Genomic DNA, 57671 nt, shown 5'->3' with positions numbered 1-57671 from the left:
AATTGCGGCACGCCCGGCGCGCGTTGCCGCTGCGCCGTGCCGAGCGCGTCGACGGTCGGCAGCAGCGAACCGCCGATCTGGCCGCGCAACTGCTCGCGCGCGCCTTGCAGCGTGTGATCGGCGGCCGCGAGATTGGGACTGTTCGCGAGGCCCTCGCTCACGAGCGCATCGAGCGCGTCGGAGCCGTACAGCGTCCACCATTGCGGCACCGGATGCGCGCCCGTTACGAACTGCTGCGCAACGCCGTCGGCGGCGACGCTCTGCGCGGGCTGTTCCCGCGCCCCGTAATGGTCGGGTTTCGGCATGGCGGGCGGCTCGCCCGTCGGGCCCATCGCGCAACCCGCGAGCGCGAGCGTCGCAAGGCACGTGAGCGTCGGCGTGAGCATTTTCATGATGCGTGTCCTCGCGTCTCGTCGCGATTCGCGCCGGTCTCGCTGCTGCGCACGCGGAACGCGGCCGCATACAGCGGGGGCAGGAAGAACAGCGTGAGCACGGTTGCGATGGTGATGCCGCCCATGAGCGCCGTCGCCATCGGCCCGAAGAAGTTCGAGCGCAACAACGGAATGAGCGCGAGCACGGCGGCCGCGGCCGTCAGCATGATCGGGCGGAAACGCCGCACCGTCGCGCCCACAATGGCGTCGAAGCGCTGATGTCCCGCGCGAATATCCGTTTCGATCTGGTCCACGAGAATCACCGAATTGCGCATGATGATGCCGAACATCGCGATCACGCCGAGCATCGCCACGAAGCCGAACGGCTGCCGGAACACGAGCAGCGCGATCACCACGCCGATCAGCCCGAGCGGCGCGGTCATGACCACCATCAGCACGCGCGCGAGGCTTTGCAACTGGATCATCAGCAGCGTGAGCACGGCGATGGCGAGAACCGGCAACTGCGCGTAGATCGACGCCTGGCCCTTGGCGCTTTCCTCGACGGAGCCGCCCACCTCGATGCGATAACCGCCCGGCAGCGCGCGGCGAATCGCCTCGAGCTTTTTCTCCAGCGCCTGCGTGACGTCGATGCCTTGCGCGCCCCCGCGCACGTCCGATTGCACGGTGATGGTGGGCTGCCGGTCGCGCGACCAGATCACGCCGTACTCGAGATCGTCGGCGAGATGGCCGAGCGCGCCGAGCGGCACGGGACCGTTGGGCGTGGGCATCGCAAGCGTGACGAGGCGCGCGGGATCGACGCGTTCGGCGGCCGGCGCGCGCAAATCGACGCTGATCAATTTGTCGCGCTCGCGGAACTGCGTGACCGTGTAGCCCGAATACTGCATTTGCAGGAAATTGGCGATGTCCTGCGTGGAGACGTTGAGCGCGCGCGCCTTCTGCTGGTCGATCTGGAAATGCAGCGAGCGCTCGGCGGGCTCGTCCCAGTCGAAGCTCACGTTTTCGGTGCGCGGGTCGGCGCGCAGCGTGGCGGCCACACGGTCGGCGATGCCGCGCACGGTCGCGATGTCGTCGCCGCTCACGCGAAACTGCACGGGATACCCGACGGGCGGCCCGTTTTCCAGCCGCGAAATGCGCGTGCGCACGGCGGGGAAGTCGTCGCGCAAACGCGGTTCGAGCCAGTGCGCGAGTTTCTCGCGATCGTCGATCGACTTCGTCGTGATGACGAATTGCGCGAAATTGGGCTGCTGCAATTGCTGATCGAGCGGCAGATAAAAGCGCGGCGCGCCGGTGCCGACAAAATCAATGGCGTGATCGATCTCCGGGCGGCCCTTGAGCAGCGCTTCGAGCCGCTTCGTTTCGCGCAGCGTGGCATCGAACGCCGCGCCTTCGGGCAGCCGCACGTCCACGAGCAATTCGGGCCGATCCGAACTCGGGAAGAACTGCTGCGGCACGAGCGCGAAGCCCGCGAGCGCCACCACGAACAGCGCGACGGTGAGCGCGAGCACGATCCAATGCCGCTCGATGCACCAGCCGATCCAGCCGCGCAAACGCCCATAGAAGCGCGTGTCGTAAATCTCGTGCTCATGGCGGGCGTCATGCTCCGCGTCGGGGTCGCGCTTGCGCTCGGGCAGCAGGCGATAGCCAAGCAGCGGAATCAGCACCACGGCCGCGAACCACGACGCGATCAGCGCGATCGCCGAAACCTGGAAGATCGAGCGCGTGTATTCGCCGGTGCTCGATTTCGCGAGCACGATGGGCAGAAAACCCGAAACGGTCACGAGCGTGCCGGTGAGCATCGGGAACGCCGTGCTGGTGTAGGCGAACGCGGCGGCGCTCGCGCGGCTCCAGCCCTGCGCCAGCTTCACGGCCATCATTTCCACGGAGATGATGGCGTCGTCCACGAGCAGGCCGAGCGCGAGCACGAGCGTGCCGAGCGAGACCTTGTGCAAGCCGATGTCGAACAGATACATGGCGAGCGAAGTGACGGCGAGCACGATGGGAATGGTGATGACGACCACCATGCCCGTGCGCACGCCCAGCGAGACGAGGCTCACGAGCAGCACGATGCCCACGGCTTCGGCCACCGCTTCCACGAAGTCGTCGACGGAATGGGACACCGCCTGCGGCATGCTCGATACCTCGACGAGCTTGAGGCCCACAGGAAGTTGCGCGCGCAACGTGTCGATGCGTGCATCGACCGCCTTGCCGAGCCGGATTACGTCGCCGCCGGGTTGCATCGTCAGGCCGATGCCGAGCACGGCCTGATTCTGGAAGCGCATTTGCGTGGCGGGCGGATCGTCGTAGCCGCGCCGGATCGTGGCGATGTCGCCAAGACGGAACGTGCGGTCGTTCACGCGAATCAGCGTATCGGCGATCGACTTGATGTCGTCGAACTGGCCGCTCGGGCGCACGAACACGCGGTCGTCGGCCGTGGTGAGCGTGCCTGCGGGCGAGACGCTGTTTTGCGCGCCGATCACCTGGCCGAGCTGCGTGGGCGAGATGCCGAGACGCGTGAGCTGGGTGTTCGGAATCTCGATGAAGATGCGTTCCTTTTGGTCTCCGAAATAATCGACCTTGCCGACGTCGGGCACGCGCAGCAGTTGCTCGCGCAGTTTGTCGGCGTAATCGTGCAATTGCGCGGGCGAAAAACCGTCGCCCTCGAGCGCGTAGACGTTGGTGTAGACGTCGCCGAATTCGTCGTTGAAGAACGGGCCTTGCACGCCTTGCGGCAGGTTCGGCGCGATATCGCCCACTTTCTTGCGCACCTGATACCACGTTTCGCGCACTTCGCTCACCGGCGCGGAGTCCTTCATCGTGAAGAACACGAGCGACTCGCCGGGCCGCGAATAGCTGCGCAAAAAGTCGATGTACGGCGTTTCCTGGAGCTTGCGCCCGATGCGGCTCGTCACTTCGTCCTCGACCTGGCGCGCGGTCGCGCCGGGCCAGAAGGTCTGGATCACCATCACGCGGAACGTGAACGGCGGATCTTCGGATTGAGCAAGACGCGTGTAGGCGAGGGCGCCGAAGATCGTTGCGAGGGCAACGACAAAGGTGACGAGCGCGCGATGCCGGAGCGCCCAGGCGGAAAGGTTGAAGCGGCCTTCCTCGTGATCGGAACCCGGTGCCGCGCTCATGAGGCGAAGTCCTCGGGATGCAGCGGCGCGACGGGCCGCACCTGCTGGCCCGCGTGAACCGTGTGTACGCCTTGCACGACAATGCGCTCGCCGTCCCGCAAGCCCGCCGCCACGGTAACGGTGCGTGCGCCGTAGCTCGCGACGGTCACGCGCCGCAGTTGCAGCACGTTGTCCGGCGCATGCACGATCCAGATGGCCGGCGCGGTGCCGTCGTGAAAGAGGGCGGTGGCGGGCACGGTGAACGTGGCGGCGGCGTTATTCGCGCTCGCGGCGGCGAAGGCGATGTCGGCGGTCATGCCGAGGCGCACGTCGGCGTCGGGATGTTCGAGCGTGAGTTTCGCGCGCCACGTGCGGCTTTGCGGATCGGCGGCGGCGGCAAGTTCGCGCAGGCGCGCCGTGTAGCTGCGGCCGGGCAGCGCGGCGAGCGTGACCTGCGCGGTGTCGCCGGTATGCAGGCCCGCGATGGCGGCTTCGGGCAAGTCGCTCACCACGTCGACGTCGCCGCTCCATGCGAGCTGATAGACGGCCTGTCCCGCCTGCACGTTCTGGCCGGTGTCGGCGTTTTCGGCGGTGATGACGCCCGCGTGGTCGGCCGCGAGCTGCGTATAGCGGCGTTGATCCCTCGCGAGCGCGAGCTGTTGCTGCGCCTGATCGCGCTGCGCCGCCGCCGAGGCATAAGCGTCCTGGGTCTGTTCGAGCTGCGCGCGAGCGATGAGATTGGCCTGGGCCTGCGCGGTGTCGCGCTCGAGTTGTTGTCTCGCGAACTGCAAGCGATGCTGCGCGGCGTCGAATTGCGCCTGCGCGCTCGCGGCGTTCCGGTCGAAATCGCTGGGGTCCAGCCGCGCGAGCGTTTGACCAGCCTTGACGTTGTCGCCGAGGCGCACGTTGCGCTCGACGATCTTGCCGTTCACGCGAAACGAGAGCGGCGTGACGTTGCGCGCCTCGATTTCGCCCGGATAACTCGCGCGTGCGCGGCCGCTGCTGTCCGCATGCACCGCCATGGAGACGACCGGGCGCGGCGGCGGCGGCGCCTCGTTCTGCTTGCCGCATGCCGCGAGCAGCGTGGCGCCGAGCGCGGTTGTCAGCGCGACCCTCAGCGCGATTGCCCGCGCGGCCGCGCCGCGCTTGCGGCGCGATGGCGCGAACTTGCCGGACTCGACGGAACCACCGCGCATCCTGCCTGATGCGCCACGACCGCAACGATTCACATGGACCTCGTACGCCTTGCGCGCAGCAGGCCGCGAGCCGGCCTCGCTTGCCGCGGGCCGTTTGCGTCTCCGTTTGCGCTGCCGTTGAGCGAGGGTCGCGCGCGATGTTCGCGTTCGCCCCGGCTGGGATAATGTGTCGAATTCTAATACACAGTTGTATCTGAGTGCGGATTTGAATCCGAGGAATGTTTCAGTGCTAGACTCGCGCCAATGCCAATCGGATCAAATGCCCCCACGCCATGAAGCGCACCCGACTCACCCGCGAGCAGAGCCGCGACCAGACGCGCGCGCGCGTGCTCGACGCCGCGCAGGCGATGTTCATGAAGAAAGGCTTCGTGGGCGCGAGCGTGGAGGACATCGCGCTTGCCGCGGGTTACACGCGCGGCGCGTTTTATTCGAACTTTTCCAGCAAATCGGAACTGCTGGTCGAACTGCTGCGGCGCGATCACGACGCCATGCAGGTCGAACTGCGCGCGATCTTCGCGGGCGGCGCGTCGCGCGAGGAAATGGAAGCGCGGGTGCTCACGTATTACAGCCGCATGCCGCAGGACAACAAGCTGTTCCTGCTGTGGGTGGAAGCGAAATTGCTGGCCGCGCGCGACGCGCGCTTTCGCGTTCGATTCAATGCATTCATGAAGGAAAAACGCGACCGGCTCATGGCGTACATCGACGAATTCGCGGCGCGCGCGGGCACGCCCGTGACAATCGACCCGGAATTGCTCGTGCTGGGTTTGATGGGCTTATGCGACGGCGTGCAATTTCTGGCAACGGCCGACCCGCAGCACGTCACGCCGCCGCTCGTCGAAGCGGTGCTGGGGCAATTTTTCGCGCGCGTGGTATTCGGCCGCGCGCCTTGATGGTGCCTGCCTTGATGATGTCGACAGGAACGGCGACAGTGCGGCCGTTCAGCCGCTCACGCCCGGACCAAAGTTACCGCCGATCAAACGCGTCACCGACGCCACGTCGCGATAGTCCTGCTCGGGCATGCCGTCGAGGATCGCGAGGACTTCATTGCTCGCGCCGGCCGAACGCGCGGCTTCCACGAGATCGTCTTTGTTCGCGGGCCAATGCACTTCGCGCAGCACGTCGGTGAATTGAAGGTCGATGGGTTCGTCGGGAATGCGGGAAGCGGGCATCGAGTGGTGTCCTTGGCGGTTACGTTTCGGGTTACATCCTCGGTACATCCTTGCTACATCGGGATTACATCTCTTCGTTGCGCGTGGCGCGGCTTCTGTCGCCACGAAAGCCACGAAAGCGGCGCGCACACGCAGCCGCGAATCGACAGAAGCGCGAATCAAGCCTGCACGACCGAATCAAGCCTGCACAACCCCTACGCATCGTCATGCACAACGCAGCCACCCGAACCCGCGCGCCGCGCCGTCCGCGACATCGCCGGCAGATTTTCGCCTCGCGGCCGCGCGGCTTAGGTCTGCTGATGGATGTCGGGGCTGAGCGTTTTGTCCAGCCTGCGCGACTTGGGCAGCGCGAGGTATTCCCAGCGCTGCGGCCCGCTCGTGGCGGATACGGGCACGTCGGGCGCGGCCGGTGCGACCGGAACGTCCGCGGCGCTCGAACGCGCGGCCTGGAACGGCGAATCGGATGCGCGGACGCTGACAGGCGTGGCCGGCCCGTCCTGCGCGGTGCGTACCGGAGCGGCAAAACACGATGCCGACAACAGCACGGTGGTCAACACTGTCGAGGTTTTCATCGCTCGACCTCCTTTCTCATGCGGCCCGAAGGACACAGCAAGGCCCGTACCGCGCCCGCCGGACACGCTGCCGGCGCGGCGCGAAACGCCCGCGCCACGGGCCATCCGGCGGCCCCGGGCGCGAAAGCGCGTACGGTACTTGCCATGATGGCAGCATTTGCGATTGCGCGCATGAAGCTTTCGCGCGCGCGGCTTCGAGAAAGGGTCGCGCCCCTTATGGATCGCGAGGCGCATCGCTCGCGCAGGCGCTTATCGCGCGGGATTCATGCGCTGATACGCATCGAGCAGCGACGTCTTGTAGACGACGCCCGCGAGCTTCGGCTCGCGCGTGCTCTCGATCACGGGCAGCCGCTCGCCCTGGAACGACATGAAGTGCTGCAAGCCCACGGCGAGCGGCATGTCGGGCGTGAGCACGTCGAAGGTCGGCTTTAGATAGTCGCGGGCCTGTTTTGTCGACGTATCGCGTTTTTGCAGCAGATCCGAAGTGATGTCGGCGAGCGCGACGGCGCCAAGAAAGCGGCCGGTCGCATCGGTGACGTAGAGATACTTCACCGGGTATTCGAGGAACACGCGCGTCATGTCCTGCACGGTGGCGTCCTCGTGAACGACCGTGTCGGCGGGACGGATCAGCTCGCGCATCTGCGTCATGCGCAGGCGCAGGCGTTCGGCTTCCTCGCGATTGCGATGCAGCGTGATTTCGTACATCGATGCCTTGCCGGTCGCGCGCGCCACGAAATACGCCACCACGCACGAGAGCATGAGCGGCAGCACGACCTGATAACTCAGCGTCATCTCGAAGATCATCAGAATGGCCATGAGCGGCGCTTGCGTCGCGCCCGCGAGAAACGCGCCCATGCCGACCATCGCATAGGCGAACGGCGCCGAGGTGCCATGCGGCCACAGCGCGTGCATGCCCTGGCCGAACAGGCAGCCGAGCACCGCACCCATGAATAGCGTGGGCGTGAATACGCCGCCCACGGCGCCCGAGCCGACCGTCGCGGCCGTGGCCACGAGCTTGAACACGAGCACGGTGGCGAGCGCCGTCCACGTCCAGGGCGAATGGAGGATGGAGTTCACCACGCTGTAGCCGTTGCCCCACACCTCGGGCGTCCATACCGAAAGCACGCCGCACACGAGGCCGCCCGCCGCGAGCTTCACCGGCAACGGCGCTTTGGTGCGCGAGAAGCCGGCTTTCGCGCTATCCATCATCGAAAGGAATTGCGGCGCCAGCACGCCGCAGAGCAGGCCGAGCGCGACGAACAGCAGCACTTCCACGCCCGTCACCGCCGGAAACACCGGCATTTCGTACGGCGGCTTGTAGCCCGCGAATTCGCGCATGGTGATGTTGGCGACCACGGAAGCCACCACGATCGGCCCGAAGCTTTCCATCACGATCGAGCCCAGCACGATTTCGGTGACGAAGAACGCGCCCGCGATCGGTGCGTTATAGGCGGAAGTGATACCGGCCGCCGCGCCGCAGGCGACCAGCAGACGCAGGCGCGCGGGATCGAAGTGAACCCAGCGGCCGATCAGCGAGGCCGCGAGCGCCGCCAGTTGCACCATCGGGCCTTCGCGGCCGATGGAGCCGCCGCTCGCGATCGTGAAAAGTGACGAAATGCTACGCCACAAACTCTTGCCGACCGGCATCACGCCGTCGCCGATCGCCACGGCTTCCACGTAGTCGGTGTGGATCGGCTTGGCGCCGGCGCTGCCCGGCGACTTGCGCCGCGCCATCAGCAGGATGCAACCGGCGACGAAGCCGCCCGCCGTCGGCAGCGCGATGCGCATGGGCCACGGCAAGCGCCGCGCCATTTCGACGAAACTGCCTTCGCTGCCCGTGAAGAGAATCTGCAAATGGGCGATGCCTTCGCGAAACAGCACGGTCGCGAAAGCGCCCGCCACGCCTACGATGACCGACCAGACCAGCATCGTGTGGGCGTCGGAGAGGCGAAAGAGTTCGCGGGCGCGGGTGCGCAGTTTCAGCAGGAATGACAGCACGGCGGGCAGGTCGAATGAAGGGTGAAAGGAAGCCGCGCGTGCAGGGTACGCGAGGCGGGGCGGGAACGCAAAAAAACGCGCCGCGCGTTGAGCGTACGCGCGGCGCGAGCGAAATCACCCGGAGCGGGCCGGGCGCGCGCGTTCAGCGCTTCGCTTTGTCGAGTTCGGGATAGTGCCGGAAGATGCCGGTTTCGTTGAACGGAATGCGCCGTTCCGACTTCAGATACGCCGCGATGTTCGGACGTTTCGCCACGGCATCGCGCACCGCGATGCAATGCGGGTAGTGATCCTCGAAATGCTTCGTCGCTTTGGGAAACGCGTAGCGCAAGCCCTCGACGATCTGGAACAGCGAGAGGTCGACATAGCCGAGGGCGTCGCCGACCAGGTGCTTCGGGCCGTGCGGATTCTGCGCGAGCACGCGCTCGAAATAGCCCATGAACTTGGGGATGCGGTTGTCGATGAAGTCGCTCGCGCGCGCCTTTGCCTCGGCCTTCTGATCTTCGTAATAGAGGCCGCTTGCGATCGGATGATGCGTGTCGTGCGCCTCGGTCACGAGATCGGCGATCGTCAGTTGCAGGCCGTTCGCCACGTAGCGCAAGCCCTCGTCGCGCGGTGCGAGCTTCAGCTTGGGGCCGAGATAGAACAGGATGTTGGCGGTTTGCGGCACGATCAGCTCGCCGTCTTTCAGGAACGGCGGCGCGTAGGGCGGATAGGGCGCCCCGGTGTCGAGCGCGGCCATCAGTGCGTCGGTGCCGAGGCCGTCCCGCTTCGCTCCGCGCGCGACGTCCACATACGGCGCCTGCGCCTCCTCGAGCGCCAGCCGCACGAATTCGCCCCGGCCTTGCAGGCCGTCCCAGTAGTAAAGCTCGTATGCCATCGGTCGTTTCCTTGCGTCGGTTGCCGTGCGCGCCACGGCTTGCGCGGCCGCTGTCCACGCGGCGGTCAGCAGCGTCGAGTATCGCGCGCAACGAGCGGACCTGCGCGGCGCGTGCGCGCCGCCGCGGCATGCAAGGACGCGGGCGCGGCGGCGCGGAATCGACGGAAACCTTCCCGAAAGCCCAGGCGCCGCCCCCCGAGGCAATCCGCGCGGAAACGAACGCCGAAGCGCCGATGCAGCCGCGCACGAAGCCACGCGCCAAGCCACGCACTGAGCCGCACGCGAAGCCGCAGGCAAAACCCGGCGCAAAAGCGCAAAAAGCCCCGCGTCGTGCGGGGCAGGCAAGCGGGGCGGGGCGGCGCGGACGCGCGCTGACTTCGATCATGCGCCGATCACGCGAAGAGACGTTCCACGCCCCAGGTGATCGCCAGGCCGCCGAGCGTGAGCCACAGATAAACGATCAGACCGGCGGAGAGCGCGCGGGGACCGGCCTGGCGAATCTGCGAAACGCGCGTTTCGATGCCGAGCGCCGTCATGGCCATCGTCAGCGCGAAGGTGTCGAGCGTGTTGATCGCATGCGTGGCCGCCGCGGGCAGCACATGCAGCGAGTTGACCACCACGAGCGCGAGAAAACCGAGCGCGAACCAGGGCACCGCAACCTTGCGCACGCCGTGCGCGCCGCCCTTGCCGGCCGCCGCGCCGCGCGCCGTGCGGTTCAGCCAGGTGCCGAGCACGAGCAGCACGGGCACGAGCAGCATCACGCGCGTCATCTTGACGATGGTGGCGATGTGCGTTGCCTCCGGGCTCACGTTGCTCGCCGCGCCCACGACCTGCGCGACTTCGTGAATCGTGCCGCCGAAGAACAGTCCGGCGCCGAGCGTATCCAGGTGGAGCCAGCCCGCGCGATACAGCACCGGGTAGAGGAACATCGAGAGCGTCCCGAACAGCACGACGCTGCCCACCGCCATCGCGCTCTTGTGCGGCCTGGATTGCAGCGTGGATTCGAACGCGAGCACCGCCGCCGCGCCGCAGATCGCGCTGCCGGCCGCCGTGAGCAGCGCCGTGTCGCGATCGAGCTTCATGAGCTTCATGCCGACCCACGTGCCGATCACGAGCGTGCTCACCACGATCACCGCCGATTCCACGAGGCCGGGCACGCCCACCTGCGCGATTTCCTGAAGGCTCACGCGCAGTCCGAAAAAGCCGACGGCGATGCGCAGCAGCTTGCGCGCGGAGAAGTTGACGCCCGCCGCCCAGCTTTCGGGCATGCCGTCGCGCAGCGCGTTGCCGTAAATGGCGCCCGCCACGATGCCGACGATCAGCGGACTCATGCCGAGTTTGGCGATGGCGGGCAGCGCGGCAAGGCTCGTGACCGCCGCCGCGAACAGGGCAACGAACAAGATACCGTTGAGCTGGCCGCGCGTGGACGGCAGCGGATGCGGCGTGGTGTGGGATGGCGATGTGGCGGACATGGCGGCCTCATTGGGCGCCGGCATTCGTGCCGGCGGGAGTTCGGGGTGCGATCGACGTATCGAACGAATGGGCTAATCCTAAATTGAATATATGGATATGAAAAATCGTCATTTACGAAGTAAAATATAACCTCTGCCTATAATTCGCGACGATGACCCCGGAACAACTGATAACCTTCGCTGCCGTCGCCGAACACCGCAACATCAGCCGCGCGGCGCTGGCGCTGCATTTGTCGCAGCCCGCCGTGTCCGGGCAGCTCAAGCTGTTGCAGGAGGAATTCGGCGAGCCGCTGTATTTGCGCGACGGGCGCGGCGTGCGCCTGACGCCCACCGGCGAACAGCTCGCGGGCTATGCGGCGCGGCTGCGCGACACCTGGCGCGACGCGCTCGCGTACCGCGACGCATTGCGCGGGCTCGAGCGCGGCACGCTGCGCATCGGCGCGACCACCACGCCCGCGAGCTACCGGCTGCCGTATCTGGTGGCGCAGTTCCATGGGCGCTATCCCGAGGTCAAGCTGGAAACGTCGAGCGGCAATACGTCGGACGTCGTAGGCATGCTCGGCGCCGTCGACATCGCGCTGATCGAAGGGCCGGTCGGCGAGCGGTTGCCGCCGGATACGGCCGTGCATCCATGGCACGAGGACGAAATCGTCGCCATCGTGCCGCGCGAGCACGCCTTGGCGGCGGGGCTGGAGGAACGGGCGAGCGTGGCGGTCGAAACGCTCGCGCAATGGCCGCTCGTGCTGCGCGAGGACGGCTCGGGCGTGCGCCAGGTCGTGGAACGGGCGTTCGCGCGCGCGGGCGTGCCCATGCGCGTCGCGCTGGAAATCGCGGGCGTGGAGGGCGTGAAGGAAGCGGTGCGCGCGGGCATGGGCATCGGCTTTGTCTCGGCGATGTCGATGCAGCACGAAAACGGCGCGTTGCGGCAGATCCGGCTCGGGCCGCAGACGCTGGCGCGGCGGTTTTCGATTCTCGTGCCGCACGCGGGCGCCGCTTCGCGCGTGGCGCAGCGCTTTCTCGAACTGTGTCTGGCCGAAGTACACGGCAAGTAAGCGGTTCGACCCAGGGCATTCCACAATGGCACGCCTGGGCGGGATCGCGCAGTATCGGTGCTCATGAACGGCGCGCGGGCGCTTTTTTTCGAGCGCGTTTTGGAACCGGTTCCAAAACGAACGGTGCGAAGCGCGGCAACTGGAAGATGGCAATGGCGGAAGTGGCAATCGTGGCGAGCGCGTTCGGCGCGCAGTCGATCCGGCGGGACGGTCACGCGGCGTGGAGCGGGCCGGCGCGGCGCGCGGGCGCGCAGGCGTTCGAGGTGCGGCGCGAACTGATGGACGATGCCGCAGCCGCGCCCGAAGCGCTGTGCGCGCTCGGAACGGCGCTGGCGCGCGAAGGACTGTGGCGCGTCTGGTCCACGCCCGACGCGCTTTACGCCAGCGACGGCGCGCTAAACGAAGCCGCGCTGCGAGCCGCCGTCGCGGCGGGCATCGCGCTTGGCGCGCGCTTCGTCAAGTTGCAGCTAGGCGGTTTTTCGGGCGACGCGCAGGCGGCGCGACTGGTCGAGACACTAGCGTCCAGCGGCGCGCGCACCGGCGACGCGGGCGAAGGCCCGCGCGTCGTCGTCGAAAACAGCCAGCTCGAACAGGGCGGCCGGCTCGCGCAATTCACCGGGCTTTTCAACGCGCTACGCAACGGCGGCGCGGCGGGCGCGATCGGCATGACGTTCGACATCGGCAACTGGCAATGGCCGGGCGAACCGCCGCTGCTCGCGGCCGCCGCGCTCGCGCCGCACGTCGAATACATCCACTGCAAGGCCGTGGCGGGCGAGGGCGCGCGCCGCTTCGCCGCCGCGCCCCGCGACGACGACCGCCTGTGCCGCGCCGCGCTCGCCTTGCTGCCCACGCACGTGCCGCGCGGCATCGAATTCCCGTTCGATCCCGCGCGCCTCGCCGGCGACGCCGCGCACTACGTTCAATGGCTCGGCGCGGCGTGAACTCAACCAGGTTTTTGATGCGGAAGAACGGGAAATTCATGAACGACACCCTCGATGTCATCACCTACGGCGAAGCGATGGCGATGTTCGTCGCCACCGAGCCGGGCGCGCTCGCGAAGGTCGGGCACTTCGCCAAACGCGCGGCGGGCGCCGAGCTGAACGTGGCGACCGGGCTCGCGCGCCTTGGCTTCAAGGTCGGCTGGATGAGCCGCGTGGGCGCGGATTCGTTCGGCCAGTTCGTGCGCGACGTGCTCGCGCAGGAAGGCGTGGACGCGCGCTGCGTGAGCACCGACGCGCGCTACCCGACCGGCTTCCAGCTCAAGTCGAAATGCGACGACGGCAGCGATCCCGCCGTCGAATATTTCCGCGCCGGTTCGGCGGCGAGCAAACTTTCGCTCCACGACTATCGCGCCGACTACGTGCTCGGCGCGCGGCATCTGCATTTGAGCGGCGTGGCGCCGGCCATTTCGGCGTCGTCGCGCGAACTCGCGTTCAAACTCGCGCGCGAGATGCGCGCGGCGGGCCGCACGATCAGCTTCGATCCGAACCTGCGCCCGACGCTTTGGGAAAGCCAGGCCGACATGGTCGCGACGCTCAACGAACTCGCGGCGTTCGCCGACTGGGTGCTGCCCGGCGTGGGCGAAGGGCGCGTGCTCACGGGCAGCGACGACCCCGCCGCCATCGCGCGCTTCTATCTGGCACGCGGCGCGCGCGGCGTGATCGTCAAGCTTGGCGCGCAGGGCGCGTACTACGCCACCGCCGACGGCGAGCAAGGTCACGTGGATGCCGAGCGCGTGGTGCGCGTGGTGGATACGGTGGGCGCCGGCGACGGGTTCGCCGTGGGCGTGGTGAGCGCGCTGCTCGAAGGGCGCCCGCTGACGCAGGCCGTGGCGCGCGGCAACCGCATCGGCGCGCTGGCCGTGCAGGTGATCGGCGATTCCGAAGGCCTGCCGACCCGCGCACAGCTCGACGCAATGGAAGCCGACGCCGCGCTCGCTTCGGCCTGAGCGCGCCCGCGCGGGGCGCCTTCGGCGGCGGCCTCGCCGGCTGCGCCGTCCGGGCAGGCGCCGCCGCAAAGCGCCGCCGGAAAATGCCGACGGAAAATGCCGACGGAAAATGTCGACGGAAATGCCGACGGAAATGCCGACGGAAATGCCGACAAACAGGAGACATCGATGACTTCAACCTCGCTTGCGCCGCGCCGCTGGTGGGCGATCATGCCCATCGTGTTCATCACGTACAGCCTCGCGTATCTCGATCGCGCGAACTACGGTTTCGCATCGGCCGCGGGCATCAATCGCGATCTGGGCATCAGCCCCGGCTTGTCCTCGCTGATCGGCGCGCTGTTCTTCCTCGGCTACTTTTTCTTCCAGTTGCCCGGCGCCGTGTACGCCGAGCGCCGCAGCGTGCGCAAGCTCGTGTTCGTGAGCCTCGTGCTGTGGGGCGGCTGCGCGTCGCTGACGGGCATCGTCACGAACATTCCCTCGCTGATGGCGATCCGCTTCGTGCTGGGCGTGGTCGAGGCGGCCGTGATGCCCGCCATGCTCATCTACATCAGCAACTGGTTCACGAAAACCGAGCGCTCGCGCGCCAACACGTTCCTGATTCTCGGCAATCCGGTCACGGTGCTGTGGATGTCGGTCGTTTCCGGCTATCTCGTGCATGCGTTCGGCTGGCGTCACATGTTCATTGCCGAAGGTGCGCCGGCCATCGTCTGGGCTGTGTGCTGGTGGTTCCTCGTGCGCGACAAGCCGGCCCAGGTGCAATGGCTCGCCGAGGACGAAAAGCGCGCCATCGAATCGGCCATGCGTGCCGAGCAGGCCGCCATCAAGCCAGTGCGCAACTACGCCGAAGCGTTCCGCACGCCGGCCGTGATGCTGCTTTCGGCGCAATATTTTTGCTGGAGCATCGGCGTGTACGGCTTCGTGCTGTGGCTGCCGTCGATCGTGAAGAACGGCTCGGCGCTCGGCATGGTCGAAACCGGCTGGCTGACCGCGCTGCCGTATCTCGCGGCCACGATCGCCATGCTCGCGGCCTCGTGGGCTTCGGACAAGCTCGACAATCGGCGCGCCTTCGTCTGGCCGTTCCTGCTGCTCGGCGCGATCGCGTTCGCGCTCTCGTATGCGCTCGGCGCGACGCACTTCTGGATCTCCTATGCGCTGCTGGTGGTCGCGGGCGCGGCCATGTACGCGCCGTACGGGCCGTTTTTCGCGATCGTGCCGGAACTGCTGCCGAAGAACGTTGCGGGCGGCGCGATGGCGCTCATCAACAGCATGGGGGCGCTCGGCTCGTTCGTCGGCTCGTACGTGGTCGGCTATCTGAACGGCGCGACCGGCTCGCCCGCGGCATCCTATGCGTTTATGAGCGCGGCGCTCGTCGTTTCGGTGGGGCTCACGCTCGCGGTCAAGCCGGCGCGCGAGGCGCGCCGCGGCTATGTCACGCCGGTTCACGGAAAATAGCCGGAAAATAGCCGGAAAATAGCGGGAAACAAGCGGAAAATAACGTCCTCGAACCTACCCAGGCACGCCGATCCATGAAGCAGAAAATCGTTATCTACAAGTCCGTTCCCGACGATGTCGCCGCGTACCTGCGCGAACACGCCGAAGTCGTCGAAGTCGACGGCGCGAACACCGAAGCATTCGCCGCCGCGCTCAAGGACGCCGACGGCGCCATCGGCGCGAGTGTGAAAATCGCGCCCGCCATGCTCGACGGCACGCGCGTGAAGGCGCTTTCGACGATCTCGGTCGGCTTCGACCAGTTCGACGTGCCCGATCTCACGAAGCGCGGCATCGTGCTCGCGCACACGCCCGACGTGCTCACGGAATCGACGGCCGACACCGTGTTCGCGCTGATTCTCGCGAGCGCGCGCCGCGTGGTCGAACTGGCCGACTGGGTGAAGGCCGGGCAGTGGAAGGGCAGCGTGGGGGAGGCGCAATACGGCGTGGACGTGCAGGGCAAGACGCTCGGCATCGTCGGGCTCGGGCGCATCGGCGGCGCGGTCGCGAGGCGCGCCGCGCTCGGCTTCAACATGAAGGTGCTGTACACGAACCGCAGCCCGAACGCCGCCGCCGAACGCGATTACGGCGCGCGCCGCGTCGAGCTCGACGACCTGCTCGCGGCCTCCGATTTCGTGTGCCTGCAAGTGCCGCTCACGGACGCGACGCGCCACATGATCGGCGCGGCGCAGTTCGCGAAGATGAAAAAGAGCGCGATCCTCATCAACGCCTCGCGCGGCGCGACCGTCGACGAGGCGGCGCTGATCGCCGCGCTCGAAGCGAGCACGATACGGGGCGCGGGCCTCGACGTGTTCGCGCACGAACCGCTCGATCCCGCCTCGCCGCTGCTGCGCATGCCGAACGTGGTGGCGCTGCCGCACATCGGCTCGGCCACGCACGAGACGCGTCACGCGATGGCGCGCTGCGCCGCCGAGAATCTCGTCGCGGCGCTCGCGGGCACGCTTGCGCACAACGTCGTCAATCGCGAGGTACTCGCGCAATGAGCGACGCGCGGACTCCGGGCAAGGACGATGCTTCAAACGCCGATGCGTCGGGCGCCGATGCGTCGAACGCTGATACGCCAAGCGCCGATACGTCGAACGCCGATACGTCGAACGCCGATACGTCAAACGCCGATACGTCAAACGCCGATACGTCAAACGCCGAAGCCTCAAACGCCGAAGCCTCAAACGCCGAAGCCTCAAACGCCGAAGCCTCAAACAGCGGCCCGCCGCGCCGCGCGACGATCAGCGACGTCGCGCGCGAGGCGGGCACGGGCAAGACCAGCATTTCGCGCTACCTGAACGGCGAATTCGGCGTGCTGTCGCCCGATCTGCGCGCGCGCATCGAGACGGCCATCGAGCGCCTCGACTATCGGCCCAACCAGATGGCGCGCGGCCTCAAGCGCGGCCGCAACCGGCTGCTCGGGCTGCTGCTCGCCGATCTCGCGAATCCGTATTCGGTGGAAGTGCTGCAAGGCGTGGAAGCCGCGTGTCACGCGCTCGGCTACATGCCGCTCATCTGCCACGCGGCCAACGAGATCGAGATGGAGCGCCGCTATCTGCAACTGCTCACGACTTATCGCGTGGAAGGCGTGATCGTCAACGCGCTGGGCGTGCGCGAGTCGATGCTCAAGCCGGTGGGCAGCGGCGGCATTCCGGCCGTGCTGATCGACCGCACCGTGGACGGCCTCGACGCCGACGTGGTGGGTCTCGACAACGCGGGAGCCGTGCGCATCGGCGCGCAACATCTGCTCACGCGGGGCTACGACGATCTCGTGTTCGTCGTGCAGCCATTCGAGCAGGTCAGTTCGCGGCGCGAGCGCGAGGCCGCGTTTCGCGAGGCGATGCAGGGCACGAAGGGCGCCGCGCGCGGCGCGACCCACGTGCTCGATCTACAGGACGAAGCCGCCGCGCAGGCCGCGCTCGCGGCGCTGGACGACCATATCGCGCGGGCCGCCGAACGCGGCGCGCGCTGCGCGCTCTTTGCCGCGAATGCGCCAGTGGCGCTGCGGCTGGCGCTGCATCTGAAGACGGCGCTGGGCGAGCCGTGGCGGCAACGCGTCGCGCTGATCGCCATCGACGATCCCGACTGGGCGGAGCTGGCCGGCATCACGACGATCCGCCAGCCGACGCGCGAGATCGGTTATCGCGCCGTGGAGTTCCTGCACGAGCGCATCGAAGGCGCGGCGCCGGCGGCGCGCGCGGCGGCGTTCGGCGGCGAACTGGTGGTACGGGCCTCGACGTCGGGGTGAAGGCGCGCGGCGTTGCGCGACCGTCCGGCGTCGACATGGCCGAATGCAAAGGCGGCGAGCGAGGCGACGGCCTGTGTCCTGTGTGCGGCGCGTGTCGTGTAGCGCTTGTCGTGTAGCGCGATCCGGACCGCGCGCCGCGCCCCGCAAGATCGCGGCGCGATTCGGGCTGCGCGCCGCCCCCGATATCTGAGATGATTCGGGCTGCGGCGCGCGCCCACGCGTGCCGATCGTCACAAGGAAGCCCATGTCCGTCGCCCCGATCACGCTCGTCTGCCTCTCGCTCGCGACGCTGTTCGTCGCCCTGTTGCCCGTTTCGCTCTATCGCCGCTTGCGCAAACCGTTCGCGTTCGACTGGCGCGACACGGTTGCGGGCATCGCCGTGTTCGCGCTGTTCGCCACGGTGATCGAGCGCGCGCTCAACGACTACGTGCTGCACGAAAACGCGGCGCTCGCGCAGGCGCTCTCGAATCCGCTGGCGTTCGTGGCTTACGGCGCGCTCGCGGCGGGCATCTGCGAGGAAGTCGGGCGCTACGTCGCGATGCGCATCATCGCAAAGCGCGGCTCGCGCACGCCGAACGCGCCCGCCGACAGCAGCGGTCTCGCCTACGGCATCGGCCACGGCGGCGCGGAAGCGTGGTTCGTCGGCGTGCTCGTGCAGTTGCAGTGGATCGTGTTCGCGGTGCTCGCCAATCGCGGCCAGCTCGACGAACATCTCTCGAATCTCACGATGGATTCCGTGCTGCGCGTGCATTTGGTTCTCGCGAGCCTTTCGCCGCTGTTCGCGGGCGTGTTCGCGCTCGAGCGCATTGCGGCGTTCGTATTCCAGATCGGCTTGTCGGTGCTGATGTGGCGCGGGCTGCGCGCGGGCGTCAAAAGCATTCTGCCGATTGCGATCGCGGCGCACGCGGTCGTCGACCTGCCCGCGGCGATGTATCAGGCGCGCCTCGCGCCGCTCGCCGCCGTGGACGCCGTGTATGCGGTGGCGGCCGTGGCGGTTGCCGTCGCGCTGTACAGAACGTGCCGCGAGCGGCGCGCCGCGCGCGCGGCATGAGCCGCGACGTGCGCGTTTTCCCGTGTTTCAAGCCTCGTTTCGAGCGATATTCGAGCGATATTAAAACGACGTTCGAGCGACATCCGAGCGACGTTCAAGCGACATCCGAGCGATATTCAAGCGACGTTCAAACGACGTTCAAGTGACGTTCAAGTGACGTTCAAGTGACGTTCAAGTGACGTTCAAGTGACGTTCGGGCGCTCATCACTCTTTTTACTGGCGGCCATGGAAGCCTATCTGTTTGAATGCGCGAGCCCGGAATTCACCGAGCTTGCCCGCGTGATCGCCGACGTTTTTCCCGAGCAGACGCGTTTTGCCGAAGAACCGGACGAAGCCGGCGTGCCGCAACTCGTCGTGCATTGGGTGGCGATGCGCTTTGGCGCGAAAGCGCGCCGCATGGTGCTGACGGTGGCGATCGCGCCCGCCGCGCTCGCACGCTATCGCGCGTTGCCGGCGCGCTTGCGCGGCCGCAGTTTCGCGGTGCTGCGCGCCTACGTGGAAGCGACGATCGAATCGCTCGAGGAGCGTTATGCGAAGGACGAAGAGGTCGAGCGCGAAGTGACGATCTCGCTCGACGAAGAGTTCGCGTAAGTGGCTTTGCGGCTTATCGACGCAGCGTGCCGATTTGGTGCGATTCAGTCCGCGCGCCGGTACACCTTCGCGAAGCGCTCGGCCTTGACGACGCCGTAATCGCCGGGCGCGTACTGCATCACCCAGTCGCCGGCGGCGCCCGTCAGACGGTCGCCGCCCGCCGAACGCAAGAGCGTGAACGGCTCGTCCATGCGTTTCGCGAGCACGACGACGGGCAGGTTCCGATATGCACCGGATTCGCCGTGCGCCAGTGCGGCCTGCGCGGGCCGGTACTTCGCGTCGAAGCGTTCGCGCGACACGACCCAGCGCTCGCCCGTCGCGCCGGTCACGACGGCGTCGCCGCTCGCGTAGCGGTTCGGGCCTTCGAGGCTCATCAATTCGCCCGCTTGCGCCGCGAACTCGACGCTCACGGTTTCGTCCTTGACGACGCGTTGCGCGGCGGCGTCGTGGCGCAAGTCGAGTTGGGTCAGTTCAATCATGGCGGTGGCGGTATGAAAAGTCGTTGCGAAAAATCGCGCTGCAAATGAAACGACGGCCGGGCAAATCGTGCCCGGCCGTCGCGCGGTCCGCAAGCGTACCGTGAATCCCGCCGCTTCGCCACTTGCCCCGCTTGCCCCACTTGCCGCGCTCGCACCGTACCTGGTCGGCGCCAGCGAGCGGGGAAGGGCCGCGGCCTCAGCCGCGCATTACTGCGCAGCGGGCGTGCTGGCCGGCGCGGCCTCGCTCGCCGCGGCGCCCGCCGACGGCTTGCCGTGGCCCTTGTGCTTCGGATGCGCCGGCTTCTTGCCGTTCGGGCCGTGACCGCGGCCGTCATGGCGGAAGGTTTGATCGGCCAGCTTCTTTTGCTCGGGCGAGAGGCTCGTGTAGAGCGGCTCGAATGCGGTAACGAGCTTCTGCATGTCCTCGGCGTGGGTTTGCGAGATTTGCGCGTACTGCTTCATGTCGTCGAGCGCGTTGCGGGTGCTTTCGCCTTCCGCGCGCTGACGATAGAGGTCGCCCATCGTCTGGCCGTTGCTGCGCATGACGTCGGCGAACGCCTTCCATTGCGGTTCCTGCTCCGGCGTGATCTTGAGCTGCGTATGCAGCCAGGTGATGCGCTCCTCGACGCGCTGCTGATGCTGGGCGACGCGCGCGTCCGCGCTCGAAGCCGCGGCGGCCGGAGCCGCCGACGAAGCCGCGGCCGGCGTGCCGGACTGCGCGAACGCACCGCTCATCGACAAGGCGGCGGCAAGGACGACGAAAGCTTTCTTCATTGTGACTCCTGGATTCATTTCGTAGCGAGGCGGTATTAGTACCACGTTATCGCGTCGGCGCGTCCTGGCTGCGACACTTGCTTACAAACGAAACGCGTGGAAACGCCTCGCGCATAAGCGCGGCATGGCCTCGCCCGAAGCGGTGTGCCGATACCCCCCGATGACCGCGCGGGCGCGCGATAATGACGCAACCGCCTGACGCAACCGCCATCCCTGCCAACCGATACAAGACGCCGCCGATGAGACCACCGCGCCTCGATCAACTCGACGATCTCGACCGCAGCCTGGTCGCGCTGTTGCAGGAAAACGCGCGCGAAAGCGTGGCGAATCTCGCGCGCGTGCTGGGCGTGGCGCGCACCACGGTGCTCGCGCGCATCGCGCGGCTCGAACGCACGCAGGTGATCGCCGGGTACGGCGTGCGGCTCGGCCAGGACGTGCTGGATGCGAGCCTGCAAGCGTGGGTCGGCCTCATCATCGCGCCGCGCCACGGCCCCGACGTGCAGAAGCGCCTGGGCAAGATGCCCGAGGTGCAGCTTCTCTGCGCGGTGAGCGGCGAATACGATTACGTCGCGTGGCTGCGCGCCGATTCCCCCGACCGGCTCAACGATCTGCTCGACATCATCGGCGGCATGCCCGGCGTGGAGCGCACGACCACGTCGATCGTGCTGGCGCGCAAGGTCGATCGCGGCTCGGTGACGGGTTGAAGGACTGGGTTGAACGGGGTTGACTGGCGTTGGGCACGGCCGGCTGGACGCCCGGTTGGACGGCCATCGCCTTGCCGCGCTGCTTCCGCTGCTTCCGGTGTTTCCATGGCAGGTTTCGTCGTTTCGTCGAAAAGTCTCGTCGAAATGACGAAAACCGGCGTCGAAGCGCATCGTTTTGTGCCTATGATCTGTTTTTGCCTCTCCCTAGACTGTATTCGTGCGGGCCGCACCCGTTCCGAACCACAGAAAAATCAACAGGAGAGATGCCCATGAAAGTCGCGATCGCTGGCGCCGGTCTTATCGGCCACACCATTGCTCACATGCTGCGCGAAACCGGCGACTACGACGTGGCCGCGTTCGACCGCGACGCGAAAGCGCTCGAACCGCTCGCGGCGCAAGGCATTCCCACCGCGCGCGTGGATTCGGGCGACGCCGCCGCATTGCGCGGCGCGCTCGACGGTTATGACGTGCTCGTCAACGCGCTGCCGTATTACCTTGCCGTGAACGTGGCCGCGGCGGCGAAAGGCGCGGGCGTCCATTACTTCGATCTCACCGAGGACGTGCGCGCGACCCACGCGATTCGCGCGCTCGCCGACGGCGCCGCGCACGCGTTCATGCCGCAATGCGGTCTCGCGCCGGGCTTCATCGGCATTGCGGCGCATGCGCTCGCCAGCCGCTTCAGCGAAATCCGCGATGTGAAGATGCGCGTGGGTGCGCTGCCGCAGTTTCCGACCAATGCGCTCAAATACAACCTCACCTGGAGCGTGGACGGTCTCATCAACGAATATTGCCAGCCGTGCGAAGCGATCCGCGACGGCCGTACGCAATGGGTGCTGCCGCTCGAAGGCCTGGAGCATTTTTCGCTCGACGGCGTGGAGTACGAGGCGTTCAACACGTCGGGCGGCCTGGGCACGCTGTGCGAAACGCTTGGCGGGCGCGTGGAATTGCTCGATTACAAGTCGGTGCGTTATCCGGGCCATCGCGCGCTGATGCAGTTCCTGCTCGAAGATTTACGCCTTGCCGGCGACCGCGACACGCTCAAGTCGATCCTGCGCCGCTCCGTGCCCGCGACCGAACAGGACGTCGTGCTCATCTTCATGACCGTCACCGGCATGCGCGCGGGCGAACTCGTGCAGGAAGTGTTCACGCGCAAGATTTTCGCGAAAACGGTGTGCGGCGTGCCGATGAGCGCGATTCAGATCACCACGGCCGGTTCGATGTGCGCCGTGCTCGACCTGTTCCGCGAAAAGCAGTTGCCGCAAGCGGGTTTCGTGCGGCAGGAGCAGGTGCCGCTGAAGCGGTTTCTCGCGAACCGCTTCGGGCAGGTCTACGAGGGCGCCACGCTCGACCATCTGGCGAACGAACTGGCCTAACCTTCGACACGCTAGCCGGGCGCCGTGGCCGCCACGATGCGACGCAGCAATGCGTCGTAATCGGCGGGGCCGGGCGCGGTGTTGTCGAACAGCAGCAGGCCGTCGAGCGCATCGCCGGACGGCATGAAGCGCCGCGGCCGGTAGTCGTCCCAATGCGCGAGCTTCCAGGCGTCGGCGGGGTGGCCGCGCGCGACGATGCGCGCGCGCGCCGTTTCCTCCGCCGTATGCACCCACACCACGGCAAGCCCGACTGCCACATCCACGCCCAGCCACGCCCGATCGAACAAACGCCGCTCGCGCACCTCGCGCGACAGCGGCCCGACCGCCAGCACGCTCGCGCCGAGTTGCAGATTTTCGCGCGCGGTATCCACGAGGCCGAGATATTCGGGATCGCGCAGATGTTCGAGAAAGAGCGGGCTGTCGCGGTCGTTCGGGTCGAGGCCGAGCGCGCGCAACGCCGCCGGGCTCGTGCGGCCGTAGAGCGTGTCCTTGTCGAGCAGGCAGAACGGTTCGCCCGTGGCGCGCGCGAGCGGCGCGTAGAGGCGTTTGGCGAGCGAGGTCTTGCCGCTGCCCGCGTGGCCGCAAAAAAAGACGAGTCGTGTCATGGAATCCGCTGGATCGGGCGTACCGCGCCCGCGTCGCAGTGTGGGTCGAAAGCGCGCTGGCGCGCATTCCTTGCAGCATATAACACCGATGATGAGCGCTGCGCCCGCGCGGTTATCATGAGCGCAAAACAGCAAAAAACGAGGGGACTGCGCCTATGCCACCGCGCGTGTTGATCGTATGCCTCGCCACAGCGGTTGCGCTGCTGGCCGGCGGCTGCGCCGAGGAAGCGGCGCGGCCCGCGCCGTTCAAGCCCGTGCCCGCCGCGCGCCTGCTCGAGCCCGAACTCACGCGGCCCGGCGAAGGGCGCGTCGCCGTGGACGTGCGCCGCGAGCGCACCCGCAACGTCATCGTCAAGTTTCGCGACGCGCCCTTGTATCTCGACGGCGAGCGCGTGACCGACCTCATGGACGGCGAGCACGTCACGTTCTACCTGACGCCGGGCGTGCATCGCATCGGCGTTTCCACGCAATTCGACCCGGTCGTGGAGTTGCGCTTCGCCGTCGATCCGCGCTACACCAATCGCGCGAGCGTCACATTCGACAAGGATCATCGCATCGGCATCCGGCGCGTCGCGCAATAAGCATTGTCTTGCCCCGAACGCGCATCCTGCGTACGCAGGCAGGCATGCGCGGTGCTTGGGCGCGTGCAGCGGGTGCGTCCTAGCGGCGCTTGCTATCGGCGCGTACAGCGGGCGCGTACAGCGGGCGCGTACAGCGGGCGCGTACAGCGGGCGCGTGCCGGTCGACGAACGGCCGAACCGCGCCTGGCCGGCGCCTTCCGAGGCTCGCGGACGCTTGCGGGCGCGTGTGAACGCCGATGGCCATTTCCCGGCGTGCAAGGGTCTTGCAAGCCGCCGGCTGGCCGGACGCCTTACACTTGCCAACCGGTTCAACACGAAGCGGGGCGGGCGCGGCCCGCCGCCGCGAGACAACGACATGCTCATCAACTGCGTCGCGTACCAGGGCGGCACCAAGCTCGCCGATATTTCGATCGAGGCCATCAGCGACTATCTGGCGAAGCCGGAATGCTTCGTCTGGGTTGCGCTCAAGGACCCGGACGCCGGCGAAATGGCCGCGATGAAGGAAGAGTTCGACCTGCACGCGCTCGCCATCGAAGACGTGATGAACGGCAACCAACGGCCGAAAATCGAGGAATACGGCAGCACGCTCTTTTGCGTGATCCACACGATCGAGCTGGACGACGACGGCGAAGTCATCACCGGCCAGGTCAACATCTTTGCCGGCCCCAATTTCGTGCTATCGGTGCGGCATCGCGCGCAGCAAGGCTTGAAAGACGTGCGCGCGCGCTGCGAGCGCGAACCGGAACTCCTGCGCGAAGGCTCGGGTTTCGTGCTCTATGCGCTCATGGACAGCATCGTCGACCGCTATGCGCCCGTGCTCGAAAAGCTCTCGACCGAGATCGAGGAACTCGAGGACCGCATCTTCGAAAAGCACGATCTCGCGGGTTCGCGCGCGATCATCCAGGACCTGTACTCGCTCAAGCGCCGCCTCGTGATCGTCGCGCATCACGTCACGCCGCTCGTGGACGCCGTGGGCAAGCTCGTGGGCGGCCGCATTCCGCAGATCTGCGTCGGCATGCAGGCGTATTACCGCGACGTCTACGACCATCTCACGCGCGTCTCGAACATGGTCGACGCGCGCCGCGAAATGATCGTCACGGCCATTTCGGTCAACCTCGGCATGATCTCGCTCGCCGAGAACGAGGTGACCAAGCGGCTCGGCTCGTTCGCCGCGCTGTTCGCCGTGCCGACGATGATTGCGGGTATCTACGGGATGAACTTCGAGCACATTCCCGAGCTACATTACAAATACGGCTATGAGACCTGTCTCGGCGCGATGGCCGTGATCGACGTGTTCCTGTATTTCCTGTTTCGACGTATCGGCTGGCTCTGACGCTTCGCCGGCACGTTCGCGTTGGGCCGGGTGCGCCGCGTGGCAAGGCGCTCCGGCCGCCGCGCGCTGCTGCATCGCCGCATGGGCGGGCGCGGCGCCGGCATTGACATCGCGAAGCGCCAGCGCCGAGAATGGGCCCGCAGCAAACGTTTGCGCATAACCACAAGAACCGGCCCAGCGTCCGGTTGGGCCTGGCCATTCGGACCGTTCGGAGACAACACCGATGAACTCCCGCATTCGCCGCCGCATTCTCCTCGCCGCCTGCGCGCTCGCCGCCACGGCCGTGACCGGCACCTTGCCGCTCGCCGCCCACGCGCAGGCCGCCAGGAAACCGAAGGTCGCGCTCGTCATGAAGTCGCTTGCCAACGAGTTCTTCCTCACCATGGAGAACGGCGCAAAGGACTATCAGAAGCACAACGCCGCGCAGTTCGACCTCATTACCAACGGCATCAAGAACGAAACCGACACGGCCGCGCAAATCCAGATCGTCGAGCAGATGATCGTTTCGAAGGTCGACGCCATCGTGCTCGCGCCCGCCGATTCGAAAGCGCTCGTGCCCGTGGTCAAGAAAGCGGTGGACGCGGGCATCATCGTCGTCAACATCGACAACCGGCTCGACCCCGACGTGCTCAAGTCGAAAGACCTGAATGTGCCGTTCGTCGGGCCGGACAACAAGAAGGGCGCGCGGCTCGTCGGCGACTACCTCGCGAAGAAGCTGAAGGCGGGCGATCAGGTCGGCATCGTCGAAGGCGTCTCGACGACCACCAACGCGCAGCAGCGCACCGCGGGCTTCAAGGACGCCATGCAGGCGATCAACGCGAAGATCGTCTCGACGCAATCGGGCGAGTGGGAAATCGACAAGGGCAACGCCGTCGCCGCGGCCATGCTCAACGAGTACCCGGACCTCAAGGCGCTCCTGTGCGGCAACGACAACATGGCGATCGGCGCGGTTTCGGCTGTGCGCGCGGCCGGCAAGCAGGGCAAGGTGTACGTGGTCGGCTACGACAACATCGACGCGATCAAGCCGATGCTCAAGGACGGCCGCGTGCTCGCCACCGCCGACCAGTACGCGGCCAGGCAGGCCGTATTCGGCATCGACACGGCGCTCAAGGCGATCAAGGAGCACAAGAAGCAGTCGGAGCTTTCCGGCATCGTCGAAACTCCCGTGGTGCTGGTCACGAAGTAACCCGGCCCGGCGCGCGGCGATATTTGGGCGTGCAACTAAACAAACGCTCAAGAATTGCGCCGCGCGGCCGTTATGAGTAGCGGGAAGGCCGTATGGGCGCCCGCCAGCACCGCAACAAGCGCTTTCCGGCATACCGCGCCGGAAAGCGCAGCGGCCTCTCGTGCGCAACCGGCGCCGCCGGCCGGAAGCGGTCTGAAAACGCGGCCTGAGAACGCGGCAAGCGGACGATGCCCGCAAACGATGCCAGCGGAAAGGCAAGCGAACGAGGCCAGCGCGGCGCGGACCGGCGGTAAGCGCGCGACGGCTCGCGCCCGCTTTGCGACGATTTGCGCCGAAGCGCACGGATCGGGCGCGGACGGCGCGGCTCGCGACTACAGGATCGTGATGGATGCAATTGCCCCCGACGTAGCCTCGCCTGCGCCCGCCGTGCTTACGGTGTCGGGCGTGGGCAAGACCTACGAGCAGCCGGTGCTCGCCGACGTCAGCCTTGCGCTGCACGCGGGCGAAGTGCTCGCGCTTACGGGCGAGAACGGCGCGGGCAAGAGCACGCTTTCGCGCATCGTCGCCGGTCTGACGACGCCGAGCGCGGGCAGCATGACGCTGCTCGGGCGCGCCTACGCGCCCGCGAGCCGCCGCGAGGCCGAGGCGCTGGGCGTGCGCATGGTGATGCAGGAACTCAACCTTCTGCCGACCTTGACCGTCGCCGAGAATCTGTTCCTCGACCGTTTGCCGCAAGCCGGTTTGCTGGGCAGCCGGCTGCGGGTTGGCTGGATCGACCGCTCGCGGCTGCGCGCCGAAGCACGCGCGGCGATGGCGCAGGTGGGGCTGGAGGCGATCGACCCGGACACGCTCGTCGGCGAACTCGGCATCGGCCATCAGCAGCTCGTGGAGATCGCGCGCAATCTGATCGGCGGGATGCATGGCGGAATGCACGGCGGAATGCACGACCGGATGCACATCGAAGCGGCCGCATCGGCAGCCAATTCAGCGAATGCGGCGAGTGCGGCGAATGCGGCAGCGACGCCGGGTTCGGCCGAAATGCGCGTGCTGATCCTCGACGAACCCACGGCCATGCTCACGGGCCGCGAGGTGGAACTGCTGTTCGAGCAGATCGCGCGGCTCAAGGCGCGCGGCGTGGCGATCGTCTATATCTCGCATCGCCTCGAAGAACTGGAGCGCATCGCGCAGCGCGTGGCGGTGCTGCGCGACGGCAAGCTCGTGCGCGTGGACGCCATGGCCAAGCTCACGCCGGAGCGCATCGTCGCGTTGATGGTCGGGCGCGAGCTTGGCGAGCGCATCGATCTCGGCCAGCGGCGTATCGGCGAAACCTTGCTGAAGGTCGACGGGCTCACGCGCGGCAAGGTCGTGCGCGACGTGTCGTTCGAGGTGCGCGCGGGCGAGATTTTCGGCGTTTCCGGGCTGATCGGCGCGGGCAGAACCGAGCTGATGCGGCTCATCTACGGCGCCGACGAGAAGGACGGCGGTCAGGTGGCGCTCGCGCCGCGGCCGGGTGCGGCGCCCGAAGTCGTGCGGATCGCCTCGCCCGCCGACGCCGTGAAGCTCGGCATCGCCCTCATCACGGAGGACCGCAAGGGCGAAGGCCTGCTGCTGCCGCAACCGGTGGCCGCGAACGTGACGCTCGGCAACGTGAGCGCCGTGTCGCGCTACGGCGCGGTGGACGCGGCGCGCGAAAACACGCTCGCGCGCACGCAGATCGACGCGCTGCGCATCCGCACGGCGGGGCCGGCGCAGCCGGTCGGCGAACTGTCGGGCGGCAACCAGCAGAAAGTGGTGATCGGCCGCTGGCTCGCGCGCGACATTGGCCAGCCGCTGCGCGTGGTGCTGTTCGACGAGCCGACGCGCGGCATCGACGTGGGCGCGAAGTTCGACATCTACGCGCTGATGGGAGCGCTCGCCCGCGAAGGCCGCGCGCTCGTGGTGGTGTCGAGCGATCTGCGCGAGCTGATGCTGATCTGCGACCGGATCGGCGTGATGTCGGCGGGAAAGATGACGGCGGTGTTCGCGCGCGACGCGTGGACCCAGGACAAGCTGCTCGCGGCGGCGTTCGCGGGCCTGCGCGCCGAGGACGCGCTGCTCGGCGAGGTGGCCGGCGGCAGCGCGCCGGCGCAAGCGCGGCGCGACGGCCGCGACGATCCAGAAGGGAGCGCTTCATGACGAACGAACCGTTGCGCGGACAACCGGACGACGGCGGTGAGCGAGCGGGCTCGCCCACGGCCGGCGCCGTCGCCGCGCCTGCGAGCGGCAAACCCGTCGGCACCCGTTTCGGGCTGTCGAACTATCTGGGTTTGGCGCTTGCGCTCGTGGCGATGATCGTGCTGTTCTCGCTGCTCAGTTCGCACTTCCTCACGTACGATACCTTCAGCACCATCGCGAACCAGATTCCGGATCTCGTGGTGATGTCGGTGGGCATGACGTTCGTGCTGATCATCGCGGGCATTGATCTTTCGGTGGGCTCGGTGCTCGCGCTGGGGGCGTCCGTCGTGAGCGTGGCGGCGCTGAAGTGGGGCTGGGGCGCGCTGCCCGCGGCGCTGGCGGGCGTGCTGGCCGCGGCGGCCACGGGCACGCTCACGGGCGCGGTCACGGTGGGCTGGCGCATTCCGTCGTTCATCGTCTCGCTAGGCGTGCTCGAAGCGGCGCGCGGCGTGGCATACCAGATGACGAATTCGCGCACGGCGTATATCGGCGATGCGTTCGACTTTCTCTCGAACCCCATCGCGTTCGGCATTTCGCCGGCGTTCCTCATCGCGGTGGCCGTCATGGTGATCGCGCAGCTCACGCTCACGCGCACGGTGTTCGGACGCTACCTGATCGGCATCGGCACCAACGAGGAAGCGGTGCGGCTCGCGGGCGTGAATCCGCGGCCGTACAAGGTGATCGTGTTCGCGCTGATGGGCGCGCTTTCGGGGCTCGCGGCGCTGTTCCAGATCTCGCGGCTCGAAGCCGCCGATCCGAACGCCGGCGTCGGGCTCGAACTCCAGGTGATCGCGGCCGTGGTGATCGGCGGCACGAGCCTGATGGGCGGGCGCGGCTCGGTCATCAGCACGTTCTTCGGGGTGCTGATCATTTCGGTGCTGGCCGCCGGGCTCGCGCAGATCGGCGCGAACGAGCCGACCAAGCGCATCATCACGGGGGCCGTGATCGTGGTGGCGGTGGTGCTGGACACGTATCGCAGCCGGCGCAGGACGCGCCGGACCTGACGAGCGGGTGCAAGCGGCAAAGAGCGGGAAAGAGCGGAAACAAGCGGCAATAAGCCGGCACAAGCAGGCACAAGCGGCAACAGGCTGGAAACACGCGGAAACAAGCAAACAAGCAAACAAGCCGAAACAGGCGAATGAGGGCGCGGCTCGGTACAGGAGCCGTCGAGAGCAATCACCGGCGAAGCGGCGTCTGACTATTCCAGCCACGGACGCGCGAAGACCGGCAGCAACACGCTGGAACCAAGGACTGGGACCAAGGCAGGGAATATCGAATATGGCGACGATCAAGGATGTGGCCGCGGTGGCGGGGGTGTCTTTCACGACGGTGTCGCATGTGGTGAACAACTCGCGTCCGGTATCGGCAGACGTGCGGGCAAAGGTCGAGCGCGCGATTCGCGAGCTGAACTACGTGCCGTCGGCGGTGGCGCGCTCGCTCAAGGCGCGCTCGACCGCGACCGTGGGGTTGCTCGTGCCGAACGGCACCAACCCGTATTTCGCCGAGCTGGCGCGCGGCGTCGAGGACGGCTGCGCGCGCAAGGGCTACTGCGTGTTCTTCTGCAACTCGGACGACGATCCGGTCAAGCAGCGCAACTATCTGCGCGTGCTTCAGGAAAAGCGCATCGACGGGCTCATCGTGGCATCGGCGGGCGAGGACGCCGTGCTGGCCGCGACGCTCGCCGACGCGCGCGAGCCGATCGTCGTCGTCGACCGCAACATCGAAGGTCTCGACGCCGATCTCGTGCAGATCGACCACGAGCGCGGCGCGTGGCTCGCCACCCGCCATCTGCTCGAACTCGGCCACGTGCGCATCGGCTGCATCACGGGCACGGTGTCGGCGGCGGTGAGCGCGATGCGCATGCACGGCTTCCTGCGCGCGATGTCCGAGCGCGGCATCAAGATTCCGCACGGCGCGATCGTCGAAAGCGACTTTTCGGGCGCGGGCGGCTATCGCGCGGCCGCGCAACTGTTCGACACGCTCAAGCCGACAGCGATTTTCGCGGGCAACGACATGATGGCGATCGGCGCGTTGCGCGCGGCGGCGGAGCGCGGCTTGCGCGTACCGAGCGACTGCTCGATCATCGGCTTCGACGACATCGAGATCGGCAACTTCACGTGGCCCGCGCTTTCGACCGTGGGTCAGCCGGCGCGCGCGCTCGGCGAAATGGCGGCGCTCACGCTGATCGAGCGCATCGCGAGCGTGCGCGGCGAAACGCCGAAGGTGCGCCGCCGCGTGATGCCGCCGACGCTTTATCCGCGCGAATCGACCGCGCCGTGGACCGGAGAGGAGAACCACGCGCCGCTCGCCGCGTAAATTTTCCGGGCGCGTCGCGGCGTTGGCCGAACGCGACCACGCAAAGGAGAACCATCGTGGGAACGGATGCGGGAAAGACGGCGCGCGTGGCCGTGATCGGCAGCCTCAACATGGATCTCGTGGCGCGCGCGCCGCGGTTGCCCAGCCCCGGCGAAACGCTCGCGGGTTCGAGCTTCGCGCAAGTGCCGGGCGGCAAGGGCGGCAACCAGGCCGTCGCGGCCGCGCGGCTGGGCGCGCAGGTGGCGATGATCGGCCGCGTGGGCTCGGACAGCAACGGCGGCATTCTGCGCGTGGGGCTGACCGCCGAGGGCATCGACTGCCGCGCGCTGGAAACCTCGCCGAATGCGCCCACGGGCGTCGCGCTGATCGTGGTCGACGAAGCGGGCGAGAACGCCATCGTCATCGTCGCGGGCAGCAACGGCGAAGTGAAGCCGGAGACCGTCGCGCGCCACGAACCGGTGCTCGCGCAAGCCGACGTGGTGGTCTGCCAGCTCGAAACGCCGCCCGCCGCCGTGGCCGCCGCGCTCGCCATGGGCCGCCGCCTCGGCAAGATCACCGTTCTCAATCCGGCGCCCGCCGCCGGGCCGCTGCCCGCCGCGTGGTTGCCGCTCGTCGATTACCTCGTGCCCAACGAACTCGAAGCGGCCGCGCTCACGGGCCTGCCCGCCGGCACGCCCGCCGAAGCCGCGCGCGCCGCGCTCGCGCTGCGCGACGCGGGCGCGCGCAACGTGATCGTGACGCTCGGCGCGCAAGGCGTTTGCGCGTTGCTCGACGGCGCGGCGCCCGTCCACATGCCCGCGCCCGCCGTGCGCGCCGTGGACGCCACCGCGGCCGGCGACACCTTCATCGGCGCTTTGGCCGCGCGTCTGGCCAACGGCGAAACGCCGCAGCAAGCCATTGCGTTCGCGCTGCGCGCCGCGTCGGTTTCGGTCACGCGCGCGGGCGCGCAACCGTCCATTCCCACGCTCGACGACTTGCAGGACTGATGCGCCGTTCGCCGCGACCGATGATTCGCCGTCATGGTGGCGGCCTTTTAAGCAGTTTTGTAAATACTTCCCGGCTCATGTCCCGATTTCCTCACACCATATAGATATTTCAAGTCCGCGACAGCATGTGCCGTTAACGCCGTGTAGAGAGCGTGCCCGACTCCGGGCGCGAATCATCCCAACACATGGCAAGAACGGGAGACACATGAACAAGGGCATCAGCATCAAGGCGCGCATCGGCCTCACGATGGGTTTTCTGGCGGCGTTGATCGTTGCCATCAGCGCGGTCGGGCTTCTGGGGCTGACGCGTTCGAACGACGCGTATCGCGACACGTTCACGAATCAGATGCCCAGTTCGCACGCGGTCAATCTCGCGGAAATCTATGCGGCGCGCGAGCGTCTCGCGCTCGATCGCGCGGCGTTCCAGCTCGGCACGCCCGACGCCGCCGATACGCTGGCCCGCGCGCGCATGCTGCGCGGCGTCTCCGACGATTTCTGGAAAAAGTACATGGCGCTGCCGCGCGGCCCGCAGGAGCAGCGCCTTGCCCAGGAGGTGATGACGCGCCGCGACGAACTGCACCAGATCGCCGACCGTTTCGCCGCCACCGTCACCTCCGGAGATCAGGCCAGGGTGCTGGAAGGGGCGAAGGCGCTCAAGGCCGCCTACGACGAACTCTCGAAAGCCGATGCCGCGCTCGACAAGCTCCAGATGGACCAGGCGCAACAAGGCTTCGACGACGCGCAGTCCGCGTTCGCCCAACTGCGCATCACGGTGATCGCCGCGCTGCTGGTCGGCATCGGCGCGGCCGTGTTTTCGTTCCTCTCGCTGCGCCGCGCGATTGCGGAGCCGCTCGGCGAGGCGCTGGGCGCGTTCCAGGCAATCGCGGCGGGCGATCTGCGCCGTCCCGTGACCGTGCGCCGCCGCGACGAAATGGGCGAACTGCTTGGCGGCGTCGCGCAGATGCAGCGCAGTCTCACCGAAACGGTGCGCTCGGTGCGCTCGGGCACGGAGTCCATCGCCACGGCCACGCGCCAGATCGCGGCGGGCAACACCGATCTCTCTTCGCGCACGGAGGAGCAGGCGAGCGCGCTCCAGGAAACGGCGTCGAGCATGGAGGAGCTGACCGGCACGGTGCGCCAGAACGCCGACAACGCCCGCCAGGCGAGCGCGCTGGCCGCCAACGCCTCGGAAATCGCCAACAAGGGCAATGCCGTCGTGAACCAGGTGGTCGGCACGATGGGCGACATCAACCAGAGTTCCGCCAAAATCGCGGAAATCATCACGATCATCGAGGGCATTGCGTTCCAGACCAATATTCTCGCGCTCAACGCGGCGGTGGAGGCGGCGCGCGCAGGCGAGGAAGGGCGCGGCTTCGCCGTGGTGGCGGGCGAGGTGCGCAGCCTCGCGCAGCGCTCGTCGGCGGCGGCCAAGGAGATCAAGGGGCTCATCGACACCTCCGTGGAGCGTGTGCATGCCGGCTCCGCGCTCGTGGACGAGGCGGGCCGCACGATGACGGAGATCATCGGCGCGGTGCGGCGCGTGACCGACATCATGGGCGAGATCGCGGCGGCTTCGCAGGAGCAGTCGGGCGGCATCGAACAGGTCGCGCGCGCCGTCACGCAGATGGACGAGGTGACGCAGCAGAACGCGGCGCTGGTGGAGGAGGCGGCGGCCGCGGCGCAGTCGCTGGAAGATCAGGCGGGGCGTTTGCGCGAGGCGGTCGCCGTGTTTACGCTCGACGATGGCGCGGCTTCGGCGGCCTCGGTTTCCGCGTTTGCCTCCGCGCCGGTGAGGCCGGCGGCCCGGGCCGCGGCGGCGCCGAGTGCCGCGAAGCGCCCGCCGCGTCCGGCCGCGCCGGTGGTAAAGCCGGTGCCGCTGGTTCGCCCTGCCGCCGCCGCGCCCATGAAAACGGCGGCGGCCGCTTCCGGCGACGACTGGGAAACGTTCTAGGCGTGCGGCGCGGATCGCGCGAAGCGCCCGCCTGCGCGCGATCCGCGCCGCGTCGTCGCGCGTCGCCGCGTGTCGCCTGTTACGCGGGATTGCAAGGCCGCTGCCGGCGCAGCGGCCTTGTTTTTGCGTGCGTCGTCCGCATCCGGCCCTTCCGCGCGCCGCGCCGGCGCGGTTACGGTACATTGTCAGCCGTGTCATGCGCGCGGGCGGCCCGGCGCTATACGCTTTCGCGCCGCGCCGCAACCGCCGGAATCAGGCCGGCGACGGGTTGGGGAAACGTCCGCGCCGGCCGGGCGAACCGAGGGAGGCGCGCCGCCGCGCCACGCGATCGTCGAGCGCCAGGGCGACGCCGGGGCACCAGAACAGCACAAAAAGGGAAAGGACATGACGCACGACGATCTTGCGCAGCGCCTCGTGAACGCACGCCGCCAGCATCATCCGATCGACACGCTGGAGCCGGAGCGCCTTCCGCCCGACGCGGCCACGGCGTATGCGATCCAGCAGGCCGTGATCGCCGGGCTCGGCACGACCACGGGCGGCTGGAAAATCGGCGCGCGCGCGCCGGGCGGCGCGGCTTCGGGCTCGCCCATCGCCGCAACGCTCGTGCATGCCTCGCCCGCGCGGCTCGAACGCAGCGCGTTCTTTCGCGTGCTGATCGAGCTGGAAATCGCCTTTCGCTTCGCCGAGCCGATCGCGCCGCGCGCCGAAGCCTATGCGCGCGACGAGGTGCTGGCGCGCGTGGGGCAGGTGCTGCCCGCGATCGAAATCGTCGACAGCCGCTTTGCGCAATGGCCCAACGTTGCGCCGCTGGCCCAGCTCGCCGACGCGCAGAACAACGGCGCGCTCGTCACCGGCCATGCGCAGCCTTACCCGGCGCTCGCGCGCTCGCTCGACTTCGTGGAGCCGGAGCTTGCGCTGGCGTTCGACGGCGTCTCGCTCGTGCCCGAAGCGGTCGGCAATCCGGCGGGCGATCCGCGCGAATTGCTCGTCTGGCTCGTCAACCATTGCGCCGCCATGGGTATCACGATCGAGCCGGACTGGACCATCACGACGGGCACTTACGTGGGCGCGCATCGCATCGAAGGGCCGGGCATTCTGCACGGCGCCATCGACGGCCTGGGCGAAGTGGAAATCGAGTTCGCGTAACGCGCACGTCGCGCTCGGAACAGCGAGGAAGAAGCCGCTGGCGCATCGTGCGCCGCGGCTTTTTTTGTTCGCGCCTGCGCGAGCGCCGCACGCCGTTTTCGCGGCGCTTTCGGTGTGCCGGCGACGTGTTCGGGACAGGCGGCAATAATCAGTACCGCGCATTACCGCGCCACGCGTCATGGCGTGCATCATCGCGTGCAATCGCCGCATAGCGGGAAAACCACTACTGTCGTCAGGGATGAATTGCGGCGTTGAATACGTGCGGACGGAATGCGCGGCAGGTCACGGACGTTGAACAAATCGACGCGTAAAACGGGAAAAAATTAAATGCTGATGCGTGCCCACAACAGCGCTGCATGCGGCATGAACCACGTTGAGAATGGATTGCGTGTACACCGTCCGCGCGCTGATGCGTTGAATGAACAAGCGTGAGCAAGCGTGAGCAAGCGCGGCCTGTGCGCGAGCGCCGGAGGAATCGGCGTAAGAAGCGGCGCAAGAATCGGCGTAATAAGGGTAACGACGTACGCGGTGTTACGAATGCCGTTGCAAAGGGAGAAAAAGCGAGCCCGGTCTGAAATTTGCACCGCTGGGGAAGATCATTGTAAGTCGTGGCGGGATGGCTTCCAAGCACTCAAAAAATACGCGACTTGAGTGACAACTTCGTGCGTGATTTAACGGTGCGAAAAATATCAAAAGGGTTTAGGATGAATTCGAGCGATGTCGTTTCCGAATAGCGCGCCGCGCACGACATCGGTCGCAGATCTCGGCGAGGAGGTAGCATGGATATCTATAGCAGCTTCGCGACCCGCTTCGAAAAAACACGGGAGGAAGAACTCTCGTTGGAGGAGTATCTCGCGCTCTGCAAAGAAGATCCCAGTGCGTACGCCACGGCAGGCGAACGCATGCTGACGGCAATCGGCGAACCCGAACAGATCGATACTCGCAACGACCCGCGCCTGTCGCGCATCTTTGCGAACAAGGTCATCAAGGTGTATCCCGCTTTCCGCGAGTTCTATGGCATGGAGGACGTGATCGAGCAGGTGGTCTCGTACTTCCGCCATGCGGCGCAAGGACTCGAAGAAAAGAAGCAGATTCTCTATTTGCTCGGTCCGGTGGGCGGCGGCAAGTCCTCCATTGCCGAGCGTCTGAAGCAACTCATGGAGCGCGTGCCGTTCTACTCGATCAAGGGTTCGCCCGTGAACGAGTCGCCGCTCGGTCTCTTCGATTACGACGAAGACGGTCCGATTCTCGAGGAGCAATACGGCATCCCGCGCCGTTACCTGAAAAGCATTCTGAGTCCGTGGGCCGTCAAGCGCCTGCACGAGTACAACGGCGACATCCGCAAGTTCCGCGTGGTGCGCCGCTATCCTTCCATCCTGCGGCAGATCGGCATTGCGAAAACCGAACCTGGCGACGAGAACAATCAGGACATCTCATCGCTCGTGGGCAAGGTGGATATCCGCAAGCTCGAACAATACGCACAGGACGACGCGGACGCGTACAGCTATTCGGGCGGCCTGTGTCTCGCGAACCAGGGCTTGCTAGAATTCGTCGAAATGTTCAAGGCGCCCATCAAGGTGCTGCACCCGCTGCTCACGGCCACGCAGGAAGGCAACTTCAAGGGCACCGAAGGCTTCGGCGCGATCCCGTTCAACGGCGTCATTCTGGCCCATTCGAACGAGTCGGAATGGAAGGCGTTCCGCAACAATCGCAACAACGAGGCGCTGCTCGACCGTATCTTCGTGGTGAAGGTGCCGTACTGCCTGCGCTACTCGGAAGAGATGAAGATCTACGAGAAGCTGCTGCGCAATTCGTCGCTGGCCGAAGCCGTGTGCGCGCCTGGCACGCTCAAGATGATGGCGCAGATGTCGGTGCTCACGCGTCTTGCCGAGCCCGAGAATTCGAGCCTCTTTTCGAAGATGCAGGTGTACGACGGCGAGAACCTCAAGGACACCGACCCGAAGGCGAAGTCGTATCAGGAGTATCGCGACTTCGCCGGCGTGGACGAAGGCATGAACGGCGTTTCCACGCGCTTCGCGTTCAAGATTCTCTCGCGCGTGTTCAACTTCGACTCGACCGAAGTGGCGGCGAATCCGGTACACCTGATGTACGTGCTCGAACAGCAGATCGAGCGCGAACAGTTCCCGCCGGAAACCGAGCAGAAGTATCTCTCGTTCATCAAGGACGTGCTGGCCTCCCGTTACGCCGAATTCATCGGCAAGGAGATTCAGACCGCTTATCTGGAGTCGTATTCGGAATACGGACAGAACATTTTCGACCGTTATGTGACGTACGCCGACTTCTGGATTCAGGACCAGGAGTTCCGCGACCACGACACGGGCGAGAGCTTCGACCGCGCGGCGCTGAACGCCGAACTGGAGAAGATCGAGAAGCCCGCGGGCATCAGCAATCCTAAGGATTTCCGCAACGAGATCGTGAATTTCGTGCTGCGCGCGCGGGCGGCCAACGCCGGGAAGAATCCGGCTTGGATCAGCTATGAAAAGCTGCGTGTCGTGATCGAAAAGAAAATGTTCTCGAACACGGAAGAACTTTTGCCGGTGATCTCGTTCAATGCGAAAGGGTCGGCGGAGGAGCAGCGCAAGCATGAGGATTTCGTCAACCGCATGGTGGCGAAGGGCTACACGCCGAAGCAGGTCCGGTTGCTCTGCGACTGGTATCTGCGGGTGCGCAAGTCGTCATGACTGAAGAGGCTTTACCGTCCGGCTGCGCCGCCGCGCGAACTGCGCGGCGGCGCGCAAGGACTTCCGGCGGGGCGCAAGCCGCGTGGCCGTGAGCGGGTGAACGCGGCCCGCATGATGGCGAATCACGCCAGGCGGCAAGTGACACTGCGTACTCGCCCATTCAAAACTGGAGCGGGAGACTGGATGTGCTTCACCAAATCATCGACCGCAGGTTGGCCGGCAAGAACAAGAGCATTGCAAATCGCGAGCGCTTCCTGCGCCGCGTGAAAAACTACATTCGTCACGCCGTTTCGGAAGCGGTGCGTGACCGCAGCATCAAGGACATTCAAAGCAACCAGAGCATTACCATTCCGCGCAAGGACATCGCCGAGCCGTCGTTCAGGCACGGCCCGGGCGGCAGGCGCGAAATGGTTCATCCCGGCAACGAGGACTACGTGCGCGGCGACCGCATTGCGCGCCCGCAAGGCGGCGGAGGCGGCGGCGGAAGCCAGGCGAGCAACGAAGGCGAAGGTCAGGACGACTTCGTGTTCGAACTCTCGCGCGAGGAATTCATGCAGTACTTCTTCGACGACCTCGAACTGCCGCGCCTCGTCAAAACCCATCTGCTTGCCGTGCCCACGTGGAAGAGCATCCGCGCGGGCTGGGCCGCCGAAGGCACGCCGAACAACATCGACGTGGTGCGTTCGCTGCGCAGCGCGCTGGGGCGCCGCATCGCGCTCGGCGCGCCGCTCGTCAACGAGCTGCATGCGCTCGAGGAAGAACTCGAAGCGCTCAAGGCCGACACGGCCGACCGGCGCCAGGAAATCGCGCTGCTGGAGGAACAGATCCACCATTTGCGCGGGCGCATCTGGCGGATTCCGTTCATTGATCCGTTCGACTTGCGCTACGTGAATCGCGTGAAGCAGCCGCAGCCGTCGAGTCAGGCGGTGATGTTCTGCCTCATGGACGTGTCCGGCTCGATGGACGAGCAGCGCAAGGATTTGTCGAAGCGCTTCTTCATCCTGCTTTACCTCTTTCTCAAGCGCAATTACGAAAAGATCGAGGTGGTGTTCATTCGCCACCACACGCGCGCCGAGGAAGTGGACGAGGACACGTTTTTCCATTCGACCGAAAGCGGCGGCACCGTGGTGTCCAGCGCGCTGGAGCTGATGAAAAAAGTGATCGAAGACCGTTATTCGCCGAGCGACTGGAACATCTACGGCGCGCAGGCATCGGACGGCGACAACTGGACCGACGACTCGCCGAAGTGCCGCAAGATCCTCGCCGACGACATCCTGCCGCTGGTCAGGTATTTCGCCTATATTCAAGTCACGCCGGAGGAGCAAAATCTCTGGCTCGAGTACGCGCAGCTTGCGCTGTCCGAGCCCGCGCTGGCGATGAAGAAGGTGGACACGGCCGCCGACATTTACCCGGTGTTCCGGGAGTTGTTCGAAAAGCAGGTGGAGCGCTCATGACGACACGCCATTTGCACAACGAGGCGCGCGGCTACGAGCCGGAGCGCCGCAAGACGAGCGGTAGTGAGACAGGCAGTGAGGCAGGCGGTGACGCAGGCAATAAAGCGGGGCATCCAATGGGGCAGCAACCGGGGCACCAACCGGGGCAGGAGGCCGGCCCTCACGGCGATCGTCGTGAAGCCGACGCCGCCGGGGCTGCTCGCCACAAGGAGCATGGGCTTGCCCAGCAAAGGGAAGTGCAAATGAACGTAGCCGACAGACGGCCGTTGCCGTGCCCATCCGACTGGACCTTCGAACTCATCGAGGAATACGACACGCACATCGCGCATGTTGCGGAGCAATATGAACTCGACGTGTACCCCATCCAGCTCGAATTGATCAGCGCCGAACAAATGATGGATGCGTATGCCTCCGTGGGCATGCCCGTCAATTACCGGCACTGGTCGTTCGGCAAGCACTTTCTCTCCACCGAAAAGAGCTACCGGCGCGGGCAAATGGGGCTCGCCTACGAGATCGTCATCAATTCCAACCCCTGCATCGCGTATCTCATGGAAGAGAACACGATGACGATGCAGGCGCTCGTGATCGCGCACGCGGCTTACGGCCACAACTCGTTCTTCAAGGGCAATTATCTGTTCCGTCTCTGGACGGACGCGCACGCGATCGTCGATTACCTCGTCTATGCGAAGAATTACATCGCCGAATGCGAGGAGCGCTACGGTCTCGACCGCGTGGAAGAACTACTCGACTCGTGCCATGCGCTGATGAATTACGGCGTGGACCGCTACAAGCGCCCGCAGAAGCTTTCGCTCGAACGCGAGGCGGCAATGCGCCGCGAGCGCGAGGCGTATCTACAATCGCAGGTCAACGAACTGTGGCGCACGCTGCCCAAGGCTCAGCAGCCGATCGCCGAGGAGCGCGACGAGCGCTTTCCGCCCGAGCCGCAGGAAAACCTGCTGTATTTCGCGGAAAAGAACTCGCCGCTGCTGCAACCGTGGGAACGCGAGGTCATTCGCATCGTGCGCAAGGTGGGGCAGTATTTTTATCCGCAGCGGCAAACGCAGGTCATGAACGAAGGCTGGGCCACGTTCTGGCATTACACGCTGCTCAATACGCTCTACGCGCAGGGCAAGCTCGAAGACGGCTTCATGATGGAGTTCCTGCATTCGCACAGCAACGTGATCTATCAGCCGCCCGTCACCAAGCCGTATTACAGCGGCATCAATCCGTATGCACTCGGGTTTTCGATGATGAGCGACATTCGCCGCATCTGCGAAGACCCGACGGACGAAGACCGCAAGTGGTTCCCGGAACTGGCGGGAAGCCCTTGGCTCAAGGCACTGCATTACGCCATGCGCAACTTCAAGGACGAGAGCTTTGTCGCGCAGTATCTGTCGCCGCATCTGATTCGCGAAATGCGCCTCTTCTCCGTGCTCGACGACGACATGCGCGACGCGCTCGAAGTCTCGGCCATTCACGACGACAGCGGTTATCAGTACGTGCGGCAAGCGCTTTCGCGCCAGTACGACATGCATCATCGCGAGCCGAACATTCAGGTGTGGTCGGTGAACACGCGCGGCGACCGCAGTCTCACGCTGCGCCACTTCATGAGCGACAACCGCCATCTTTCGGGCGACACCGACGAAGTGCTGCGGCACATGGCGCGTCTGTGGCAATTCGACGTCTATCTGGAAAGCGTCGATGAAAACGGCACCGTGAGAAAGCGCTTCGAATGCCGTTACGTGCCGCCGCCGATTCGCGCGTAACGCCGTCCGTTCCGAGTCAGGGCCAGCCTCCGTGCTGGCCTTTTTTTGCATGATGCGCCGCAAAGCGCCTTCCGATACGTTCCGCAACGGCGCGTCGCGCTAACATACTGCGCCAGTGAACGACGAGCGAAGGAGCGCGTGCAGATGCGGTATCCAGAACGAGAAAAACGGGGGCGGCGGCATGGCGCTTGAACTGCTGCGCGGCGTGCGGCCGCTGACGAAGGCCGCGGCAATACGCGACGCGCTCGCTGGCGTGCAACTCGCCTCGATGAACGTGCCGCAATTGCTCGGCTACGCGCGCATTGCGGGCATGCCCGCCGTCACGGGGCTTTACACCGGCTTCCTGCCGCTGATCGCGTTTGCGTTGTTCGGCGCTTCGCGGCATCTCGTGGTGGCCGCCGACTCGGCCACGGCCACGATCTTCGCGAGCCGCCTGTCGACCATGGCCGCGCCGTCGAGCGCCGAATACGTCGCGCTCGCGGGCATGACGGCGCTGCTCACCGCCGTCATGCTGCTGATCGCGCGCGTGTTCCGGCTCGGCTTTCTCGCCGACTTTCTTTCGCGCACGGTGCTCGTGGGCTTTCTGACGGGCGTGGGCGTGCAAGTGGGCGTGGCGATGCTTGGCGACATGCTCGGCATCAGCGTGAATTCGCGCCGCACGGTATTGCAAATCAAGCAGATCGTGCTGCAATTGCCCGCGATTCACTGGCCTACGCTCGCGTTGTCGGTGGCGGTGGTGGCCGCGATTCTCGTGTTCAAACGCTTGCGGCCGCGCTGGCCGGTGCCGCTGGTTGCCGTGGCGGGCAGCATTGCCGCCAGCGCCGCATTCGACTTCGCGGGGCGAGGCATCTCGGTGATCGGTCCGGTTGCGGGCGGCTTGCCGCGTTTGAGCTTTCCGGCGGTCGGCTGGTTTCAGATGATCGACTTGTTGCAGGTGGCCGCTTCGTGCTTCGTCATCATCGTGGCGCAGAGCGCCGCCACGAGCCGCGCGTTCGCGCAGCGCTACGGCGAACGCGTGGACGAAGACCAGAATCTGCTCGGACTGGCCGCCGCCAATGCGGCCGCGTCGTTGACGGGCGCGTTCGTCGTGAACGGCAGTCTCACGCAAACCGCCATGGCCGACCGGGCGGGCGCGCGCAGCCAGTTCGCGCAACTCGTGTTCGCGGGCGTCGTGCTGATCGTGCTGCTGTTTCTGAGCCGCTTGCTGCAATTCCTGCCGCACTGCGTGCTCGCGGCCATCGTGTTTACGATCGCGGCGGGGCTCGTCAATCTGCGCCAGCTTGTCGATATCCGCCGCGAGAGTCCCGGCGAATTTCGCCTCGCGGTGACGACGGCGCTGGCCGTGGTCGTGATCGGCGTGGAGAACGGCATTCTCATCGCGATCGGGCTTTCGCTGCTGCGCCACGTGCGCCATAGCTATCGTCCGCATACGATGGTGCTCGTGCCGAACGAGGCGGGCGACTGGATGCCCGAGCCCACGCGCGCGGGCCAGCTTACGGCGCCGGGCTTGATCGTGTACCGCTTCGGCGCGGACCTGTTCTATGCCAACGATCATCTCTTCGTCGACGAAGTGCGCGCGCTGGTCGACCGCGCGCCCACACCGGTGCGTTCGCTCGTGGTGGATGCGGCGGCGATCACGGACCTCGACTATTCGGCGGGGCGCAGCGTGATCGACTTGTGCTCGGAACTGGCGGAGCGAGGCGTGCAGGTGATTTTCGGCCGCGTGAACCGCTACTTGCGCGCCGACATGGACCGTCACGGCATCATCGCCGTGATCGGCGGCAAGCATATTTTCTCGACTTTGCACGAAGCGCTCGCGGCGGTGCGGCCCGAACTCGAGTCCAAATCGGAAGGATGACAGCGGCAGGGCAATATGCGTCGGAGTCCTGATGAATGCGCGATTCAACGATCATTCAGCGGTCATTCAACGATCATTCGGCGCGCATTCAAAACGCCGTCAATGCGCATAACCTGCACAACGCTTACAGCACGGCGTCCAGACAAACTCTGATTGCTCGCGCGTTTTAGCGGCTGATATCGTGCGCCAGAAGCGCTGTGGAAGCGCTTCCACCCGTCCCGCCCGGCACGACGCAGCGCACTGCCGGCACCTTCAAGCGCAGGAGGTTTCGTGACTCAGGACACAGCCGCTTCGCCGCACCCGGCCGCTCACGCGGCGTCTGCTCCCGACGACCCGTTCACGCCGCCCGCCGCTTCCGCGCTGTGGCGGCGCGACTTTCTGCTCGGCGCGGCCACGGCCGCCTATCAGATCGAAGGCGCGACGCGGGAAGACGGCCGCCTGCCGTCGATCTGGGACACTTTCAGCGCCACGCCCGGCAAGGTGCTCGCGGGCGACACCGGCGAAGTGGCCTGCGACCACTATCATCGCTGGGAAGCCGATCTCGAACTGCTCGCGAAACTGCGTTTCGAGGCCTACCGCTTTTCCATCGCCTGGCCGCGCGTCATGGACGAAGCGGGGCGGCCCAACGCCCGGGGCATCGCGTTTTACCGGCGCCTGCTGGAACGCCTCAAGGAGCAGGGCATCCGCACCTTCGCCACGCTGTATCACTGGGACCTGCCGCAGCATCTCGAAGATCGCGGCGGCTGGCTCAATCGCGACACCGCTTATCGTTTCGCCGATTACGCCGATCTCATGAGCCGCGAACTCAAGGGACTCGTCGATTCGTGGATGACGCTCAACGAGCCGTGGTGTTCCGCGTATCTCGGCTACGGCAACGGGCATCACGCGCCCGGGCTCGCGAACGGCCGCTATGCCACGCAGGCCATGCACCATCTGCTGCTTGGCCACGGCCTTGCCGTTCCCGTGCTGCGCGCGAACGATCCCGCATCGGCGAAAGGCATCGTGGCGAACGTCGGGCGCGGCACGCCCGATTCGCAGTCGGAAGCGGACGTGCGCGCCGCGCGCCGCTTCGAAATCCAGCACAACGCGTGGATTCTCGACCCGCTGCTCAAAGGCGCGTATCCGCAAGAACTGTTCGAGCTGTGGCCCGGCACCGAGCCGCTCGTGCTCGACGGCGACATGGAAACGATCGCCGCGCCGCTCGATTTTCTCGGCATCAATTACTATTTCCGCACCAACGTGAAAAGCGATGGCGCGCACGGTTTCGTGGAAGCGCCGCCCGAAGGCGTGGAGCGCACGCAGATGGGATGGGAAGTGCATCCCGATGGCTTGCGCGACCTGCTCACGGGTTTCGCGCGCGGCTACGAGAACTTCCCGCCGATCTACATCACCGAAAACGGCATGGCGTCCGACGATCGCGTTGCCGATGGCCACGTGAACGATACGCAGCGCATTGCGTTTCTCAAGCGCCATCTCGCGGCCGTCAACGAGGCCATGGAAGCGGGCGTGGACGTGCGCGGCTATTTCGTCTGGTCGCTGCTCGACAACTTCGAGTGGGCGTTCGGCTACGAGCGGCGCTTCGGTGTCGTGCATGTCGATTACGACACGCAAGTGCGCACGCCCAAACGCAGCGCCGAGCTGATTGCGCGCTTCATCGCGCAGCGGCGCGCGCTGGACGTGGCTTGACCCGCCCAGGCAAGCGGCATCCGCACGCCGCGCGCGAGGTCTAACAAGGCGGCACGCCCACGCCATCACGCATCACCCGACGATAAAGCGGCCGCGCCGCCTCGCGCCTCGACTCTCGCAGCAGCTTTTGCAGACCCGCCCGGAGCCGCCGGGATTCGCATGAAACCGGCGTTGGCGCTTGCAGGCGCGAACGCCGGTCGACAAGGAGACGCAATGAAGCACACCGCACCTGTTCTGCGCGGCATGGTCGCCGCTCTGGCGCTCGCCGGCGCGATCGCGGCCCACGCCGCCGAGCCGCTCAAGGCCAACGTGATTCACTGGTGGACCTCGGGCGGCGAGTCGGCCGCGATCAAGCAGTTCGCGCTTGCCTACGACCAGGCGGGCGGGCAGTGGGTGGACAACGCCATTGCCGGTGCGGATCAGGCGCGCGCGACGGCCATCAATCGCATCGTCGGCGGCGATCCGCCCACCGCCGCGCAGTTCAACACGTCCAAGCAGTTTCACGACCTCATTGACCAGGGACTCCTGAATAATGTCGATGCGGTCGCGAACAAGGAGAACTGGAACGCCATTTTCCCCGAGTCCATTCTCACCGCGATCAAGGCGAACGGTCACTTCTACGCGGCGCCCGTCGACATCCACATGCAGGACTGGTTCTTCTATTCGAAGGCCGCCTTCGCGAAAGCCGGCATCAAGGCAGAGCCGCAGAACTTCAACGACCTCTTCGCCGATCTCGACAAACTCAAGGCCGCGGGCATCATTCCGCTCGCACTGGGCGGTCAGGCCTGGCAGGAAAAGATCACGTTCGACGCGATTTTCGCCGACATGGACCGCGACCTCTACATGAAGGTGTATCGCGACCGCGACGCGAACGCCGTGAATTCGGCCGCTTTCCACAACGTGCTCGCGACCTTCAAGCGTCTGCATAATTACGTCGACCCGGGCTCGCCTGGCCGCAACTGGAACGACGCCACGGCCCTCGTGATTTCGGGCAAGGCCGGCATGCAGATCATGGGCGACTGGGCGAAGGGCGAGTTCTCGGCGGCGAAGCAGGTGGCGGGCAAGGACTTCGGCTGCTTCCCGGGCTTCGGACCGAAATCGCCGTACATGGTGGCCGGCGACGTGTTCGTGTTCCCCAAGACCGACAAGCCCGAAGCCGTGAAGGCACAGCAACTGCTTGCCACCGTCATGACGTCGCCCGCCGCGCAGGCCGCGTTCAGCCAGCGCAAGGGCTCGATTCCCATTCGCCCCGACGTGGACACGTCGGGCTTCGACATCTGCGCGAAGGAGGGCATGGCGATCATGAAGGACAAATCGCGGCAACTGCCGAACCCCGAAATGCTGATTCCGCCCGACGTGCAGGGCGCGCTTCAGGACGTCATCACGAACTTCTGGAACAAGAACCAGTCGGTGGACGACGCGCAAAAGGCGTTCGCCTCGGCGCTCAAGAGCTGAGCGCCGCCATGTACGCGCTCAAGCTGCATCCGGCCAAACGCAACGCGCGCAATGCCGGCGGCACGCGCCGCGCGCGTGCGTTGCGGCGGCGCCTTTCGCTGGCCGCATGGATCGCGCTGCTGCCGATGGCCGTCACGGTCGTGTTCGCGTATCTCGGCACGATGCTCTGGACGGCGCGCGTGTCGCTCAGCTTTTCGCGCTCGCTGCCGTCCAGCACGTTCGCCGGCGTCACGCAATATGTGCGGCTGTTCGACAACGACCGCTGGATCGTCTCGCTGCAAAACCTCGTGATTTACGGCGTGTGCTTCATCGTGGCGTGTCTCGCGATCGGGCTGCTGCTCGCGATCTTCATTGATCAGCGCGTGGCGGCCGAAGGCGCGTTGCGCACGGTGTTCCTGTATCCGTACGCGATGTCGTTCGTGGCGACGGGCCTCGTGTGGCAGTGGATACTCAATCCCGAACTCGGCGTTCAAGCCGTATTGCACGACATCGGCTTCACGCAGGCGCGTTTCGACTGGATCGTCTCGCAGCGCTTTGCGATCTACACGCTCGTGATCGCCACCGTGTGGCAGGCGTCCGGGCTCGTGATGGCGCTGATGCTCGCGGGCCTGCGCGGCATCGACGAGGAAATCTGGAAAGCCGCGCGCCTCGACGGCATTCCGCGCTGGCGCGTGTATGCGAGCATCGTCGTGCCGATGTTGCGAACGTCGCTTTCCACCGCATTCGTGCTGTTGTTCGTGATGGTCGTGAAGCTCTACGACGCCGTGGTGGCCATGACGCAAGGCGGCCCCGGCACCGCGAGCGAAGTGCCCGCGAAATTCATCATGGACTATCTGTTCAATCGCGCGAACATCGGGCTGGCTTCGGCGGCGTCCATCGTGCTGCTCGCCACGGTGCTCGCGATCCTCGCGCCGTTCTTCTACGCGCGCAGCCGCGCGGCCACGAAAGGAGCGCACGCATGAGCACGCCAGCCAGCGCCAGCGTGGACGATCCGCGCGTCGATCGCACCGGGCGCAATGACCGCCGCGGCCGCCATCGCCGTCATCACCGCGGGCCGCGCTCGCGCTTCACGCCCGCGCGTCTGGGCGTCTACGCGTTTCTTGTCAGCGCCGCGCTGTTTTTCCTGCTGCCGCTTTACGTGATGCTCGTGACTTCGGTAAAGCCGATGGACGAAATCCGCCTCGGCCATCTGCTTGCCTTCCCGGCGCACATGACGCTCGCGCCGTGGCGCGACGCATGGGCGAGCGCATGCACGGGACTCGACTGCAACGGCATACGCGTGGGCTTCTGGAACTCCGTGCGCATCGTCGTGCCCAGCACGATCATCTCGATCGCCGTGGGCGCGGTCAACGGTTACGCGTTGTCGTTCTGGCGTCCGCGCGGCGCGGGCGTGCTGTTCGCGATCCTGCTCGCCGGCGCGTTCATTCCCGTGCAGGTGATGGTGTATCCGCTCGTGCGCGTGCTGGCGTTCGTGCATCTGTTCAGTTCGCTGCCCGGCATCGTGATCATTCATACGATTTTCGGCATGCCGGTGATGACGCTGCTGTTCCGCAACTACTACGCGTCGCTGCCGCAGGAACTGTTCAAGGCGGCGCGCATCGACGGCGGCGGCTTCTGGCGCATCTTCGTGCAGTTGATGCTGCCGATGTCGGTGCCCATCGTCGTGGTGGCGATCATCATGCAGGTCACGGGCATCTGGAACGACTACATTCTCGGCCTCGTATTCGCGGGTACGCGCAATCTGCCGATGACGGTGCAGCTCAACAACATCATCAACACCACCACGGGCGAGCGGCTCTACAACGTCAACATGGCCGCGACCATTCTCACCTCGCTCGTGCCGCTCGCGATCTATTTCGTCTCCGGACGCTGGTTCGTGCGCGGCATCGCCTCGGGCGCGGTGAAAGGCTAGGCAAGACTCGGAGCGACACATGGGCAATCTGACCAACGTTTGCGTGCGCAATCTGCGTATCGAACTCGGCGCGAGCACGATCATCGACGACCTCGACCTCGACGTGCGCGCCGGCGAATTCGTGGTGCTGCTCGGGCCTTCGGGTTGCGGCAAATCCACCTTGCTGCACAGCATCGCGGGACTCGTGGACGTAAGCGACGGCAGCATCGAGATCGGCGGCGAGGACATGACGTGGGCCGACCCGAAAGATCGCGGCGTGGCGCTGGTGTTCCAGTCCTACGCGCTTTATCCGACCATGAACGTCGAGCGCAACATGTCGTTCGCACTCCGTATCAACGGCACGCCGAAAGCCGAAATCGCGCGCCGCGTGCAGCGCGCCGCCGACATGCTGCAACTCGGCCCGCTGCTCGCGCGCAAGCCGTCGCAGCTTTCGGGCGGCCAGCGTCAGCGCGTGGCGATCGGTCGGGCGCTCGTGCGCGAAGCCGACGTTTTTCTGTTCGACGAGCCGCTCTCGAATCTCGACGCCAAACTGCGCACCGAACTGCGCCGCGAGTTGAAGCAACTGCATCAGCAACTGGGCGCGACGATGATCTACGTGACGCACGATCAAGTGGAAGCGATGACGCTCGCCACGCGCATGGCCGTGATGAAGGGCGGCGCGATCCAGCAGTTCGGCACGCCGGCCGAAGTGTATGCGCGGCCAGAAAACCTGTTCGTGGCGACGTTTCTCGGCGCGCCGCCGATGAACCTGCTGCACGGCACGCTCGAAGCCGCCGAAGGGCGGTTGCGCTTTCGCAGCGCGCACGCCGACGTGGACGTTTCGCGCTATGCGTTCAAGGACGCGCCCGACCCCACGCGGCCGTGCGTGCTCGGCGTGCGGCCCGAGGACGTGCATGCGGGCGCCGCGTCGCGCGCGCACGAAACCGTACTGGAAGGGCAGGTCGCGCTGGTCGAGCCCATGGGCAATCATCGTGTGTTGTGGCTCGATCGTCGCGGCGCGCAAATTGCTTCGATCGACCAGGACAAGGCACCGCTCGCAACGGGCGCGAGCGTGCCGTTTTCCATCGACGTCGCGCATGTTTCGCTGTTCGACGAGGCCACCGGCGCGCGGCTTTGAGCAAGGACACGAACGACGCGAACGATCCCGCTCGCGGAAAAAAAGGGAACGAATCATGGCGACCCTCAAAGACGTGGCGGCGCTGGCCGGCGTGGGCCTTTCGACGGCGTCGCGCGCGATCTCGGGCAACGGGCCGGTTTCCGCCGACGCGGCGGCGCGCGTGCAGGCCGCGATCGAGCAGCTGAACTTCCGGCCTTCGTCGATCGGGCGCGCCATGGCGACGCAATCGCTCGGCATCGTCGGCATTTTCGTGCCGACCTTTTTCGGCTCCTACTACGGCACCATCCTCAAGGAAACCGACACGCAGTTGCGCGCGGTGCGCCGTCACGTCGTGGTGGCGACGGGGTGCGGCGAAGCCTCGCCGCGCGAGCAGGCCATCGAAGCCGTGCGCTTTCTGATTGGCCGCGATTGCGACGGCGTGGTCGTCATCAGCCACGATCTGCACGACGACGATCTGCAAATGCTGCATGGCCTGCATCCGCGCATGGCGTTCCTCAACCGCCGGTTCGATCAATTGCCCGAAGCATCGTTTTGCGCCGACCACTTTCACGGCGGCGAACTCGCGGCGCGCACGCTGATCGAGCACGGTCATCGCGCGATCGCCGTGATCGGCGGGCCGCAAACGTCGTCGGACAACGCCACGCGTCTCGCGGGTTTTTTCGCCGAACTCGCGCGGCACGGCATCGCGCGCGAGGCCGTGCCGCTCGTGGCGTCCGACTTCTCGCCCGAGGGCGGCTACGCGGCGGCGCACGCGCTGATCGACATGAAGCGCCGTTTCACGGGCCTTTTCTGCGCCAACGACACGATGGCGATGAGCGCGCTCGCGTGCCTTCAGCAAGCGGGTTTTCGCGTGCCCGACGACGTTTCGGTGATCGGTTACGACGACGATTACTCCACCGCCTACATGGCGCCCGCGCTCACCTCGGTGCATATTCCCACGGCCGAACTCACGCGCAATGCGGTGCGCTGGATGATGAACCAGTGCTACGGCACGCAATGGGAAATCGAGCGCACGTTCCCCGTGAGCGTGACGATGCGCGCTTCGGTGGCGCGCGCGAAAGCGTAGCCTGCTCGCACGGTACGCGACAGCGCACGGCAGCCCGGGGGCGGTACTCAGGGCATTTTCGCGGCGGCACGAAGGACAACGCGCGACGACAACGCCCGACGACAACGCCCGACGACAACGCCCGGCGACAACGCGCACGTGAGAGACGGTAAAATCGGCGGGTTCTCATCGCTTTCATCGCTCAATCCCATGCCCGCGCAAGACCCGGTCGTTCCCGCCAAAAAGGAAGAAGGCGTTGCCGTTATCGACCGCGCGTGTGCGATCCTGTTCGCGTTCCGTCCCGGCGACAGCGCGCTCACGCTCGCCGAACTCGCCTCGCGCACCGGCCTCTACAAAAGCACGCTGCTGCGGCTCGCGGGCGCGCTGATCCAGCACCGGCTGCTGCTGCGTCTCGACGACGGCCGCTTCCAGCTCGGGCCCGCCACGTTCGCGCTCGGCGCGCTCTATCAACGCAGTCTCAATCTCGGCGACATCCTGCTGCCGCTCATGCGCGAACTTGCGGCGGCGAGCGGCGAGGGCGTGTCGTTCTACGTGCGCGACAACGCCGTGCGCGTTTGCCTGCATCGCGTGGATTCGCAGCACATGGTGCGCCATCACGTGCGCGAGGGCGACGTGCTGCCGCTCGAAAGCGGCTCGGGCGGGCGCGCGCTGCTCGCGTTCGGCGGCGAGCCGGGCGAGACCTTCGAGCAGATTCGCCGCGACTTCTATTGCGTGTCGGTGGGCGAGCGGGACCGCGAAACGGCGGGCATGTCGATGCCCGTGTTCGGCGTGCATGACACGTTGCGCGGCGTGCTGACGCTGGCGGGGCCGAGTTCGCGCGTGGACGCCGCTTTCGTCGAACGCAACCTGAGCGCGCTGTTCGACTGCGCCGCGCGCGCCACCGACGCGCTAGGCGGCGACTCGCGCGCGCTGCGAGCCGCCCGGCGCGCACGGCCGGATCTTCGTTGAAGCGTCAAGCCGGATCGAGATGCCGCTCCGGCGCGCCCGTATAGGCGTAGGCAATCTGCCGCGGCATCGGGCCTTTGTTGCGTTCGCCGCGACCGCGCTGCTCCCACGCGTGCGCGAGGATGCCCACGGCGCGCGAGAGGCAAAACACGCCGCGCGCCAGCTCGGGCGCGAAGCCCAGCTCGGCATAGATCACGGCGGTCACGCCGTCGATATTCATCGGCACCGGGCGGTCCTTGCGAGCGCGCAACAGCGCTTCGATAGCGCGCGCGATCGCGGCATAACGGCCCTCGATCGTGCCGTTTTCGACACGCTGATCGACGAGCGCCAGCAGCCGTCCCGCGCGCGGATCGACGGGATGAAAGCGATGGCCGAAGCCCGGCAAATACTTGCCGTGCGTGGCGATGAATGCGTCGACGCCGGCCTCCACGGCGTGTTCCAGCGTGCCGCCCGCGGCCATGCGCGCGGCGATGTCGGCGTAAAGCTCCACGGCCTGCTGGCCCGCGCCGCCATGCACGTCGTCGAGCGCGTTGAGTGCGGACGCCATCGCGCCGTTGATCGGCAAACCGCAACTCGTGGCCATGCGTGAGATGGCGATGGAAGGCGCGTGCGGACCATGATCGACGGACGCCACGAGCGCGGCTTCTAGCAGCGCCGCTTCGTCGCCGGAGGGCAACTCGCCGCGCAGCATCAGCCAGATCATCTGCGGGAAGCTCACGTTGCCGATCAACTCCTGGATCGGATAGCCGCGCATCTTGATCGAACCCGGATGGATGTCGACGATCGAGGTGCTCCAGTAGTCGGCGCACAGTTGCGCGAGGTCGGGCGGCGAAGCGGGTTTCGTTGCGGTCATGTCAGATCACTCCGTCGTGCTTGAGCGTGTCGATTTGCGCGGCGTCGTAGCCCAGTTGCGCGAGCGCTTCGTGCGTATGCGCGCCGAGCACGGGCGCGGGCGTGGTGGGCGCGGCGTCGGCGTCGGCGAGCCGCAGGCCCGCGCGCGTGACGCGCTGCGGCGCTTCGCCGTGCGCGGCGTCGAACTCGCGCACGAAGCGCCGTTCGGCAAGATGCGGATGCGCGAGAATCTCGGGCACCGAAAGCACGCGCCCCACGGGCACGCCGCGCTCGAGCAGGCGCGTTTCCCAGTTCGCGGCGCTGTCGGCGGCGAGCGCGGCTTCGATTTCGGCCTTGAGCGCTTCGCGATGCTGCTTGCGCAGATGACGCGCGGCAAAGCGCTCGTCGCCGGCAAGGTCGGCGCGGCCGATCACGTCGCAGAGGCTTTCGAACTGACGCGTCTCATTCGCGGCAATGTTCAGGAGTCCTTCGCCGGTGCGGAACGTGCCCGAGGGCGCGGCCGTGAAATTTTCGTTGCCCATGGGCGAGGGTTCGACGCCCGCGTTCAGATAGTTCGACACCACCCAGCCCATGGTGGCGAGCGTGCTTTCGAGCATCGAAACGTCGAGGCGGCGGCCGCGGCCGCTCGTGCGCGCGTCGAGCAGCGCCGCGCAAATTCCGAATGCGGCCGTGAGGCCGCCCACCGTATCGGAAACGGGATAGCCCACGCGCAGCGGCGCGCTTTGCGCGTCGCCGGTCACGCTCATCACGCCGGCCATGCCCTGAATGATCTGATCGTAGGCCGGGCGGCGGGAGAGGGCGCCGTCGTCGCCGAAACCGGAAATCGCGCAATACACGAGACGCGGATTCACTTCGGACAACTGATCGTAGCCGAGACCCAGACGGTCCATCACGCCGGGGCGGTAGTTCTCGACCAGCACGTCGGCGTCGCGCACGAGATCGCGCAAGATCGCCTTGCCGCGCGGGTCCTTGAGGTTGAGCGTGATCGAGCGCTTGCCCGCGTTGACGGCCACGAACGACGCGCCCATGTTGCGCGCGGCCGCGTCCTTGTCGGCGCCGAGCCGGCGCGCGAGATCGCCGCCTTCGGGGTGTTCGACCTTGGTGACTTCGGCGCCGAAAAGCGCAAGCTGGTACGCGCAAAACGGACCTGCGAGCACATTCGACAGATCCAGAACGCGCACGCCGGTTAATGGAAGCATGACGATGAAACCTCGTTCTATTCAGGGTGGAAATTAGCGGGAAATCTCGTCGAGCGCGCGATTTTTCGTGCGCGGCCCGAACAGGCCGATCGCCGCCATCACGACGATCATCGCGGCCGTGATCAGCGAAAAAACGCCTGGCACACCGAAGTGCCGGAGCGCGGAGGCGATCATGAAGCCGGAAAACATGGCGGAAAGGCGCGACATCGAATACACGAAGCCGACTGCCGTGGCGCGCATGCGCGTGGGGAAAAGTTCGACCTGATACGCGTGATAGCCGACCGAAAGCAGCGTGCCGCCGAGCGTGATGAGCACGCCGAGCAGCATCAGCATGGCGGCCGAAGTCTGCATCGCGAACAGCGTGCCGCACACGGCAATGGCGAACGCGGAAAGCACGACGAGCGTCTTGCGCTCGATGCGGTCGGCAATGGCCATGCCGAGCAGCGGGCCGAACGGATTCGAGGCGGCAATCACGAACGAATAAAGCAGGCTGTGCGTGATCGTCACGCCCTTGGACACGAGCAGCGTCGGCACCCACGACGCGAAGCCGTAAAAGCCGATTGCCTGAAAGAGATTGAACACGAGCAGCGTGATGGTGCGGCGGCGATACGGCGGCTGCCAGAGTTCGGCGAAGCGCGCCCTGGTGAGCGACGGGGCGGGCGCCGCTTCGGGCGCGGGCGCCGGCAGGATGCGGCCGTATTCGCGCTCGACCTTCGTTTCGAGGCGGGCGAGCACGCGCGCGGCTTCTTCCGTGCGGCCGCGCTGCGCGAGCCAGCGCGCGCTTTCGGGCACGCGGCGGCGGATCGCCCATGCAATCAACGCGCCCAGCGCGCCGAACATCACCACCCAGCGCCAGCCGTCGAAGCCAAGCGGCGCGCGCGGCACGAACCACCACGCGAGCAGCGCGACCGCGGGCACGGCCGTGTACTGCACGAGATGCACGAACGCGAAGGCGCGCCCGCGCATGTGCTTGGGCACGAGTTCGCTCACGTAGGTGTCGATGGTGACGAGTTCGATGCCCACGCCGATGCCCGCGACGAGCCGCCAGAGGTTGATCGCGGGCGCGCTCGTCTGCAAGGCCATGATGCAGGTCGCGGCCGAATACCACAGCAGCGAGGCCGTAAACATCGTGCGGCGGCCGTAGCGGTCGGCGAGACCGGTGAAGCAGAACGTGCCGATGAAGAGGCCCGCAAACGACGCCGCGACGAATGCGCCCAGGCCCGAGAAGCCGAAGAACGACGCCGTGGTGGTCGAATACAGCCCGCTCTTGACGAGGCCCGGCCCGACGTAGGCGGTGAAGAACAGGTCGTAGAACTCGAACCAGCCGCCCAGCGAGAGCAGAAAGACGAGCGCCCAGATCGAGCGCGTGGCGGGCAGACGGTCGATGCGCGCGTTGATCTGGGCCGCGCCCGTGGACACGGCAAGGTCGTGGGGCGACTCGCGCGTCGCATCGACCGGCAGGCTGGACATCGGCATCTCCTGAATGCGGTTTTTTTGTCGTTCTATCTGATAGAACGACGTTCTAAAATTGTGAGTCCATGATACTGCGTCGGTGTGCGAGGTCCGAGCCAGGGCTTTTACGGAGGTAAAGCAACGAGGATATTCGGGCCAGCGCGCTCGCATCGCGCGTGGCGCAACGCTGGTAATCTGGTCCGGCGCCACGGTCTTCGCGTCGTTCGAGCGCGCATTGAGTCAGGAGACGTCGTGAACAAAACAGTCTTTCCTGGAGCGGAGTCCCGTCCGCACGCCGTTTTTCGCGGCCGTCTGGTTTGCGGCGCGCTGGCAGCGGGGCTCGTTTGCGCGCTGAGCGGTTGCGCGCAGGCGCCCGGCAAGGAGCGGGCGCCCTCGCAATCCAACGTGCCTTCGCCGCTCGCCGATCTGGAAAACGGCAGCTTCGACGCGGAAAACGCCAACGCGCCGCTGTCGGCTGTCGATCCGCGCGCCACCGACGCGCTCGATGCGATGGGCGCGTATCTGCGCACGTTGCGCCAATTCGAAGTGACCGCCGACACGTCCACCGACGTCGTGCTCGAAAACGGCCAGAACGCCGCGCTGCTGCGCCATGTCGTGCTCAAGGCAAAGCGTCCGGACCGGCTGCGCGCCGACATCACGGGCAACGGCAACGTGCGCGGGATTGTCGACGACGGCCGCCATTTCACGACGTTCAACGAGAAGCAGGGCACTTACACGCGCAACGACGCGCCGCCCACGCTCGATGCGTTCGTGCGCGATCTCGCGACCACCTGGCATTTCGAGGCGCCGCTCGCCGATCTGTTTTACTGGGGCGCCGGCAAGAACGATGATGCGGCGATCACCTCGGCGCAAGTGCTCGGCGCGGAGAAGATCGGCACGCGCTGGTGTACGCACTATGTCTTTCAGCAGGCCGGCGCGGACTGGGAACTGTGGATCGAACCGGGCCGCCGGCCGCTGCCATGTCGTCTGGTCGTCACCGACACGACCCAGCCGACGCGGCCGCGCCGCGAGGCGACGTACCGCTGGAACGCGGCGCCCGCGTTTGGCGCTTCGACATTCGTATTCCGGCCGAAGGCTGGCGCGAGCGAGGTTGCATTGAAGCCGGCGGCGGATCGTCCGACGTTCGACGATCTGCAATGAGCGGCGCGTTCGTGTGTGAAACGGCGAGGCGGCAAGGTGGCGAAGATCGGCGTGAAGCTGTAAGGAAGCACATCGCCGTAATTTATGATTTTACATAAGATAAATTATCGAAAAAACGCGCGGCCAATGATCGAGCCCTTTTGTAAGGTTGCTCAAGGCCGACCGCGATGCGCCGTAAAACCGGCATCGGCGAAACCCGTCGACGTTTTCATCACTCGTCCCATATGAAGCTCAGTCGCAAGATTCCGCTCGCGTTCGCCGCATCGCTCACGTTGATGTCGGCCGGCGCGTTCTACGGCATTCATACGCTCAATCAGGCCATCGACACGTATCGCGTCAACGTGCAGGCTTCGGCGGCCAACGAACGCATGGCGTCGGCCACGCTGGTCGAATTCAAGTTGCAGGTGCAGGAATGGAAAGACACGCTGCTGCGCGGCAAAGACCCGGCCAAACTCGACAAGTACTGGGGGCAATTCCAGCAGCGCGAACGCACCGTCGACGACCTCGCGGCCACGCTCGAGGCGAAGCTGCCCCCAGGCGACGCGCGCACGCTCGTCACGCAATTCGCCGAAGCGCATAAAACCATGGGCCAGGGGTATCGCAAGGGTCTGGACGCGTTCAAGGCGGCCGGCGGCGACTCTTCGGCGGGAGACACGCAAGTGGCCGGCGTGGACCGCGCGCCCGCCGATCTGCTCGACCAGGCCGCGCGCAAGATCGCGGCCGACAACGCCGGCGTCGTGGCCGAAGCCGCGCGGCGCGCGCAACGCGCAATCGTCGTGAGCGCCCTGCTCATGGTCGCCGTGTTCGTGCTCGCGCTCGCGGGCGGCGTGGCGTTCAGCCGCGCGGTGACGCGCCCGCTCGGGCGCGCCGTCGATTTCGCGCGCGAAGTCGCCAACGGCGATCTCTCGACCGACCTGCACGCGCACGGCGACGACGAAACCGCCGAGCTGCTCGCCGCGCTCGCGCAGATGCAGGCCAGCCTCGCGCGCGTGGTGAGCGAAGTGCGCGGCAATGCCGAAGGCGTCGCGACTGCGAGCGCGCAGATCGCGAGCGGTAATCTCAATCTTTCCTCGCGCACCGAGGAACAGGCCGCCTCGCTGGAAGAAACGGCCGCGAGCATGGAGGAATTGACGTCGATCGTGCGCATGAACGCCGAAAACGCCCAGCACGCCACCGAACTCGCGGGCACGGCCGCGCAAACGGCGTCGCGCGGCGGCCAGGTGATGCGCGAAGTGGTCGGCACGATGCAGTCGATCGCGGACAGTTCGAGCAAGGTGGGCGAAATCATCGGCTTGATCGACGGCATTGCGTTCCAGACCAATATTCTGGCGCTCAACGCCGCCGTGGAAGCCGCGCGCGCGGGCGAGCAAGGCCGCGGTTTCGCCGTGGTCGCGGGCGAGGTGCGCACGCTGGCGCAACGCAGCGCCGCCGCGGCGCGCGAAATCAAGGAACTCATCGCGCAGTCGGCAAAACGCGTGGAAGCGGGCTCCACGCTGGTGGCCGACGCCGGCCAGATCATCGGCGTGATCGTCGAATCCGTGGACCGCGTGACGACGACCGTGGACGAGATTTCCACGGCTTCGCGCGAGCAGTCGACGGGCATCGAGCAAGTCAACGTCGCCGTCACGCAGATGGACGAAGTCACGCAGCAAAACGCCGCGCTGGTCGAGGAAGCTTCGGCGGCCGCGCATGCGCTCGCCGAGCAGGCGCATGCGCTGCGCGAGGCGGTTGCGGCGTTTCGCCTGCGCGAGCCGGCACTGGCTTGAGGGGCGGCGCCGGCGCATCGGACGCACGGCATTCATTTCGACGACCTGCGCGTGGAAACGTGCTTACACGCCGGGCGCTAGCGGCATGCCGCCGCCATGATCGCCGATAAAACTCAGCGGCGGCACTCGCGCCTCGCCCGCGCCGCCGACGCCCCGGAGCGCGCCTGAAAGCCCGCCCCGAAGCACGCCCGGAACCATGCCTGAAAGCGCGATGCCGTCGAGATCGTGCCCGGCGCGCGGGGCGAGCGCCCCGCTCCGCCCCAACCCGCCATGCGGCCGTGAACGAGCGCGGGTCGCAAAAAAAAGCCGCTTCGGCTCATAGCCCGAAGCGGCTTTGGGCGTTGTATTGCCCACGCGAATAACGCCTACATATTCGGATAATTCGGCCCGCCGCCGCCTTCCGGCGTGACCCAGACGATGTTCTGCGTCGGGTCCTTGATGTCGCAGGTCTTGCAGTGG

At 66.4% G+C, this 57671-nt stretch carries 49 protein-coding genes (1 of these 49 running past the window's edge); 33 read left to right on the top strand and 16 right to left on the bottom strand.

Annotated elements, in window-relative coordinates; all coding sequences use genetic code 11:
• The 3 genes in view from U5805_RS25495 to U5805_RS25485 are tightly spaced (at most 2 nt apart) and all read right to left on the bottom strand, a layout consistent with a single transcriptional unit that may run on beyond the window.
• Positions 1-386: the 5' end (the start) of an efflux transporter outer membrane subunit gene (locus tag U5805_RS25495; protein WP_322106299.1), read on the bottom strand. The gene continues 1126 nt to the left of window position 1, outside the view; 386 of the gene's 1512 nt are visible here — the first part of the coding sequence; the start codon lies at positions 384-386; its stop codon lies off the left edge, out of view.
• Positions 387-388: 2 nt separating this feature from the next.
• Complete coding sequence (locus U5805_RS25490) at positions 389-3526, bottom strand: efflux RND transporter permease subunit (protein WP_322106287.1); 3138 nt, start codon at positions 3524-3526, stop codon at positions 389-391.
• Entirely contained in the window at positions 3523-4701 is a 1179-nt protein-coding gene (locus U5805_RS25485) for an efflux RND transporter periplasmic adaptor subunit (RefSeq protein WP_322106286.1), read from the bottom strand. The genes U5805_RS25490 and U5805_RS25485 overlap by 4 nt, the downstream gene beginning before the upstream one ends.
• Before the next feature lie 272 nt (positions 4702-4973).
• Between U5805_RS25485 and U5805_RS25480 the strand changes: the two genes are divergently transcribed.
• Positions 4974-5591, top strand: coding sequence for a TetR/AcrR family transcriptional regulator (locus tag U5805_RS25480; RefSeq protein WP_322106285.1), 618 nt, complete (start codon positions 4974-4976; stop codon positions 5589-5591).
• Between the two features lie 48 nt (positions 5592-5639).
• Here the strand turns inward: U5805_RS25480 and U5805_RS25475 are convergent, their stop codons facing one another.
• The 5 genes from U5805_RS25475 to U5805_RS25455 form a co-directional block, all read right to left on the bottom strand.
• Positions 5640-5870 carry a DUF2795 domain-containing protein gene (locus U5805_RS25475; protein WP_322106284.1) on the bottom strand — a complete coding sequence of 77 codons (231 nt, stop codon included), beginning with the start codon at positions 5868-5870 and terminating at the stop codon, positions 5640-5642.
• A gap of 287 nt (positions 5871-6157) precedes the next feature.
• Positions 6158-6442, bottom strand: a complete 285-nt coding sequence (locus U5805_RS25470; protein ID WP_322106283.1) for a hypothetical protein — start codon at positions 6440-6442, stop codon at positions 6158-6160.
• 249 nt (positions 6443-6691) lie between these two features.
• Positions 6692-8440 carry a ClcB-like voltage-gated chloride channel protein gene (locus U5805_RS25465; protein ID WP_322106282.1) on the bottom strand — a complete coding sequence of 583 codons (1749 nt, stop codon included), beginning with the start codon at positions 8438-8440 and terminating at the stop codon, positions 6692-6694.
• Positions 8441-8582: 142 nt separating this feature from the next.
• Positions 8583-9317 carry a glutathione S-transferase gene (locus U5805_RS25460; RefSeq protein WP_322106281.1) on the bottom strand — a complete coding sequence of 245 codons (735 nt, stop codon included), beginning with the start codon at positions 9315-9317 and terminating at the stop codon, positions 8583-8585.
• A gap of 392 nt (positions 9318-9709) precedes the next feature.
• Complete coding sequence (locus U5805_RS25455; RefSeq protein ID WP_322106280.1) at positions 9710-10789, bottom strand: YeiH family protein; 1080 nt, start codon at positions 10787-10789, stop codon at positions 9710-9712.
• A gap of 152 nt (positions 10790-10941) precedes the next feature.
• On the opposite strand from U5805_RS25455, the gene U5805_RS25450 reads away from it, so the two are divergent.
• The 8 genes from U5805_RS25450 (at position 10942) to U5805_RS25415 (ending at position 19173) form a co-directional block, all read left to right on the top strand.
• Positions 10942-11841, top strand: a complete 900-nt coding sequence (locus U5805_RS25450; protein ID WP_322106279.1) for a LysR family transcriptional regulator — start codon at positions 10942-10944, stop codon at positions 11839-11841.
• A 152-nt stretch (positions 11842-11993) separates the two neighbouring features.
• Complete coding sequence (locus tag U5805_RS25445; RefSeq protein WP_322106278.1) at positions 11994-12782, top strand: TIM barrel protein; 789 nt, start codon at positions 11994-11996, stop codon at positions 12780-12782.
• A gap of 38 nt (positions 12783-12820) precedes the next feature.
• On the top strand, positions 12821-13789 hold the full coding sequence (locus U5805_RS25440; protein WP_322106277.1) for a sugar kinase: 969 nt from the start codon (positions 12821-12823) through the stop codon (positions 13787-13789).
• A gap of 168 nt (positions 13790-13957) precedes the next feature.
• The gene (locus tag U5805_RS25435) at positions 13958-15241 is read left to right on the top strand and encodes an MFS transporter (RefSeq protein WP_322106276.1); all 1284 of its coding nucleotides are present in this window, start codon (positions 13958-13960) and stop codon (positions 15239-15241) included.
• A 74-nt stretch (positions 15242-15315) separates the two neighbouring features.
• Complete coding sequence (locus U5805_RS25430) at positions 15316-16281, top strand: NAD(P)-dependent oxidoreductase (protein WP_322106275.1); 966 nt, start codon at positions 15316-15318, stop codon at positions 16279-16281.
• Positions 16278-17531, top strand: a complete 1254-nt coding sequence (locus tag U5805_RS25425; RefSeq protein WP_322106274.1) for a substrate-binding domain-containing protein — start codon at positions 16278-16280, stop codon at positions 17529-17531. The genes U5805_RS25430 and U5805_RS25425 overlap by 4 nt, the downstream gene beginning before the upstream one ends.
• A gap of 244 nt (positions 17532-17775) precedes the next feature.
• The gene (locus U5805_RS25420) at positions 17776-18582 is read left to right on the top strand and encodes a YhfC family intramembrane metalloprotease (RefSeq protein ID WP_322106273.1); all 807 of its coding nucleotides are present in this window, start codon (positions 17776-17778) and stop codon (positions 18580-18582) included.
• Positions 18583-18807: 225 nt separating this feature from the next.
• Positions 18808-19173 carry a DUF3022 domain-containing protein gene (locus U5805_RS25415; RefSeq protein ID WP_322106272.1) on the top strand — a complete coding sequence of 122 codons (366 nt, stop codon included), beginning with the start codon at positions 18808-18810 and terminating at the stop codon, positions 19171-19173.
• A 44-nt stretch (positions 19174-19217) separates the two neighbouring features.
• Here the strand turns inward: U5805_RS25415 and U5805_RS25410 are convergent, their stop codons facing one another.
• Both U5805_RS25410 and U5805_RS25405 read right to left on the bottom strand, forming a co-directional pair.
• On the bottom strand, positions 19218-19652 hold the full coding sequence (locus tag U5805_RS25410; protein ID WP_322106271.1) for a PGDYG domain-containing protein: 435 nt from the start codon (positions 19650-19652) through the stop codon (positions 19218-19220).
• 207 nt (positions 19653-19859) lie between these two features.
• Positions 19860-20426, bottom strand: a complete 567-nt coding sequence (locus tag U5805_RS25405) for a Spy/CpxP family protein refolding chaperone (RefSeq protein WP_322106270.1) — start codon at positions 20424-20426, stop codon at positions 19860-19862.
• A gap of 239 nt (positions 20427-20665) precedes the next feature.
• Here U5805_RS25405 and U5805_RS25400 point away from each other — a divergent pair, with 239 nt between their 5' ends.
• Entirely contained in the window at positions 20666-21130 is a 465-nt protein-coding gene (locus U5805_RS25400) for an Lrp/AsnC family transcriptional regulator (protein WP_322106269.1), read from the top strand.
• Between the two features lie 269 nt (positions 21131-21399).
• A complete protein-coding gene (locus U5805_RS25395) occupies positions 21400-22503 on the top strand; it encodes a saccharopine dehydrogenase family protein (protein WP_322106268.1) in 1104 nt (367 codons plus the stop codon).
• 11 nt (positions 22504-22514) lie between these two features.
• On the opposite strand, the gene U5805_RS25390 is transcribed toward U5805_RS25395, so the two are convergent.
• Positions 22515-23108 carry an ATP-binding protein gene (locus U5805_RS25390; protein WP_322106267.1) on the bottom strand — a complete coding sequence of 198 codons (594 nt, stop codon included), beginning with the start codon at positions 23106-23108 and terminating at the stop codon, positions 22515-22517.
• A 155-nt stretch (positions 23109-23263) separates the two neighbouring features.
• On the opposite strand from U5805_RS25390, the gene U5805_RS25385 reads away from it, so the two are divergent.
• The 20 genes from U5805_RS25385 (at position 23264) to U5805_RS25290 (ending at position 50785) form a co-directional block, all read left to right on the top strand.
• Positions 23264-23689 carry a hypothetical protein gene (locus U5805_RS25385; protein ID WP_322106266.1) on the top strand — a complete coding sequence of 142 codons (426 nt, stop codon included), beginning with the start codon at positions 23264-23266 and terminating at the stop codon, positions 23687-23689.
• 355 nt (positions 23690-24044) lie between these two features.
• A complete protein-coding gene (corA, locus tag U5805_RS25380) occupies positions 24045-25022 on the top strand; it encodes a magnesium/cobalt transporter CorA (protein WP_322106265.1) in 978 nt (325 codons plus the stop codon).
• Between the two features lie 223 nt (positions 25023-25245).
• A complete protein-coding gene (locus U5805_RS25375; RefSeq protein ID WP_322106264.1) occupies positions 25246-26208 on the top strand; it encodes a sugar ABC transporter substrate-binding protein in 963 nt (320 codons plus the stop codon).
• Positions 26209-26592: 384 nt separating this feature from the next.
• A complete protein-coding gene (locus U5805_RS25370) occupies positions 26593-28383 on the top strand; it encodes a sugar ABC transporter ATP-binding protein (RefSeq protein ID WP_322106263.1) in 1791 nt (596 codons plus the stop codon).
• The gene (locus U5805_RS25365) at positions 28380-29426 is read left to right on the top strand and encodes an ABC transporter permease (RefSeq protein WP_322106262.1); all 1047 of its coding nucleotides are present in this window, start codon (positions 28380-28382) and stop codon (positions 29424-29426) included. The genes U5805_RS25370 and U5805_RS25365 overlap by 4 nt, the downstream gene beginning before the upstream one ends.
• Before the next feature lie 274 nt (positions 29427-29700).
• A complete protein-coding gene (locus tag U5805_RS25360) occupies positions 29701-30738 on the top strand; it encodes a LacI family DNA-binding transcriptional regulator (protein WP_322106261.1) in 1038 nt (345 codons plus the stop codon).
• Positions 30739-30794: 56 nt separating this feature from the next.
• Complete coding sequence (gene rbsK, locus U5805_RS25355; RefSeq protein WP_322106260.1) at positions 30795-31724, top strand: ribokinase; 930 nt, start codon at positions 30795-30797, stop codon at positions 31722-31724.
• A 205-nt stretch (positions 31725-31929) separates the two neighbouring features.
• Positions 31930-33675, top strand: coding sequence for a methyl-accepting chemotaxis protein (locus U5805_RS25350; RefSeq protein ID WP_322106259.1), 1746 nt, complete (start codon positions 31930-31932; stop codon positions 33673-33675).
• 384 nt (positions 33676-34059) lie between these two features.
• Complete coding sequence (locus U5805_RS25345; RefSeq protein WP_322106258.1) at positions 34060-34821, top strand: hydratase; 762 nt, start codon at positions 34060-34062, stop codon at positions 34819-34821.
• A 779-nt stretch (positions 34822-35600) separates the two neighbouring features.
• Positions 35601-37523, top strand: a complete 1923-nt coding sequence (locus U5805_RS25340) for a PrkA family serine protein kinase (protein ID WP_322106257.1) — start codon at positions 35601-35603, stop codon at positions 37521-37523.
• 185 nt (positions 37524-37708) lie between these two features.
• Positions 37709-38977: a YeaH/YhbH family protein gene (locus U5805_RS25335; RefSeq protein ID WP_322106256.1), complete on the top strand. Its 1269-nt coding sequence runs from the start codon at positions 37709-37711 to the stop codon at positions 38975-38977.
• On the top strand, positions 38974-40743 hold the full coding sequence (locus U5805_RS25330) for a SpoVR family protein (protein ID WP_322106255.1): 1770 nt from the start codon (positions 38974-38976) through the stop codon (positions 40741-40743). The genes U5805_RS25335 and U5805_RS25330 overlap by 4 nt, the downstream gene beginning before the upstream one ends.
• A 181-nt stretch (positions 40744-40924) precedes the next feature.
• The gene (locus U5805_RS25325; protein WP_322106254.1) at positions 40925-42601 is read left to right on the top strand and encodes a SulP family inorganic anion transporter; all 1677 of its coding nucleotides are present in this window, start codon (positions 40925-40927) and stop codon (positions 42599-42601) included.
• A 270-nt stretch (positions 42602-42871) separates the two neighbouring features.
• On the top strand, positions 42872-44287 hold the full coding sequence (locus U5805_RS25320) for a GH1 family beta-glucosidase (RefSeq protein WP_322106253.1): 1416 nt from the start codon (positions 42872-42874) through the stop codon (positions 44285-44287).
• Between the two features lie 213 nt (positions 44288-44500).
• Positions 44501-45742 (top strand): ABC transporter substrate-binding protein, encoded by a 1242-nt coding sequence (locus tag U5805_RS25315; RefSeq protein WP_322106252.1) that lies wholly within the window; start codon positions 44501-44503, stop codon positions 45740-45742.
• An 8-nt stretch (positions 45743-45750) separates the two neighbouring features.
• Positions 45751-46704 carry a sugar ABC transporter permease gene (locus U5805_RS25310; protein WP_322106251.1) on the top strand — a complete coding sequence of 318 codons (954 nt, stop codon included), beginning with the start codon at positions 45751-45753 and terminating at the stop codon, positions 46702-46704.
• The gene (locus U5805_RS25305) at positions 46701-47654 is read left to right on the top strand and encodes a carbohydrate ABC transporter permease (RefSeq protein ID WP_322106250.1); all 954 of its coding nucleotides are present in this window, start codon (positions 46701-46703) and stop codon (positions 47652-47654) included. Before U5805_RS25310 ends, U5805_RS25305 begins: the two co-directional genes overlap by 4 nt.
• A 19-nt stretch (positions 47655-47673) precedes the next feature.
• On the top strand, positions 47674-48771 hold the full coding sequence (locus tag U5805_RS25300; RefSeq protein ID WP_322106249.1) for an ABC transporter ATP-binding protein: 1098 nt from the start codon (positions 47674-47676) through the stop codon (positions 48769-48771).
• 55 nt (positions 48772-48826) lie between these two features.
• Complete coding sequence (locus tag U5805_RS25295) at positions 48827-49837, top strand: substrate-binding domain-containing protein (protein WP_322106248.1); 1011 nt, start codon at positions 48827-48829, stop codon at positions 49835-49837.
• Between the two features lie 189 nt (positions 49838-50026).
• Entirely contained in the window at positions 50027-50785 is a 759-nt protein-coding gene (locus tag U5805_RS25290) for an IclR family transcriptional regulator (RefSeq protein WP_322106247.1), read from the top strand.
• Between the two features lie 4 nt (positions 50786-50789).
• On the opposite strand, the gene U5805_RS25285 is transcribed toward U5805_RS25290, so the two are convergent.
• Genes U5805_RS25285 through U5805_RS25275 form a run of 3 tightly spaced genes read right to left on the bottom strand, consistent with a single transcriptional unit; the run spans position 50790 to position 54303 of the window.
• Positions 50790-51635: a citryl-CoA lyase gene (locus tag U5805_RS25285; protein WP_322106246.1), complete on the bottom strand. Its 846-nt coding sequence runs from the start codon at positions 51633-51635 to the stop codon at positions 50790-50792.
• A 1-nt stretch (position 51636) separates the two neighbouring features.
• Entirely contained in the window at positions 51637-52833 is a 1197-nt protein-coding gene (locus U5805_RS25280; protein ID WP_322106245.1) for a CoA transferase, read from the bottom strand.
• Between the two features lie 33 nt (positions 52834-52866).
• A complete protein-coding gene (locus tag U5805_RS25275; protein ID WP_322106244.1) occupies positions 52867-54303 on the bottom strand; it encodes an MFS transporter in 1437 nt (478 codons plus the stop codon).
• Positions 54304-54537: 234 nt separating this feature from the next.
• Between U5805_RS25275 and U5805_RS25270 the strand changes: the two genes are divergently transcribed.
• On the top strand, positions 54538-55446 hold the full coding sequence (locus tag U5805_RS25270; protein ID WP_322106243.1) for a DUF2092 domain-containing protein: 909 nt from the start codon (positions 54538-54540) through the stop codon (positions 55444-55446).
• Between the two features lie 224 nt (positions 55447-55670).
• On the top strand, positions 55671-57212 hold the full coding sequence (locus tag U5805_RS25265; protein ID WP_322106242.1) for a methyl-accepting chemotaxis protein: 1542 nt from the start codon (positions 55671-55673) through the stop codon (positions 57210-57212).
• Positions 57213-57275: 63 nt separating this feature from the next.
• Here U5805_RS25265 and U5805_RS25260 read toward each other — a convergent pair whose 3' ends face one another.
• Together U5805_RS25260 and U5805_RS25255 are read right to left on the bottom strand one after the other, a co-directional pair.
• On the bottom strand, positions 57276-57566 hold the full coding sequence (locus tag U5805_RS25260) for a hypothetical protein (RefSeq protein ID WP_415914664.1): 291 nt from the start codon (positions 57564-57566) through the stop codon (positions 57276-57278).
• Positions 57567-57577: 11 nt separating this feature from the next.
• A partial coding sequence (locus U5805_RS25255) for a 4Fe-4S dicluster domain-containing protein (RefSeq protein WP_133246935.1) occupies positions 57578-57671 on the bottom strand: 94 nt, incomplete at its 5' end.

Source organism: Paraburkholderia sp. J41, assembly GCF_905220235.1.
In the GTDB taxonomy this organism is placed as follows: domain Bacteria; phylum Pseudomonadota; class Gammaproteobacteria; order Burkholderiales; family Burkholderiaceae; genus Paraburkholderia.
The sequence above is the reverse complement of the archived record's forward strand: the minus strand, read 5'-3'. Positions and strand labels throughout refer to the sequence as shown.

What these genes read in the sequence shown, in the direction of transcription:
- U5805_RS25415 (WP_322106272.1), top strand. Translation starts at nt 18,808, where the DNA reads ATGGAAGCCTATCTGTTTGAATGCGCGAGCCCGGAATTCACCGAGCTT.
- U5805_RS25410 (WP_322106271.1), bottom strand. Translation starts at nt 19,652, where the DNA reads ATGATTGAACTGACCCAACTCGACTTGCGCCACGACGCCGCCGCGCAA.
- corA (WP_322106265.1), top strand. Translation starts at nt 24,045, where the DNA reads ATGCTCATCAACTGCGTCGCGTACCAGGGCGGCACCAAGCTCGCCGAT.
- U5805_RS25470 (WP_322106283.1), bottom strand. Translation starts at nt 6,442, where the DNA reads ATGAAAACCTCGACAGTGTTGACCACCGTGCTGTTGTCGGCATCGTGT.
- U5805_RS25420 (WP_322106273.1), top strand. Translation starts at nt 17,776, where the DNA reads ATGTCCGTCGCCCCGATCACGCTCGTCTGCCTCTCGCTCGCGACGCTG.
- U5805_RS25430 (WP_322106275.1), top strand. Translation starts at nt 15,316, where the DNA reads ATGAAGCAGAAAATCGTTATCTACAAGTCCGTTCCCGACGATGTCGCC.
- U5805_RS25445 (WP_322106278.1), top strand. Translation starts at nt 11,994, where the DNA reads ATGGCGGAAGTGGCAATCGTGGCGAGCGCGTTCGGCGCGCAGTCGATC.
- U5805_RS25385 (WP_322106266.1), top strand. Translation starts at nt 23,264, where the DNA reads ATGCCACCGCGCGTGTTGATCGTATGCCTCGCCACAGCGGTTGCGCTG.
- U5805_RS25310 (WP_322106251.1), top strand. Translation starts at nt 45,751, where the DNA reads ATGTACGCGCTCAAGCTGCATCCGGCCAAACGCAACGCGCGCAATGCC.
- U5805_RS25455 (WP_322106280.1), bottom strand. Translation starts at nt 10,789, where the DNA reads ATGTCCGCCACATCGCCATCCCACACCACGCCGCATCCGCTGCCGTCC.
- U5805_RS25450 (WP_322106279.1), top strand. Translation starts at nt 10,942, where the DNA reads ATGACCCCGGAACAACTGATAACCTTCGCTGCCGTCGCCGAACACCGC.
- U5805_RS25400 (WP_322106269.1), top strand. Translation starts at nt 20,666, where the DNA reads ATGAGACCACCGCGCCTCGATCAACTCGACGATCTCGACCGCAGCCTG.
- U5805_RS25295 (WP_322106248.1), top strand. Translation starts at nt 48,827, where the DNA reads ATGGCGACCCTCAAAGACGTGGCGGCGCTGGCCGGCGTGGGCCTTTCG.
- U5805_RS25305 (WP_322106250.1), top strand. Translation starts at nt 46,701, where the DNA reads ATGAGCACGCCAGCCAGCGCCAGCGTGGACGATCCGCGCGTCGATCGC.
- U5805_RS25350 (WP_322106259.1), top strand. Translation starts at nt 31,930, where the DNA reads ATGAACAAGGGCATCAGCATCAAGGCGCGCATCGGCCTCACGATGGGT.
- U5805_RS25395 (WP_322106268.1), top strand. Translation starts at nt 21,400, where the DNA reads ATGAAAGTCGCGATCGCTGGCGCCGGTCTTATCGGCCACACCATTGCT.
- U5805_RS25330 (WP_322106255.1), top strand. Translation starts at nt 38,974, where the DNA reads ATGACGACACGCCATTTGCACAACGAGGCGCGCGGCTACGAGCCGGAG.
- U5805_RS25325 (WP_322106254.1), top strand. Translation starts at nt 40,925, where the DNA reads ATGGCGCTTGAACTGCTGCGCGGCGTGCGGCCGCTGACGAAGGCCGCG.
- U5805_RS25290 (WP_322106247.1), top strand. Translation starts at nt 50,027, where the DNA reads ATGCCCGCGCAAGACCCGGTCGTTCCCGCCAAAAAGGAAGAAGGCGTT.
- U5805_RS25345 (WP_322106258.1), top strand. Translation starts at nt 34,060, where the DNA reads ATGACGCACGACGATCTTGCGCAGCGCCTCGTGAACGCACGCCGCCAG.
- U5805_RS25285 (WP_322106246.1), bottom strand. Translation starts at nt 51,635, where the DNA reads ATGACCGCAACGAAACCCGCTTCGCCGCCCGACCTCGCGCAACTGTGC.
- U5805_RS25315 (WP_322106252.1), top strand. Translation starts at nt 44,501, where the DNA reads ATGAAGCACACCGCACCTGTTCTGCGCGGCATGGTCGCCGCTCTGGCG.
- U5805_RS25340 (WP_322106257.1), top strand. Translation starts at nt 35,601, where the DNA reads ATGGATATCTATAGCAGCTTCGCGACCCGCTTCGAAAAAACACGGGAG.
- U5805_RS25390 (WP_322106267.1), bottom strand. Translation starts at nt 23,108, where the DNA reads ATGACACGACTCGTCTTTTTTTGCGGCCACGCGGGCAGCGGCAAGACC.
- U5805_RS25275 (WP_322106244.1), bottom strand. Translation starts at nt 54,303, where the DNA reads ATGTCCAGCCTGCCGGTCGATGCGACGCGCGAGTCGCCCCACGACCTT.
- U5805_RS25375 (WP_322106264.1), top strand. Translation starts at nt 25,246, where the DNA reads ATGAACTCCCGCATTCGCCGCCGCATTCTCCTCGCCGCCTGCGCGCTC.
- U5805_RS25405 (WP_322106270.1), bottom strand. Translation starts at nt 20,426, where the DNA reads ATGAAGAAAGCTTTCGTCGTCCTTGCCGCCGCCTTGTCGATGAGCGGT.
- U5805_RS25440 (WP_322106277.1), top strand. Translation starts at nt 12,821, where the DNA reads ATGAACGACACCCTCGATGTCATCACCTACGGCGAAGCGATGGCGATG.
- U5805_RS25370 (WP_322106263.1), top strand. Translation starts at nt 26,593, where the DNA reads ATGGATGCAATTGCCCCCGACGTAGCCTCGCCTGCGCCCGCCGTGCTT.
- U5805_RS25300 (WP_322106249.1), top strand. Translation starts at nt 47,674, where the DNA reads ATGGGCAATCTGACCAACGTTTGCGTGCGCAATCTGCGTATCGAACTC.
- U5805_RS25480 (WP_322106285.1), top strand. Translation starts at nt 4,974, where the DNA reads ATGAAGCGCACCCGACTCACCCGCGAGCAGAGCCGCGACCAGACGCGC.
- U5805_RS25360 (WP_322106261.1), top strand. Translation starts at nt 29,701, where the DNA reads ATGGCGACGATCAAGGATGTGGCCGCGGTGGCGGGGGTGTCTTTCACG.
- U5805_RS25485 (WP_322106286.1), bottom strand. Translation starts at nt 4,701, where the DNA reads ATGCGCGGTGGTTCCGTCGAGTCCGGCAAGTTCGCGCCATCGCGCCGC.
- U5805_RS25435 (WP_322106276.1), top strand. Translation starts at nt 13,958, where the DNA reads ATGACTTCAACCTCGCTTGCGCCGCGCCGCTGGTGGGCGATCATGCCC.
- U5805_RS25265 (WP_322106242.1), top strand. Translation starts at nt 55,671, where the DNA reads ATGAAGCTCAGTCGCAAGATTCCGCTCGCGTTCGCCGCATCGCTCACG.
- U5805_RS25280 (WP_322106245.1), bottom strand. Translation starts at nt 52,833, where the DNA reads ATGCTTCCATTAACCGGCGTGCGCGTTCTGGATCTGTCGAATGTGCTC.
- U5805_RS25365 (WP_322106262.1), top strand. Translation starts at nt 28,380, where the DNA reads ATGACGAACGAACCGTTGCGCGGACAACCGGACGACGGCGGTGAGCGA.
- U5805_RS25425 (WP_322106274.1), top strand. Translation starts at nt 16,278, where the DNA reads ATGAGCGACGCGCGGACTCCGGGCAAGGACGATGCTTCAAACGCCGAT.
- U5805_RS25460 (WP_322106281.1), bottom strand. Translation starts at nt 9,317, where the DNA reads ATGGCATACGAGCTTTACTACTGGGACGGCCTGCAAGGCCGGGGCGAA.
- U5805_RS25475 (WP_322106284.1), bottom strand. Translation starts at nt 5,870, where the DNA reads ATGCCCGCTTCCCGCATTCCCGACGAACCCATCGACCTTCAATTCACC.
- U5805_RS25490 (WP_322106287.1), bottom strand. Translation starts at nt 3,526, where the DNA reads ATGAGCGCGGCACCGGGTTCCGATCACGAGGAAGGCCGCTTCAACCTT.